Source organism: Pedobacter sp. 01N310, assembly GCF_056399805.1.
Window position 1 is genome coordinate 346,030 of the sequence record NZ_JBFTSB010000005.1, and the last position, 57,671, is coordinate 403,700.

At 39.5% G+C, this 57,671-nt stretch carries 50 protein-coding genes and 1 riboswitch (1 of these 51 running past the window's edge); of the genes, 28 read left to right on the forward strand and 22 right to left on the reverse strand.

Going from position 1 to position 57,671, the window contains the following annotated elements; genetic code table 11:
- A protein-coding gene (locus tag AC1DNH_RS13310) for a DUF6493 family protein (RefSeq protein WP_477625430.1) crosses the window boundary here: on the reverse strand, nucleotides 1–88 show its 5' portion. The gene continues 3,005 nt to the left of window position 1, outside the view; the window shows 88 of its 3,093 coding nt (coding positions 1–88); its start codon is at nucleotides 86–88; the stop codon falls past the left edge of the window.
- Nucleotides 89–682: 594 nt separating this feature from the next.
- Here AC1DNH_RS13310 and AC1DNH_RS13315 point away from each other — a divergent pair.
- Together AC1DNH_RS13315 and AC1DNH_RS13320 are read left to right on the forward strand one after the other, a co-directional pair.
- Nucleotides 683–1,039: a hypothetical protein gene (locus AC1DNH_RS13315; protein WP_477611256.1), complete on the forward strand. Its 357-nt coding sequence runs from the start codon at nucleotides 683–685 to the stop codon at nucleotides 1,037–1,039.
- Entirely contained in the window at nucleotides 1,036–2,058 is a 1,023-nt protein-coding gene (locus AC1DNH_RS13320) for a hypothetical protein (protein WP_477582417.1), read from the forward strand. The genes AC1DNH_RS13315 and AC1DNH_RS13320 overlap by 4 nt, the downstream gene beginning before the upstream one ends.
- A 523-nt stretch (nucleotides 2,059–2,581) precedes the next feature.
- On the opposite strand, the gene moeB is transcribed toward AC1DNH_RS13320, so the two are convergent.
- From moeB to thiS, 7 genes are all read right to left on the reverse strand, one after another.
- Nucleotides 2,582–3,619: a molybdopterin-synthase adenylyltransferase MoeB gene (moeB, locus tag AC1DNH_RS13325; RefSeq protein WP_477582419.1), complete on the reverse strand. Its 1,038-nt coding sequence runs from the start codon at nucleotides 3,617–3,619 to the stop codon at nucleotides 2,582–2,584.
- Nucleotides 3,613–4,737 (reverse strand): 2-iminoacetate synthase ThiH, encoded by a 1,125-nt coding sequence (gene thiH, locus AC1DNH_RS13330; protein WP_477582421.1) that lies wholly within the window; start codon nucleotides 4,735–4,737, stop codon nucleotides 3,613–3,615. The genes moeB and thiH overlap by 7 nt, the downstream gene beginning before the upstream one ends.
- A complete protein-coding gene (locus AC1DNH_RS13335; RefSeq protein WP_477582422.1) occupies nucleotides 4,724–5,494 on the reverse strand; it encodes a thiazole synthase in 771 nt (256 codons plus the stop codon). The genes thiH and AC1DNH_RS13335 overlap by 14 nt, the downstream gene beginning before the upstream one ends.
- Before the next feature lie 11 nt (nucleotides 5,495–5,505).
- The gene (locus AC1DNH_RS13340; RefSeq protein WP_477582424.1) at nucleotides 5,506–6,141 is read right to left on the reverse strand and encodes a thiamine phosphate synthase; all 636 of its coding nucleotides are present in this window, start codon (nucleotides 6,139–6,141) and stop codon (nucleotides 5,506–5,508) included.
- 10 nt (nucleotides 6,142–6,151) lie between these two features.
- Nucleotides 6,152–6,757 carry a thiamine phosphate synthase gene (locus tag AC1DNH_RS13345; RefSeq protein WP_477582426.1) on the reverse strand — a complete coding sequence of 202 codons (606 nt, stop codon included), beginning with the start codon at nucleotides 6,755–6,757 and terminating at the stop codon, nucleotides 6,152–6,154.
- Nucleotides 6,758–6,763: 6 nt separating this feature from the next.
- Nucleotides 6,764–8,647, reverse strand: a complete 1,884-nt coding sequence (gene thiC / locus AC1DNH_RS13350) for a phosphomethylpyrimidine synthase ThiC (RefSeq protein ID WP_477608499.1) — start codon at nucleotides 8,645–8,647, stop codon at nucleotides 6,764–6,766.
- 141 nt (nucleotides 8,648–8,788) lie between these two features.
- A complete protein-coding gene (gene thiS, locus AC1DNH_RS13355; RefSeq protein ID WP_029277981.1) occupies nucleotides 8,789–8,992 on the reverse strand; it encodes a sulfur carrier protein ThiS in 204 nt (67 codons plus the stop codon).
- Nucleotides 8,993–9,056: 64 nt separating this feature from the next.
- Nucleotides 9,057–9,145, reverse strand: a riboswitch (TPP riboswitch).
- Between the two features lie 872 nt (nucleotides 9,146–10,017).
- Between thiS and abc-f the strand changes: the two genes are divergently transcribed.
- Nucleotides 10,018–11,604 (forward strand): ribosomal protection-like ABC-F family protein, encoded by a 1,587-nt coding sequence (gene abc-f, locus AC1DNH_RS13360; protein WP_477584199.1) that lies wholly within the window; start codon nucleotides 10,018–10,020, stop codon nucleotides 11,602–11,604.
- A gap of 51 nt (nucleotides 11,605–11,655) precedes the next feature.
- A complete protein-coding gene (locus AC1DNH_RS13365) occupies nucleotides 11,656–12,957 on the forward strand; it encodes a leucine-rich repeat-containing protein kinase family protein (RefSeq protein ID WP_477584197.1) in 1,302 nt (433 codons plus the stop codon).
- Between the two features lie 22 nt (nucleotides 12,958–12,979).
- Here AC1DNH_RS13365 and AC1DNH_RS13370 read toward each other — a convergent pair whose 3' ends face one another.
- The 3 genes from AC1DNH_RS13370 to AC1DNH_RS13380 all read right to left on the reverse strand — a co-directional run bounded on the left by AC1DNH_RS13370 (nucleotide 12,980) and on the right by AC1DNH_RS13380 (nucleotide 16,356).
- Nucleotides 12,980–14,083 (reverse strand): TlpA family protein disulfide reductase, encoded by a 1,104-nt coding sequence (locus tag AC1DNH_RS13370; protein ID WP_477625431.1) that lies wholly within the window; start codon nucleotides 14,081–14,083, stop codon nucleotides 12,980–12,982.
- A 220-nt stretch (nucleotides 14,084–14,303) separates the two neighbouring features.
- Nucleotides 14,304–14,729 (reverse strand): VOC family protein, encoded by a 426-nt coding sequence (locus AC1DNH_RS13375; protein ID WP_215165533.1) that lies wholly within the window; start codon nucleotides 14,727–14,729, stop codon nucleotides 14,304–14,306.
- Between the two features lie 760 nt (nucleotides 14,730–15,489).
- A complete protein-coding gene (locus AC1DNH_RS13380; protein WP_477584193.1) occupies nucleotides 15,490–16,356 on the reverse strand; it encodes an aldose 1-epimerase family protein in 867 nt (288 codons plus the stop codon).
- Nucleotides 16,357–16,507: 151 nt separating this feature from the next.
- Between AC1DNH_RS13380 and AC1DNH_RS13385 the strand changes: the two genes are divergently transcribed.
- Nucleotides 16,508–16,837, forward strand: coding sequence for a hypothetical protein (locus AC1DNH_RS13385; protein WP_477610322.1), 330 nt, complete (start codon nucleotides 16,508–16,510; stop codon nucleotides 16,835–16,837).
- Nucleotides 16,838–16,913: 76 nt separating this feature from the next.
- Here AC1DNH_RS13385 and pepT read toward each other — a convergent pair whose 3' ends face one another.
- The gene (gene pepT, locus AC1DNH_RS13390) at nucleotides 16,914–18,167 is read right to left on the reverse strand and encodes a peptidase T (RefSeq protein ID WP_477610323.1); all 1,254 of its coding nucleotides are present in this window, start codon (nucleotides 18,165–18,167) and stop codon (nucleotides 16,914–16,916) included.
- Nucleotides 18,168–18,226: 59 nt separating this feature from the next.
- Here pepT and AC1DNH_RS13395 point away from each other — a divergent pair, with 59 nt between their 5' ends.
- From AC1DNH_RS13395 to AC1DNH_RS13405, 3 genes are read left to right on the forward strand one after another with little or no spacing between them, the layout of a single operon-like run.
- A complete protein-coding gene (locus AC1DNH_RS13395) occupies nucleotides 18,227–18,958 on the forward strand; it encodes a hypothetical protein (RefSeq protein WP_477584239.1) in 732 nt (243 codons plus the stop codon).
- A 30-nt stretch (nucleotides 18,959–18,988) separates the two neighbouring features.
- The gene (locus AC1DNH_RS13400; protein ID WP_477584237.1) at nucleotides 18,989–20,728 is read left to right on the forward strand and encodes a M14 family zinc carboxypeptidase; all 1,740 of its coding nucleotides are present in this window, start codon (nucleotides 18,989–18,991) and stop codon (nucleotides 20,726–20,728) included.
- A 5-nt stretch (nucleotides 20,729–20,733) separates the two neighbouring features.
- Nucleotides 20,734–21,348: a rhomboid family intramembrane serine protease gene (locus AC1DNH_RS13405; RefSeq protein ID WP_029277963.1), complete on the forward strand. Its 615-nt coding sequence runs from the start codon at nucleotides 20,734–20,736 to the stop codon at nucleotides 21,346–21,348.
- Nucleotides 21,349–21,439: 91 nt separating this feature from the next.
- Here the strand turns inward: AC1DNH_RS13405 and AC1DNH_RS13410 are convergent, their stop codons facing one another.
- Both AC1DNH_RS13410 and AC1DNH_RS13415 read right to left on the reverse strand, forming a co-directional pair.
- Nucleotides 21,440–22,423: a hypothetical protein gene (locus AC1DNH_RS13410; protein ID WP_477584235.1), complete on the reverse strand. Its 984-nt coding sequence runs from the start codon at nucleotides 22,421–22,423 to the stop codon at nucleotides 21,440–21,442.
- Nucleotides 22,424–22,694: 271 nt separating this feature from the next.
- A complete protein-coding gene (locus AC1DNH_RS13415; protein WP_477625432.1) occupies nucleotides 22,695–23,831 on the reverse strand; it encodes a hypothetical protein in 1,137 nt (378 codons plus the stop codon).
- A gap of 80 nt (nucleotides 23,832–23,911) precedes the next feature.
- On the opposite strand from AC1DNH_RS13415, the gene AC1DNH_RS13420 reads away from it, so the two are divergent.
- Entirely contained in the window at nucleotides 23,912–24,943 is a 1,032-nt protein-coding gene (locus AC1DNH_RS13420; protein ID WP_477580306.1) for a dipeptide epimerase, read from the forward strand.
- Here AC1DNH_RS13420 and AC1DNH_RS13425 read toward each other — a convergent pair.
- Together AC1DNH_RS13425 and AC1DNH_RS13430 are read right to left on the reverse strand one after the other, a co-directional pair.
- The gene (locus AC1DNH_RS13425; protein WP_029277955.1) at nucleotides 24,921–25,118 is read right to left on the reverse strand and encodes a DUF6358 family protein; all 198 of its coding nucleotides are present in this window, start codon (nucleotides 25,116–25,118) and stop codon (nucleotides 24,921–24,923) included. The genes AC1DNH_RS13420 and AC1DNH_RS13425 overlap by 23 nt on opposite strands.
- A 110-nt stretch (nucleotides 25,119–25,228) precedes the next feature.
- Nucleotides 25,229–25,546 carry a rhodanese-like domain-containing protein gene (locus AC1DNH_RS13430; RefSeq protein ID WP_215165554.1) on the reverse strand — a complete coding sequence of 106 codons (318 nt, stop codon included), beginning with the start codon at nucleotides 25,544–25,546 and terminating at the stop codon, nucleotides 25,229–25,231.
- Nucleotides 25,547–25,674: 128 nt separating this feature from the next.
- Here AC1DNH_RS13430 and AC1DNH_RS13435 point away from each other — a divergent pair, with 128 nt between their 5' ends.
- The 3 genes from AC1DNH_RS13435 (at nucleotide 25,675) to AC1DNH_RS13445 (ending at nucleotide 30,151) form a co-directional block, all read left to right on the forward strand.
- Nucleotides 25,675–26,802, forward strand: a complete 1,128-nt coding sequence (locus tag AC1DNH_RS13435) for a DUF4407 domain-containing protein (protein ID WP_477580304.1) — start codon at nucleotides 25,675–25,677, stop codon at nucleotides 26,800–26,802.
- 189 nt (nucleotides 26,803–26,991) lie between these two features.
- Nucleotides 26,992–28,824, forward strand: coding sequence for a M61 family metallopeptidase (locus tag AC1DNH_RS13440; protein ID WP_477580302.1), 1,833 nt, complete (start codon nucleotides 26,992–26,994; stop codon nucleotides 28,822–28,824).
- Between the two features lie 19 nt (nucleotides 28,825–28,843).
- Nucleotides 28,844–30,151: a M20/M25/M40 family metallo-hydrolase gene (locus AC1DNH_RS13445; RefSeq protein ID WP_477580300.1), complete on the forward strand. Its 1,308-nt coding sequence runs from the start codon at nucleotides 28,844–28,846 to the stop codon at nucleotides 30,149–30,151.
- Nucleotides 30,152–30,323: 172 nt separating this feature from the next.
- On the opposite strand, the gene carB is transcribed toward AC1DNH_RS13445, so the two are convergent.
- Together carB and AC1DNH_RS13455 are read right to left on the reverse strand one after the other, a co-directional pair.
- On the reverse strand, nucleotides 30,324–33,161 hold the full coding sequence (gene carB / locus AC1DNH_RS13450; RefSeq protein ID WP_477580298.1) for a carbamoyl-phosphate synthase large subunit: 2,838 nt from the start codon (nucleotides 33,159–33,161) through the stop codon (nucleotides 30,324–30,326).
- Nucleotides 33,162–33,371: 210 nt separating this feature from the next.
- On the reverse strand, nucleotides 33,372–33,689 hold the full coding sequence (locus AC1DNH_RS13455) for a carboxypeptidase regulatory-like domain-containing protein (protein WP_477580296.1): 318 nt from the start codon (nucleotides 33,687–33,689) through the stop codon (nucleotides 33,372–33,374).
- Nucleotides 33,690–34,124: 435 nt separating this feature from the next.
- On the opposite strand from AC1DNH_RS13455, the gene AC1DNH_RS13460 reads away from it, so the two are divergent.
- The 6 genes from AC1DNH_RS13460 (at nucleotide 34,125) to AC1DNH_RS13485 (ending at nucleotide 41,127) form a co-directional block, all read left to right on the forward strand.
- Nucleotides 34,125–34,655 (forward strand): AAA family ATPase, encoded by a 531-nt coding sequence (locus AC1DNH_RS13460; RefSeq protein ID WP_477580294.1) that lies wholly within the window; start codon nucleotides 34,125–34,127, stop codon nucleotides 34,653–34,655.
- 796 nt (nucleotides 34,656–35,451) lie between these two features.
- Complete coding sequence (locus AC1DNH_RS13465; protein WP_477625433.1) at nucleotides 35,452–37,896, forward strand: TonB-dependent receptor; 2,445 nt, start codon at nucleotides 35,452–35,454, stop codon at nucleotides 37,894–37,896.
- Between the two features lie 119 nt (nucleotides 37,897–38,015).
- On the forward strand, nucleotides 38,016–38,660 hold the full coding sequence (locus tag AC1DNH_RS13470; protein WP_477582107.1) for a thiamine phosphate synthase: 645 nt from the start codon (nucleotides 38,016–38,018) through the stop codon (nucleotides 38,658–38,660).
- Nucleotides 38,661–38,719: 59 nt separating this feature from the next.
- Nucleotides 38,720–40,012 carry a hypothetical protein gene (locus tag AC1DNH_RS13475; RefSeq protein WP_477608776.1) on the forward strand — a complete coding sequence of 431 codons (1,293 nt, stop codon included), beginning with the start codon at nucleotides 38,720–38,722 and terminating at the stop codon, nucleotides 40,010–40,012.
- Between the two features lie 63 nt (nucleotides 40,013–40,075).
- Nucleotides 40,076–40,636 carry a hypothetical protein gene (locus AC1DNH_RS13480; protein ID WP_029276811.1) on the forward strand — a complete coding sequence of 187 codons (561 nt, stop codon included), beginning with the start codon at nucleotides 40,076–40,078 and terminating at the stop codon, nucleotides 40,634–40,636.
- On the forward strand, nucleotides 40,633–41,127 hold the full coding sequence (locus AC1DNH_RS13485) for a GNAT family N-acetyltransferase (protein ID WP_029276813.1): 495 nt from the start codon (nucleotides 40,633–40,635) through the stop codon (nucleotides 41,125–41,127). Before AC1DNH_RS13480 ends, AC1DNH_RS13485 begins: the two co-directional genes overlap by 4 nt.
- Here AC1DNH_RS13485 and AC1DNH_RS13490 read toward each other — a convergent pair.
- Nucleotides 41,124–41,870, reverse strand: a complete 747-nt coding sequence (locus tag AC1DNH_RS13490; RefSeq protein WP_477582112.1) for a DNA alkylation repair protein — start codon at nucleotides 41,868–41,870, stop codon at nucleotides 41,124–41,126. The two genes, AC1DNH_RS13485 and AC1DNH_RS13490, sit on opposite strands and share 4 nt — an antisense overlap.
- A 90-nt stretch (nucleotides 41,871–41,960) precedes the next feature.
- A complete protein-coding gene (locus tag AC1DNH_RS13495; protein WP_477582114.1) occupies nucleotides 41,961–44,402 on the reverse strand; it encodes an outer membrane beta-barrel protein in 2,442 nt (813 codons plus the stop codon).
- Nucleotides 44,403–44,723: 321 nt separating this feature from the next.
- On the opposite strand from AC1DNH_RS13495, the gene AC1DNH_RS13500 reads away from it, so the two are divergent.
- Nucleotides 44,724–46,343, forward strand: a complete 1,620-nt coding sequence (locus tag AC1DNH_RS13500; RefSeq protein ID WP_477582116.1) for a sensor histidine kinase — start codon at nucleotides 44,724–44,726, stop codon at nucleotides 46,341–46,343.
- Between the two features lie 7 nt (nucleotides 46,344–46,350).
- Nucleotides 46,351–47,097, forward strand: coding sequence for a LytR/AlgR family response regulator transcription factor (locus AC1DNH_RS13505; protein ID WP_477625434.1), 747 nt, complete (start codon nucleotides 46,351–46,353; stop codon nucleotides 47,095–47,097).
- Nucleotides 47,098–47,613: 516 nt separating this feature from the next.
- Here the strand turns inward: AC1DNH_RS13505 and AC1DNH_RS13510 are convergent.
- Nucleotides 47,614–49,293: a dipeptidyl-peptidase 3 family protein gene (locus tag AC1DNH_RS13510; protein WP_477609000.1), complete on the reverse strand. Its 1,680-nt coding sequence runs from the start codon at nucleotides 49,291–49,293 to the stop codon at nucleotides 47,614–47,616.
- A gap of 113 nt (nucleotides 49,294–49,406) precedes the next feature.
- On the opposite strand from AC1DNH_RS13510, the gene AC1DNH_RS13515 reads away from it, so the two are divergent.
- The gene (locus tag AC1DNH_RS13515; RefSeq protein ID WP_477581584.1) at nucleotides 49,407–50,243 is read left to right on the forward strand and encodes an N-acetylmuramoyl-L-alanine amidase; all 837 of its coding nucleotides are present in this window, start codon (nucleotides 49,407–49,409) and stop codon (nucleotides 50,241–50,243) included.
- Between the two features lie 265 nt (nucleotides 50,244–50,508).
- Here AC1DNH_RS13515 and AC1DNH_RS13520 read toward each other — a convergent pair whose 3' ends face one another.
- Nucleotides 50,509–52,164 (reverse strand): glutamine--tRNA ligase/YqeY domain fusion protein, encoded by a 1,656-nt coding sequence (locus tag AC1DNH_RS13520; RefSeq protein WP_477609002.1) that lies wholly within the window; start codon nucleotides 52,162–52,164, stop codon nucleotides 50,509–50,511.
- Between the two features lie 313 nt (nucleotides 52,165–52,477).
- On the opposite strand from AC1DNH_RS13520, the gene AC1DNH_RS13525 reads away from it, so the two are divergent.
- The 7 genes from AC1DNH_RS13525 (at nucleotide 52,478) to AC1DNH_RS13555 (ending at nucleotide 57,557) form a co-directional block, all read left to right on the forward strand.
- Nucleotides 52,478–52,897, forward strand: a complete 420-nt coding sequence (locus AC1DNH_RS13525) for a cobalamin B12-binding domain-containing protein (RefSeq protein ID WP_057930804.1) — start codon at nucleotides 52,478–52,480, stop codon at nucleotides 52,895–52,897.
- A 3-nt stretch (nucleotides 52,898–52,900) separates the two neighbouring features.
- Nucleotides 52,901–53,680 (forward strand): enoyl-CoA hydratase/isomerase family protein, encoded by a 780-nt coding sequence (locus AC1DNH_RS13530; RefSeq protein WP_477581588.1) that lies wholly within the window; start codon nucleotides 52,901–52,903, stop codon nucleotides 53,678–53,680.
- A gap of 152 nt (nucleotides 53,681–53,832) precedes the next feature.
- Nucleotides 53,833–55,248 carry a sigma-54-dependent transcriptional regulator gene (locus tag AC1DNH_RS13535; RefSeq protein WP_477581590.1) on the forward strand — a complete coding sequence of 472 codons (1,416 nt, stop codon included), beginning with the start codon at nucleotides 53,833–53,835 and terminating at the stop codon, nucleotides 55,246–55,248.
- A gap of 65 nt (nucleotides 55,249–55,313) precedes the next feature.
- A complete protein-coding gene (locus AC1DNH_RS13540; RefSeq protein ID WP_477581592.1) occupies nucleotides 55,314–56,363 on the forward strand; it encodes an AI-2E family transporter in 1,050 nt (349 codons plus the stop codon).
- Between the two features lie 73 nt (nucleotides 56,364–56,436).
- Complete coding sequence (locus AC1DNH_RS13545; RefSeq protein ID WP_029276837.1) at nucleotides 56,437–56,703, forward strand: YtxH domain-containing protein; 267 nt, start codon at nucleotides 56,437–56,439, stop codon at nucleotides 56,701–56,703.
- 52 nt (nucleotides 56,704–56,755) lie between these two features.
- Nucleotides 56,756–57,133, forward strand: a complete 378-nt coding sequence (locus tag AC1DNH_RS13550) for a hypothetical protein (protein ID WP_029276839.1) — start codon at nucleotides 56,756–56,758, stop codon at nucleotides 57,131–57,133.
- Nucleotides 57,120–57,557, forward strand: a complete 438-nt coding sequence (locus tag AC1DNH_RS13555; RefSeq protein WP_215165636.1) for a hypothetical protein — start codon at nucleotides 57,120–57,122, stop codon at nucleotides 57,555–57,557. Before AC1DNH_RS13550 ends, AC1DNH_RS13555 begins: the two co-directional genes overlap by 14 nt.
- Nucleotides 57,558–57,671: the final 114 nt, after the last annotated feature.

Sequence of the window (57,671 nt, forward strand, 5' to 3'; positions counted from 1 at the left end):
CATAAGTAACGGTGTAGCTATTGTTGAGTACTTCAATCTGCCAGAACTTATCCGAACTGCCATCAATGTATTTAAGGTGTTTTTTCATGCTGAGCGCACTTTTAGCATTAGAGATTCCGTGAATTTATGAATAGCTAAACTATTCAATTTTTTCTAAAAAGAGAAGGTTAGTCGTAATGTATTGAGCTTTAAGATTAGCTTCGCTGAGCACTGCGTGGTTCTCGCCTGCGCGGGAATGACGGACGATTTTTCCGTTTTGTCATCATAAGTGAGCTGTACTAGGCATAGTTGAAAGTGAAGGATCTTTTTAATTGAAACATATAAGATTATATAATCTCGATTATGCCCAACGCTGCGGTCTTTGCGCCTTCTCTCTGTGCGCTTTGCGGTTAAAAAATATGGAAAATGTATGATGGATTGTGGAAACAGTCAGGCGTTTGGCGGGGAGCGATTAGCGCTGATTAAAAAATGCTGAAGCTTATATGGTCAAATAATATGGAATGGGGTGCTCGGTTTGGTCTACAATTAACAGAATAAACCATTGCCGAATGAACCAACAATAATATTCCCAGCAAGAGGCATTGATAGTGAGCTACTTAATATGTAGATTTAGTTTTATTTTTTAGCCTGCTTTAGCTTACGCCAATATTCTTGTTATTGTGTTAAACCCAAAAAAACCATTATGAAAGAATCAGAATTAACGGAAAAGAAAAGACGTTTCATTAAGCGCACTTATTTTGGTGTATCAGATAATCCGCTTGATGATGTAAATCCATTTGATGCCTGGGATGAATTTTTAGCGGCTAAGGTAAAGGATATGAATTGGGGGATAGATCCTGATGCCATTAAAAGATCAAAAATCAGGTTTGCCTATAATTTTAACCAGATTTTAGCCCATTATAATGTTTCGCTGGCGCTTGAAGATATCCTGGTCGACCTGGATAAAGATACGCAGACCAACGAAGCGATGATAAACACCTGGGCTGATAAGGCTGTTTTTCCAAGTGATAAGCTTAGCGCTAAAGCGATAGGAAAATGAAAAGGGCGCTATTATTGATCTCCTGCCTGGGTTTTGGAAGCCTGGCAGTTGCACAAACAACTGGTGCGGATACCACGGCAAAAAAAAGTATGGTAGAAGCGTCGGGTTCGTTTAAAGTGTTCGATAAATACGGGCTAAAGCTTGACCTTAAATTTATCGATCCGGAAAAAGGATCATTCGGGATCGATTATCAGTTTCAACTGGATAAAAAACTATTGGGCAAGGATCCGGCTAAAATTAATAAACTTAACCTATCATTAGGCAGTAGGGGTTTTGTAACCGTTGCTGAGGATAAAAACAAAAACAGCAGCCTGATTTCAGAAATTAAATTGGAGGGGCAGCCCCTGTTTCACGTAAAAGGCAAAGACCTTGGGCCGCGTAGCACGATAGATCCACTGGCAGATGATGACCCAGAACTACCTCCTGGAAAAGACCCTCTTGTTCAACAAATACGTGATCAGGCCGCACAGGTAGCTTCGCCCTTGTGGCTATCGTTTAACCTGCATGCGAAACATGAAACCACCCAGGATTTCAGGAATTACGATTTCGCATTTGGCCCGCAGCTTGCTGTTTCCACTTCTTACCTGAGTTCGATCCTCGATTTTCCTTTTGGTTTGTTAAGGGCGGCAAAAAACAACAATCCCAGGCAGTTGGATTTATCTGTCGGTTATGATTACGTAACCGGCGCGAATAAAACCAGCCTTGCCCCTTTGCTTGAAGACTCGAAATTTATGAACAGGTTAAACCTTAAAGCTGAATGGGAAACGGGTATACTTTCTGGAAATGAGCGGATCGCCTTTTTATTCGATTCGTATTACGACCTCGACCGTAATTTATTGTTGAAAAACGCAGGTAAAGACTGGAATTACTTTTACATGATCAGGATAGAAAAGCTGCTTAAAATTAATTTAGGTCCGGGCACTAAAACCAAGATTGCGATCAAGTATACTGCAGGCGAGCTTCCACCAAATTTCGATAAAGGTTTTGTTCTTGGCGGAGGTTTCTCTATCGATTTTTAGTGAAATTCCTTAAAAGCGACGCGCCAAATGATGAGCCAGTTCCGCCTGCTTTGCGCCTTTGTGGTTAAATGACGGGCGCTTTTTTCAGTTTTGTCATTTTGAGAGTTAATTTATTTCATAAAAATCAATATGAATGACATGGTTTTTTAGATATGATAAACGACGAGCTTTCTATTGGAGCCTGGCAATGGTAGTGTAATAGAAGAGACTTATATATTAAAAAACTTTACCCCCAGCTCTGCTGGCCTCTGTGCCTTTCTTTGTGCCCTCTGTGGTTAAAAATTTTAGTTCTAGTTTAAAGATCTCTCCGCTCCGCGTTGCTTTGGTCGAGATGACGACTTTTCTATTGGAGCCTGGCAATGGTAGCGTCCTAGAAGAGACTTATATATTAAAAAACTTTATCCCCAGCTCTGCTGGCCTCTGTGCCTTTCTTTGTGCCCTCTGTGGTTAAAAATTAGTTCTAGTTTAAAGATCTCTCCGCTCCGCGTTGCTTTCGTCGAGATGACGACTTTTCTCAACTGAACTACATCCCCTCCTTCAAACTATATACTTCTCCTTCATAAACCCCCGCCAATAACTGCACTGCCATTTTGCTTCTTTGCCCGGTTTGGCAATAACACACTACTTTTTTGTTTTTTGGGATAGCTGCAAGCGACTCCCTGAGTTCGTACAGTGAAAGGTTGATGCCTCCAATATTGCCGTCTTCATGTTCGTAGCTTTCGCGTACATCAATTAAAAAAACTTCATCAGCATTGGTTTCCAGCCAGCGATCTAATGTTGTGCTATCGATTTCTGGTAGCGCTTTATCGGGTTTGGCAGGCGCTGGTTTTGCGGTATCGGTTGGTTTTTTTGAGGCAATTTTAAATACCAGCAGGGCATTGTTCAATGCATTAACAGTCATCAGTTTGCCTGCAAGTATTTCGCCAAAGCCGCAGATTAATTTTAGGGCCTCATTGGCCATATACAGGCCTATTAGGCCAGGTAAAATGCCGATTACCCCGCCCTCTACACAGTTAATATTTTCAGTTGGTGGTGCTGTATAGAGGTCTCTATAGTTTGCACCGCCCTGGTGGTTAAATACCGCAACCTGGCCTTCAAACTGTAAAATAGAACCGAAAATAAGTGTTTTGCCTAAAGCCACACAGGTATCGTTCACCAGGTAGCGGGTGGTAAAATTATCCGAGCAATCGACTACCAGATCATAATCCTCGCAAATATTTACCGCATTATCGGCCCTAAAACGTTCGTGATAGGCGCTGAAGCCCACATGCGGATTAAGCAATTGGAGTTTTGCTGCGGCAATTTTTGCTTTAGGTTGCCCAATATCGGTATGGTTATATAAAATTTGCCGGTGCAGGTTGCTCAATTCTACCACATCATCATCTACAATGCCGATTGTTCCTATGCCTGCTGCGGCCAAATACTGCAATACCGGGCAACCCAAACCACCTGCGCCGATAACCAATACTTTGGCGGCTTTTAGCTTTTCCTGTCCGGCGGGGCCCAGTTCGGGCAGGATCATCTGCCGGTTGTAACGGTTCAGTTCTTCTTTTATTAACATGATTTTTGGATCAAACTCATATCCCAATCTTTCCAAATGGGCTCATAACCCTGTTTTCTGATCATGGCTGCAATTTCCTGCGCCGAGCGCTCGTCAGATATTTCGAACTGCTCTAAAGATTGCGGTTCTACCTGGTAACCACCTGGATTGGTTTTAGAACCGGCACTAATAGCGGTAATACCCAACTTAATCACCTGGTTTCTGAAAGCTACGGTTTCGCGGGTAGAAATAGACAGCTCTACTTCACTGTTGAATAAGCGGTAAGCACAGATCAGTTGCACCAATTCCTTATCGTTCATCACTACTTTAGGTTCTAAACCGCCGCTAAAGGGGCGCAGCCTGGGGAAAGAAATGCTGAATTTACTTTGCCAATATTGTTTTTCGAGGTAAGAGAGGTGCAGGGCCGTAAAAAATGAATCTGTACGCCAGTCTTCCAGTCCGATTAATACGCCAAGCCCCATTTTATGGATCCCGGCCTGCCCCAAACGGTCAGGCGTTTCTAAGCGGTACAGAAAGTTTGATTTTTTGCCTTTTGGATGGTGTTTCCGGTAATCATCCTGGTGGTAGGTTTCCTGGTAAACCAGTACGGTATTTAACCCGTGCGGAATAAGGGTTTCGTAGTCGGCTACATCCAAAGGCTGCACCTCCATGGATATATGGGCAAAATGTGGGCTGATGAGGTCTAATACTTTTTTAAAGTAATCGGTGTGCACACTCTGGTTGGCTTCGCCGGTAACGAGTAAAACATGGTCGTAACCCATTCCTTTAATTACCGCAACTTCCTGCATAATTTCCATTGGGTTGAGCGTTCTGCGCCTTACTTTATTGTCATAACTGAAACCACAATAGGTACAGATATTATTGCACTCGTTGGAAAGGTAAAGCGGGATATACATCTGGATTACCCGGCCGAAACGGTCTAAAGTTAATCGCTGGCTAAGCTGCGCCATATCTTCGAGATAAGGCAGCGCTGCGGGAGAAATAAGTGCTTTAAAATCTTCCAGATCGCGCTGAGTATTGCGCAATGCCCGTTCTACATCTGCAGCTGTTTTATCGTAAATACTGGCTTTAGTATCGTCCCAATTGTGGGATTCGAATACCTCGTTAAAGCTCTTCATCTAAAAATGCGGTTAGTGGACTGCTTGCTGCAGCATAGTGTGTTTGAGCACCTAGTTTAGACTCGAAAGCCATTCTGCCAGCTTCTACAGCCATTTTAAAGGCAATAGCCATATTGGTTGGATCTTTGGCTATGGCAATGGCGGTGTTCACCAGAACGGCATCAGCACCAATTTCCATGGCTTTGGCTGCATCAGATGGCGCACCTATCCCGGCATCAATAATTACCGGGACCCTGCTCTGGCTGATGATAATCTCTAAAAAATCGATCGTTCTTAATCCCTTGTTACTGCCAATTGGGGAGCCCAGCGGCATTACTGCTGCCGTGCCCACATCTTCCAAACGTTTACATAAAACCGGGTCGGCATGGATATAAGGCAAAACCACAAAACCGAGTTTAACCAGCTCTTCAGTGGCTTTTAAGGTTTCGATCGGATCTGGCATGAGGTATTTCGGATCTGGATGGATTTCCAGTTTGATCCAGTTGGTTTCTAAGGCTTCGCGTGCCAGCTGAGCGGCAAAAACGGCTTCTTTTGCATTGCGCACACCAGAGGTATTGGGCAATAAATTGATGTGCGGATATTTAAGGTGATGAAGGATATCGTCGTCCTTGCCTTTTAAATCTACACGTTTGAGCGCTACGGTAACCAGTTCGGAGGCCGAGGCAATTAAGGCACTTTCCATCTCTTTGGCAGAACTGAATTTTCCGGTACCGGTAAAGAGACGAGAGCTAAAGGTTTGATCTGCTATGGTTAACATATCTGTAATTTTTAAATCGAATGAATACTGAACTTGCTGTTGATTTCTTCAATAACCGCAGCCGTTTGTGTTTGGTTGGTGAGCGCTGCCGAGATGGCGATTCCGTAAATCCCAGTTTCGAGTATAGCAGGAATATCAGCTGCTTCAATGCCACCTATGGCAATAATGGGGGTGTTAATTCCAGCTTTTCGTACTTTTTCCATTAGTTTGTGGTAGCCCGCTAAGCCCACAACCGGGCTCAGGTTTTCTTTGGTCCGGGTAAACCTAAAGGGCCCAAGGCCAATATACTCGGCACCCTCTGCTACCCTTTGCAAAATGTGCTCGAAGGTATTCGCTGTACCGCCGATAATCTGGTGTTTGCCGATAATTTTTCTGGCTTCGGAAATGGGCATATCCTGCAGGCCCAGGTGTACGCCATAACTATTTACGGCTTTTGCCAGGTGCGGAAAATCGTTTACGATAAGTTTGGCACCATACTTTTCGCATAACGCCTGCGCGGCTTTTGCAAAAGGCAGGATTTCGGCTTCGGCCTGGTTTTTAATGCGCAGCTGGATCCACTTTCCGCCAGCTTGGAGCACCTGCTCAATGGCATCTAAATGGGTACCTGTTCGGGGTGCTTGCGAAATATATTGTAATGGGTAAATCATAGCGATGTTTTTAAAACGGTTGATGGTAAGCAAGGCAATGTTGCTGTGCTTTTTTAAAATTGATTAAAGCTTGAGCGGGATCGTTCCAGATGCAGCCCAATAGCGCAATACCATCGAAATTCATTTCTTTTACCTGATCGATCTGGTTGAAGCCAATACCACCCAAAGCGATTAATTTTGTATTGCTGTTAGGCTTGTTTAAATGAAAACCTGGAGGAATAACCCCCATGTAACCTGGCTTGGAAAGGCTGTTGAATACCGGGCCATAAAAACTGTACTGGTATGGCCTAATGCGATCTATAGCTGATAACTGATGAATAGATGTGCTCCATATATGCTTTTGTGGCGGCGGGGTATTAGGCGTAATATTTTTTCTAAAGCTTTCAGTATGGTGGATTCTATTAATGTTATAATCGTTTGCCAGCGCATGGAAATAGTGTAAAGCAATGCGGGGATGGTATTCCGGTAAAATCCCTTCCACAATTTTACGGTAACCGGCCTCATCGGCATTTTCCTTGCGCAAATGGAAAATCTGTAAACCGGCTTCGAAAAGCTGGTTTACAAGATGACATTCTTCTTTAAAAATAGTAGGCTTGGCAATTACAATCAATTCCATAGCGGTTTAAGAATAAATTTCGCTTCCTTTTTGGGTAAACTCTTTCGATTTTTCCTGCATGCCCTGTGCTAAAGCCGCCTCTGCTTCCACACCTTGTTTTGCGGCATATTCCCTCACATCCTGCGTAATTTTCATCGAGCAGAAATTCGGGCCGCACATGGAACAGAAATGTGCAATCTTGGCACCCTCTGCAGGTAAGGTTTCATCGTGGAATTCTTTTGCGGTATCTGGATCGAGTGAGAGGTTAAACTGATCTTCCCACCTAAATTCGAACCTGGCCTTGCTTAAAGCATTGTCACGGTATTGCGCACCTGGATGGCCTTTGGCCAAATCGGCTGCATGTGCGGCAATTTTATAGGTAATTACACCGTCTTTAACATCTTTTTTGTTTGGCAGGCCCAAGTGTTCTTTAGGGGTTACATAACAGAGCATCGCTGTGCCAAACCAGCCGATCATGGCAGCGCCAATGGCTGAGGTAATGTGGTCGTAACCTGGCGCAATATCGATAGTTAAAGGGCCTAAAGTGTAAAATGGCGCTTCACCACAATGGTCGAGCTGTTTTTCCATATTGGCTTTAATCAGGTGCATGGGTACATGCCCAGGACCTTCTATAATCGTTTGTACATCGTGTTTCCAGGCTATTTTAGTGAGTTCGCCAAGCGTTTCGAGCTCCGAAAACTGTGCAGCATCATTTGCATCGGCAATACAGCCAGGCCTTAAACCATCACCTAACGAAAAGGCCACATCATACGCTTTCATAATTTCGCAGATCTCCTCAAAATGGGTGTACAGAAAGTTTTCTTTGTGATGGGCTAGGCACCATTTGGCCATAATGGATCCGCCACGCGAAACAATACCTGTAATCCTTTTAGCGGTTAAAGGCACATAACGGAGCAGTACACCGGCATGGATGGTAAAATAATCTACGCCCTGTTCGGCCTGCTCAATTAAAGTATCGTGGAAGATTTCCCAGGTGAGGTCTTCGGCTTTTCCGTTTACTTTTTCTAGAGCCTGATAAATAGGAACGGTACCAATGGGCACAGGCGAATTGCGGATAATCCATTCGCGGGTTTCGTGGATATTTTTCCCTGTTGATAAATCCATAATGGTATCGGCCCCCCAACGGCAGGCCCAAACGGCTTTTTCTACTTCTTCTTCGATGGTAGAGGTTACGGCCGAGTTACCGATATTGGCGTTAATTTTTACCAGAAAGTTTCGGCCAATAATCATGGGCTCGAGTTCGGGGTGATTGATATTGCAGGGAATTACCGCCCTGCCAGCTGCTACCTCTGCCCTTACAAATTCGGGTGTGATGTAGCCTTTTGGTGTATTTGCGCCAAAGTTATTGCCTTGGTGCTGGTGGTTCATTACATCGTGCTGATCGCCCAATTGCGCATTTAACAGTTCGATCTGTTGGTTTTCCCTAATGGCGATATATTCCATTTCGGCCGTAATGATGCCTTTTTTTGCATAATGCATTTGAGATACATTGGCACCGACTTGCGCTTTGTAGGGTTTGTTAGTGAAATTAAAGCGTAAGGCATCAAGCTTCTCGTCGGCCAGGCGCTGTTGTCCGTAAGCAGAAGATAGTTCAGCAAGTTCTACCACATCAAGTCTTTCTTTAATCCATTGTTCCCTTAGGCGCGGTAAGCCTTTTTTTACATCAATAACAACATTAGGATCGGTATATGGTCCGCTGGTATCGTAAACCGTAACAGGCGGATTAGGCTCGGTTAATCCAAATCCATTATGGATTTTGGTTTCCGATAAACTGATTTCGCGCATGGCCACCTGGATATCATGGATTTTTCCAGGTACGAAGATTTTGCGTGAGGCCGGAAAAGGACTGCGGCTGATCACCTCTTGGTTCGGTGTTTTTTCTTGTTTCATATCAGTAGAATCAATTATTGAGTGATTGAATGAGTGATTGAATGAGGGATTGAGAGTTATTGAGTGAGAGAATGATTGAATGACAGAAAGGAGTGAATTGGCTATGCTTTACATTCAATCATTCAAAATTTATTCATTCTATTATCCTCCCTGCGTGGCTTTTATGAGTATAACCTGATCGGCTGGATTTAATACATGGGTTGCCCAGTCTGATTTGGGAATAATGGTTTGGTTTACGGCAATGGCAAGGCCGTTTGTTTCGGTTGAAATGACAACAGCAAGCATCTGTTCAATGGAACAGGCTTCGTTGAGCAGATAGTTTTGATTGTTTATAGTTACTTCCATATTTTAAAAAATTGGAAAAACTATAGAGATTGCCCCAAAATGGAGATCGAAAAGACAGCAATGTAAGATTGCTTTCACTTTTCCCTTCGGCAGTACTAACTGCATCAGGTTCAAAGGGTATTTCTCAGCACGTAGGCACCCCTAAAGTTTTTTGTAAATATATGCGATTAAATTTCTAATGCAAATTTAAATTTATATAGATAAAATCTATAAAGAGCTAACGATAATATAGAGATAGGGGGTGGAAGAGTACAAAATTGTCATCCTGAGCGTAACGAAGGATCTTTACTAATTAGGTGTAACATCGGAAAAAGATCCTTCAATGCTTTCAGGATGACAATTGGAACGATTAAAACAAAATTTTCACCACTCAATCTTCGATCCCAGACTCCCGACTTCGGACTAAACTCCCTCATCCATCTTTTCTTTTTTTTTAACCGCAGAGGGCACAAAGAGAAGGCGCAAAGGCCGCAGAGCTAGGCGTAAAGTTCTTTGCCGTTTAAGGAATGTAAGAAAATATAAGATCCTTGAGCTTATATGAACCTTCTATGTCTTATATGGTTCAATAAAAATATTGGTGAATGACACGTTGTTCGACTCATGACTTCAGACATAACCCTCCCCCATCATCCATCATCCATATTTTTTAACCGCAAAGGAACAGAGTGAAGGCGTAAAGGTTGCAGAGCTGGGCGTAAAGTTTTTTACCATTTAAAGGATTTAAGAAAATATAAAGCTATTGAGCTTGTATGATCTTCTATGTCTTTGGTTAATTAAAAAGATCCTTCACTTTTAACTCTGCGCAGTACAAGCTCGCTTCGCGCCTCAAACTACCGACTTCAGACTAAAGACTATGGACTAATTAACTAATCCACACCACCCGCCTTTCGCAAAATGCAAAAATTCCTTACCTTTGCAGCATCACCAAAACACCCCATACATGTAAGATTCATTTCTTTTCAGAAAATAGATAACCAGCAGAGCGGATCCGTTCCTGCAATTATTTACAATAAAAAAAGAAATTTATGCTTATTCTACAAGGGGCTAACTACATCCATCCTAATGGAGATTTACTGTTTTCAGACTTAAATCTTACCATTAACAAATACGAAAAAATTGCACTCATTGGTCATAATGGGGCAGGGAAATCGACACTTTTAAAAATTTTGTCGGGTAAACTCAGGCCAACTGCCGGATATGTTAAAACGGAATCGGTGCCTTATTATGTGCCACAGCTTTTTGGTCAGTTTAATGATTTTACCGTTGCGCAGGCACTCAGGATTGAAGATAAACTAAAAGCATTGAACGAAATCCTCAACGGAGAAGTAACCGACGAAAATTTGACTATACTCAACGATAACTGGACCATTGAGGAACGTTGCGCGGAAGCTTTGAGTTATTGGCTATTGGAGGGTTTAGACTTAAACCAAAAAATGGAAAGTTTAAGCGGGGGACAAAAAACCAGCGTATTTTTGGCTGGCATCGCGATACACCGTCCGGATATTGTTTTGATGGATGAACCGACCAATCATTTGGATCAGGAAGGCAGAAACAGGTTGTACGATTATATCCGATTGACCAGGAAAACTTTGGTGGTGGTGAGTCACGACCGTACTTTATTGAACCAGATTGAGAAAGTTTGCGAGCTAAGTAAGCGGGGAATAACCATTTATGGCGGAAATTACGATTTCTATGCTGCGCAAAAGAAAATTGAAAATACTGCTTTGAACAATGATTTAAAAGCAAAGGAAAAAGCGTTGCGCAAAGCTAAAGAAGTGGAGCGGGAATCGATCGAGCGGCAGCAGAAGCTTGATGCCAAAGGGAAGAAAAAACAGGAAAAAGCTGGATTGCCGACCATTTCGATGAATACGTTAAAAAATAATGCAGAAAAAAGTACAGCAAAATTAAAGGCCGTGCATACCGAAAAGCTCGATCATATTTCTGCTGAATTAAGCCTGCTCAGGTCTGTGCTGCCTGATGCAGACAAAATGAAGATCGGTTTCAACCAAGCCAGGCTGCACAAAGGGAAAAGTATTGTTGAGGCTAAGGAGGTCAATTTTGCTTTTCACGATCAACTACTTTGGAAGGAGCCGCTTAGTTTTCAGATTTTTAGTGCTGAGCGTTACGTGATAAGGGGCCGGAACGGATCGGGCAAAACCACCTTGATCAAGCTTATTTTGGGGCAGCTCCAGCCCTTGGTGGGAAGTTTAAACAAAGCAGACATTAGCTCCATGTATATTGACCAGGATTATTCGTTGATCGATAATCAACTTACAGTTGACGAACAGACCCAGCAATATAACTCTGGTGCATTGCAGGAGCATGAAGTAAAAATCCGTTTAAACCGGTTTTTGTTTGGCAAAACCGATTGGAACAAACCTTGTTCGGCCTTAAGTGGCGGCGAGAAAATGCGGTTGATCCTTTGTTCGTTAACCATCAGCAACCAATCGCCCGACCTGATTATATTGGATGAGCCTACCAATAACCTCGATATCCAGAATGTAGAAATTTTAACAGCGGCCATTAACGAATACCAGGGAACGCTTTTAGTCATATCGCATGATGAATATTTTCTTAACCAAATTTATGTGGAACATAGCATTGATCTTTAAAATAAATATATAGCCTTATCTTCGTTCCAAATAATTAAAACCAGTATACCTATGCAAAACCTGTTAGCACTACAAAGTGGCGAACTTAAAGGAGCAGTATCGTTAAAAATTTCTGAAAACCTAACCGAGTTTCCAAACGAAATATTCGAGTTGGCCGATACTTTGGAGGTGCTGGATTTATCTTTTAATAAATTAAGTGCATTACCGGCAGATTTTGGCCGTTTAAAGAAATTGAAGATTTTCTTCTGTTCAGAAAACCTTTTCACGGTTATGCCTGAGCAATTGGCCGACTGCCCTTTGCTGGATATTGCAGGTTTTAAATCTAACCAGATTAAAACGGTGCCTGCAAAATCACTGAATCCTAATCTTCGCTGGCTGATTTTAACAAACAATAACATTGCCGAATTGCCAAAAGAGATTGGGCAGTGTACGCGGATGCAAAAGCTGATGTTATCGGGCAACCGTTTGGTGCAATTGCCTGATGAATTAAGTAATTGCCAAAATTTATCGTTACTGCGGATTGCTGCTAATAAACTGCATGAGCTGCCACAATGGATTGCCATGATGCCTAAACTTTCGTGGATTGCATTTTCCGGGAACAACTTTAGTAAAACTCCTGCTGTAGAAACACTTTCGTTAATTAATTGGCACGATTTAGAAATTAACCATTTATTGGGTGAAGGCGCATCGGGTATTATTTCGAAAGCAAACCGGACTATTGGTGATGAAACCCAGGAGGTAGCCGTTAAATTATTTAAGGGCAATGTAACCAGCGATGGCTTGCCGGAAGATGAAATGACGGCCTACATTGCTGCGGGTTACCACCCTGGTTTGGTTAATTTAATCGGGCAGATTGCCCTGCACCCTGAAGATAAAAAAGGACTGGTGATGGACCTCATTCCTCATCATTTTTATAACCTGGGTAATCCGCCGAGTTTAGAAAGTTGTACAAGGGATGTTTTCCCTGAAGCTATGCAGCTGTCGGAAAAACAGTTGCTGAGTATTGCCAAAACCATTGCCTCCTTAGCCGCGCAATTGCACGAGGCCGGGATTATGCATGGCGATTTATATGCGCACAATATCCTGATTGATGATGAGGGCAGTACTTTATTCGGCGATTTTGGTGCTGCAAGTTTTTATGATCAGGCTGAGGTTACACTTGCCACCGCTTTAGAGCGGATAGAAGTGAGCGCTTATGGTTACCTGCTCGATGATTTACTTTCGTTAAAAAACGAAACGGTAAGCGAAACGTGTTCGAATGCTTTGGGTACCTTAAGAGACGCCTGCTTAGTTGCATCACCATTAAACAGGCCTGGTTTTCAGGATTTGGTTGATGCGTTGGTGAAGATTTAAAAGCAAAAACTTATCTTTCGAATTATTTTGTAAAGATAAGTTGCTCCAACGTTTGATCAGAAACATTAATGCCTATTATTTGCCTTTTATCGTTTAATAGGATATTACCAGGCAAAGCATTAATACCAAAAGTTTTTGCAATTTCAGAATTAAAGCCTTCTTTTATTTGCACTTGTTTCCATTTGGTTATGTCATCCTCTTTACTTGCTTTAGTCATATTAACTAAATTTTCATCAAATGAGATGCCCACAAAACCTAAATTTTTATAATTGGTTGATTTAAGGATTTTGTTATGTGATCGGCAAGGTCCGCACCACGATGCCCAAAATGACAGATAAATGTACTTCTGATCTATAGCCTTAATTGCCAATTGTATTTCAGGGTTTTTGAGTTTCTCATCTTTAAATGCCGCTTCTTTAATAGTTATGTTATCTTTAATTTCCTGATAAATACTAACCGCTTCTCTTGGGTTTTGATTGGATACAAATGCCTTAAGTTGATCAACCGACCAATCATCAAATGAATTAATAATGTTCAGATATAAGACCGGGGCATAAACAGTGGTGTCGTAAGACAGTTTCTTGATAAACTCAAATCTATCTTTCAGATTAAGATTATAGTTTTCGTTTCGGATATCAGCCCGCGAAGCTATCTTGTCGTAATCTTTATATTTTAGCCTAAGCTTTTCTCCATTTTGATGGAGTATTTCATTGGTTCTGTCTTCAATCCTTTTAATATCAGCTTGTGCTTTAGAACCACTTGATCGATTGATAAAAGCCATTTTGTTTGTTGTAGGAAAAAAATATTCAACTTCGACATGACTGCTTTCAGGAGATAAATAGAAGGGTACGAATGAAGTATTGTCAGAATCGAAACGTAATATGCATTCGAAATAATTTTCATTTTTAAATGCAAATAGGAACTGACCATCCTTAATTCTGCTAGGAGATATTGATGTTCGAATTTTGTCGCCCAGTTTTTGGAGATAAAGTTTTGGCGTTTTATGGTTGAATGAGGTGTCTGTAATCTTAATATTTACCCAGACAGAGTCAGTAAGCGCTTTACTGTTCAGTGCTGAGGATGCAAGCAGTAAGGTGAGGCATAACGTTATTTTTAGATTTTTCATTCAATAAAAATGGTGATTCAAATTTTTTCATCCCATATATTTAACACTCTTTAACTATCTGATTTTATTGAATGTCTGTAATGATCAGTCTGTTGCTGGATAAACGTAATCAACAATGCTGACAAAATCTGTGCTGCCTATTTACTGAAAAATAACAAAGCTTAAGGCAGGATATTAAAAAATCCAGAGTAGTTATACCCTGGATTTCAACTGCGATTAACTATTTAGCATTACTAAAATTAACCATCCATTGGATACCGAACCTGTCTTTAAAGCTACCGAAGTAATCGCCCCAGAACATATCGTCCATTGGCATTTCGATGGTGCCACCTGCTGAAAGGCCGTTAAAGAAGCGATCGGCATCTTCGCGGCTCTCGACATTGAGGTTAATGTACATGTTGTTGCCTTCTTTAAGTACATGCCCTGCCGAAGGTACACAGTCAGACGCCATTAAAACCGTATGCTCATTAATGGGTAAGGCTACGTGCATTACACGGTTTTTTTCTTCGTCGGTTAATTTATCCGATTCGGGTGCATCGCCCATTTTTGCAAAGAAGGTAAATTCTCCGCCAAAAACCGACTTATAAAAATTAAAAGCTTCTTCGGCTTTGCCGTCGAAGTTTAAGTAAGGGTGCATGGTTGCCATAATCTTATTTATTTTGTTTACAACTAAGTTACTGCACCTTTTAATGATAAAATGGGTGTACTTGAGACAAATGTAAGGGCGTTTTTGACATCGTCAAATTAATAAACTTGTATGGTTCCATCTTGTTGCGATGGCCTTAACTCGGCTGTCGAATTTGAGAAAATATGTTTTTAAATAGGCTAAAATATTTTATTCATTTTGCAATAGCTTTTGGATAAGTTATTCTTTTACAGATGAATAAAACTGAACGGAAATAAATCCTTTATCTTTTTCATATTTGTAGCAGGGTATTAAACATTTAATGAAATAATTCTCGATCGTCCCAAAATAATTTTAGATTTGAGTAAACACGTCCTCTTTTTGAGGGCGTGTTTTTTTTGCAAAAAAAAACCTTTCATTGCTGAAAGGTTTCGCGTTTTAATCTAAATCGTCCCGTTGATTTAATTTTAACATTATAAATATAGTTATCAACATGTTAACATCAAATTAAAAGGTAAAAATACCCCTTTATGGGTAGTGGTTTCCACTACACCGCGATAACAGAAATTTTAATGTGCATAATTATTTGTTTGCTTCAATACGCCATTTACAAGCCGGCAATGTTGCTAATAACAAACTGGAGGCAATATTGCGAAAACAGAATAATTAAAAGGGCCCCTGTAATTTGCAAAGAAAAGCATGAAGAGGGCAAAGGCAAGTGTTAGCAAAAAACTACCGATAGCCAACTTAATTTTGTATCCAACTATAAGCAATAACCCATCTAGAAACACTCTACTTCCCAAAACCGCGACCAGTTTTCGCCTACACCAAGTTTTACTATACCCTCTTTGCGTGTTAATTCCTGATCGTGGTTAACGCCATCGGCCACTCCGCACCATGGCTCTAAACAAATAAAAGGGGCATCGGTAGCAGCCCAAATGCCAAAGAAAGGGAAATCATCGAAATGGAAATGTAATCCATAATCGTTTTTGTTGTTGAGCAAGCTGATGCAGTTGCTTTGAAGGGTTTTAAAAACCAGCGCATCGTTATAAAACAAATCATGTTTAAGGTTTAACCTGTGGCCACCCAGTTCAATGAGCTCCGTTTCGTCGGCTACTAAGCCATCTTCCAGTTTCCAGAAAGTTAATTTCTCATCGCTATTAAAAGCAAGATAGTAATCTTCGTAAACGGTATTGGGGGTATTGGGTACCGCAAATGCCGGGTGCGCACCAATTGAAAATAAAAGCTCGGCAGTACCGGTGTTTTTTACCTCGTAAGTTAAGCTCAGCTTTCTATCTATTAATTGATACCTCAGTTTCAGTTCGAAATAAAAAGGATATACTTTTAAGGTATCTTCATTTTGGGTTAAAGTAAAAACAGCTTCAGTTTCACTTATTTTTTCGAAATTAAAAACATGATCGCGGGCGAAACCATGGCGTGGCAGCTCATAGCTTTTACCTTGGTAAGTAAAACTGTTTTTTTTTAATGAGCCAACAATAGGAAATAAAACCGGACTGTGTTTTGCCCAATATTTAGGATTGGCATTCCATAAATATTCCAGCTTGGTTTCTTTACTAAATAAGCCTTGAAGTTCTGCGCCTTTAGCCGCCAGGCTAACTTTTATATAATCGTTCTCGAGAGTTATCATTTGCAATCTAAATTAACAAAAAGATGTACTTTAAAAATATCTTTTTTATTAATTTTGATTACTAATAAAGCTTAAGCAAATGAAAAGCTTAAAGCACTATTTATTTTATTACCCGCGCATTTACTTTCGCTTAAAATAAAATCAGAAACCCATGGCGATAGATTTAACAAAATTATCAAATGCAAAAGTGAAGGCCGCTATTACCGCATTGCAAAAAGGCGATGAAAAAATGTGGTTTCCTTTATTTGCTATCGATGTTGCCTTTTACGACGACGGAAACCAGATGAAATTTAATAACTTCTTTAAGAAAGCGCTGGGACATGAGCGTTTTACCAGTATAGATAAAGTTGAAAACAAAGGATTGGAGGTATATGGTCATTTCCACTCCGACCAATGGGGTGATTTTAAAACCTGCTTTAAATTTAAGGTAAACAAAGAAGGAAAAATAGCGAGGTTGGATATTGGACAAGCCTCCTATTAAGTTTGGAGTCTGGAGTTGGGCGTTCGGAGTTGGATACGGTTCCGAACTCAAAACTGCCAACTCCGAACTGCTACAACTACCCACGCTCTTCCCAAATACAGGCAATGTTAATAATGGTTTGTACCGCTTTTTCCATGTCCTGCACACTTACCCATTCTTGTTTGCTATGAAAAGCGTGTTCTCCGGCAAAAATATTGGGGCAAGGTAAGCCCATATAAGAAAGTCGCGAGCCATCGGTTCCGCCACGGATACTTTGTTGTTTTGCCACCACACCTGCTCGTTCAATGGCTTCAATTCCGTATTGTACAATTTTAGGATGCTGATCCAACACCTGTTTCATGTTGCGGTACTGTGCTTTAATATTAATTTTATAGGTAGACTTTGGGTATTTAGCCATCACCTTTTTTACGGTTTCTTCTAAAAACTGCCCATGTGCGGCTAGTTTTTCATCGGTAAAATCTCTGATGATAAACTGTGCTTCTGCTTCTTCTACCTGTCCGTTCATACTTACGGGGTGGATAAATCCTTCTTTTTGATGTGTAGCTTCTGGTGTGAGTGTGTCTTTTGGCAGCGAATCTAAAATTTCAGCAAGGATCTTAATGGCACTTTCCATTTTTCCTTTTGCAAAGCCCGGGTGAGTGCTTACGCCATAAATTTTAAGGGTGGCGCCATCGGCAGAAAAGGTTTCATCTTCGATTGAACCCAGCGTTTCCCCATCTATGGTATAGCCAAAATCTGCACCTAGTTTCTTTAAATCGGCTTTATCTACGCCGCGGCCTATTTCTTCATCAGGGGTAAAAAGTAGCTTTATGGTTCCGTGTTTTACATCAGGATTGCGCATTAAAAAGGCAGCCGCTTCCATAATTTCTGCTAACCCTGCTTTATTATCGGCACCTAATAAAGTTGTTCCACTTGCGGTGATAATATTGTTGCCAATCTGGTGCTTTAAGTCTTTGTGCTCAGACAGTTTTATTATAATATTGTTGTCATCTGGCAAAATTAAGTCCTTTCCTTGATAATTGTCATGAATAATCGGTTTAACATTTTCTCCACTACAATCTGGCGAGGTATCCATATGCGAACAGAAGAAAATTACGGGCAACTGCTTGTTTGTATTTGACGGGATCGTACCATAAACATAGCCATTATCGTCTATTTCGGCATCAGTAACGCCAATTTCTAACAGTTCCTGAACCAATTCTTTACCTAAGTTTTTTTGTTTTAGGGTTGATGGGCAAGTTGGAGAATTTGGATCAGATTGAGTATCAATCTTCGCATATTTTATAAACCGCTGCTCCAGAGATTTGTTAAAGTTGGTGTATGTGCTCATAATTCAAAGGTAAAAGTTATAGATATTCGATAAACATATTATTTTTGTAAAAAAACGATATGATTTTTAATCTGCTGAAAGCTACTTACATAACCCTTCTGCTTGTTTTTATAGGAAGTTTTTCTTTTGCCCAATCTAATTTTTTTAAAATGTCGTATGGCTTTGGAGGAGGAATAAACAAATCTTATACTGATGTGTACAAAGGAGGTTTTGGTTACACAGCCTATGGCGTATTCGATTATCATATCACGCCATTTGTAACCCTGGGTTTAGAAGGGCAGTATGGTATGATTCAGGGTGGTGATATTGAAACCGATCTGCACAACCGTCAGTTTGTAAACAAATATTCCGCCATTACAGCCAATGTAAAGCTAATGCTTGGTGAGGTGGTGAACTACGATAAAAGCGAGTTTTTATACAATCTAAGGGGTTTGTATGTAGGTTTGGGTATAGGGGTAATTAACAACAAGATTACCGATATTGTTCGGTATAAACCAAGCTGGGCAGCACACGATCCTGGCTATGGCCCTTTCCCTGGAAAAGATAAAAGCCTTAATATGGCGGTACCTTTAAACTTCGGTTTTAACTATTTCATCAACGATGGTTATGGCTATATGAGGTACGTTATCAACATTAATGCACAATCGAACTATACTTTTGGCGAAGGTTTGGATGGTTATAACGATTCGAGCGCCAAGTTTGCAAACAATTCGCCGGATGTTTACAACGTTTATACCATAGGTTTTAAATATATGTTTGGAACGATTAAATCTTATCGTAAAACCCTTTAATAACATCATTTCATTTCTTAGATTTAAGGCATGAAAAAATTCTTTGTGTTTTGTTTGCTTTCGATGAGATTAAAAGCTGCCGCACAAAAAACACCTTTCGAGCTGAGCGGAAAAATTGAAACCTCCACTTACAATGCTGCTATAACCTATTACGAAAACCTAACTAAGACCTATCCACAGGCCAAATTGTTCACCTATGGGCGTACAGATTTTGGTAAGCCTTTACATGTATTGGTTTTGTCGCGCGATCGGGTTTTTGATCCTTCGGAGATTAGAAAACAGAATAAAAGGATTTTATTGATCAACAACGGCATTCATCCGGGCGAACCAGAGGGGGTGGATGCATCGATGATGCTTGCCCGCGATCTGCTTAAGGCAGGTAAACTGCCAAATGATGTGGTGATCTGCATTATTCCCCTGTACAATATAGATGGCAGTTTTAACCGTAGCGGAACATCAAGGGCCAACCAGAACGGACCGGTTGCTTATGGTTTTAGGGGCAATAGCAAGAACCTCGATCTGAATCGTGATTTCATTAAAACCGATTCGAAAAATTCAGCAGCGTTTCAACTCATTTTTAATACCTGGCAGCCCGAAATATTTGTAGATACACACACCAGCAATGGTGCCGATTATCAATATGTAATGACGCTTATCCCTACACAAAAAGATAAGCTGAACCCGATTCTTTCGGGCTATTTAACTAAAACATTGGTACCTGATCTATATAAGGGAATGGAGAAGGTGGGTTACCCGATGATTCCCTATGTAAACTCGATAGGTGAAACGCCTGAAAGCGGAATAACCGGATTTATAGATCCCCCACGTTACTCTACCGGATATACCACGTTGCACAACACCATAGGTTTTATGCCCGAAACGCATATGCTAAAGGCATACGATTTGCGCGTTGATGCCACTTACGAGCTTTTGCAAACCTATATTCAGCTTGTAGAACGCGATGCCAAGGTTATTGGAGAGAATAAGCGGAAGGCCGATGAACTTGTTGCTGCACAAAAGGAATTTCCTTTAGAATGGAAACTGAACAAAACTGAGGTAAACGATCTGACCTTTAAAGGCTTTGAGGCCGGGCAAAAACCCAGTACGGTAAGCGGTGCCGATCGTTTATATTACGACCGTAGTAAACCTTACACCAGGACCATTAAAGAATGGAATAAGTTCGAACCTGCGGTGTCTATTCAAAAACCGGTTGCCTACATTATTCCGAAAGCCTGGGACCGCGTAATTGCCCTGCTTAAACTGAATAATGTTAAAATCAGGGAGCTAAAAAACGATCAGAAAATTGAAGTAGAAAGTTATTATATCGGCGATTTTAAAACCGGAACAAGGCCCTATGAAGGGCACTATCTGCACTCAGCCGTAAAATTGAATACACTAAAACAGAACCTCCAATATTACGCAAGCGATTTTGTGGTTTATGTTAACCAGCCTGTTAACCGGTATATTGTAGAAACACTGGAGCCACAGGCTACTGATTCTTATTTCAACTGGAACTTTTTCGATTCAATTCTGGATATGAAAGAACATTATTCGGCATATGTTTTTGAAGATACTGCAACAGCATTACTAAAAAATAATCCAGAACTACAGCATAAATTGGAGGCGAAAAAAGCTTCAGATGCCGAATTTGCGAAGAATGCGGCTGCACAACTTGATTTTGTATATAAAAATTCTGATTATTACGAAAAAACACACAATAGATATCCGGTAGCCCGTTTGGTTACAGACGTAAAACTTGATTTAAAATAACCCCCATGGAATACTTCAATATTGCACCAGTTGCCTCCGTAATTTTCGTTTTTACCATTATTACCAGCTTATATGCTTTCTATGATCATTCGCTTTATGGCAAGTTTATGCTGCATCCGTATAGTGTATCCAAAGGACAGAATGTATATACCTTGATTACCAGCGGGCTTGTGCATGCAGATTGGATGCACCTGTTTTTTAATATGTTTACCTTCTATGCTTTTGCCTTTACACTGGAAAGATTAATGGGGAGCTGGCAGTTTGGATTACTGTATTTTCTGGGGTTGGTGCTAAGTGATCTACCCACCGTTATTAAACATAAAGATCATTTTAACTACAATAGCCTTGGTGCATCCGGAGCCATTAGTGCGGTGCTTTTTAGCTATATTTTGTTTAATCCAATGTCTAAAATTTACATCATGTTTATTCCTATCGGCATTCCTGCTGTAGTTTTTGGGATTTTGTATTTAATTTATTGTGCTTATGCTTCCCGCAATTCGAGAGACCACATCAATCATGATGCACACTTTTTTGGTGCCTTAACCGGATTGATTTTTACCATCATTTTTGTCCCGGGTATTTTGCAGAACTTTATTACGATGTTAACAGGAGGGAGATAATTTTCGCACGCGACCGTCATGCTGAATTTATTTCAGCATCTTTCATGCAAGATAGACCCTGAAATGAATTCAGGGTGACGACCTGAATTTATTACCCCGCCGTAGGCAAATAGGGTTTCTCAAAGAAACTCTTCGGCTCATCAGGGTTTTTAATAATCTCGAATACCACATAACCCCAGGGTTTCCAGAAATTTTCCAATACCTGCGCATATACTTTATGTTGCCAAACATCAAAAAGCGGTTTGGTCATGTTGCCGCGTAAAGGCATGGCTTCGATATAAGTGGTGCCTTCTACTGGCATAAAAGTATACTCAGGCAAGCGGTTAAACAGGTAGGCAGAGTAATAAAAACGCGCACTCAGCTCTTCAAACTGTTCGGCGGTTAAAGCTTTTCCTTTTATTTCGTTGATGATATCCTGATGATAGCGTTTATTGGTACCATTATCCTGTAAACAGGCGATGATCCCAAAATCTTTCATTTTTAACGAGAAGGTTAAAGTGTTTATCTCATCACGGAAACTGAACGGTGTTTCTCCGTTTTCTAATTTCACTACCGTGATAGACCATGGTGAAAAATCTTCAAACTCGAGACTGGTATACAGGTTCTGCATCATGAAATTCAGATTGGCAAATTTCATCATTAACGATTGCGACATATTTAAACCATCAGCAGTCATTTCCTTGCGTAAGGCCGAATGCATTTCGATGTATACAAAGCCATATAAAAATTTGCCGATCCAGTTAAAAAGATCCAGTTCGGGCAATGCGGAAACGGCATCGTACCCTGTTGCAAATGCTGCTTCGATCTTGTGCTCAAGCGGGGTTAAAAATTGCTCGTTTACTTCGCTGTTCACCGGGATAACCAAGGTGTTGTACGAACGGATACTCTCATCCAAAAACTGGATCTGCTCTTCGCCACTTAAACCAGCCTGTGCTAACAACCATTTTGGAATTAACGGCACCTGAACAACAGGCGAATTAAAAGTTTTGCCGCTTAGGAAGCAGATTTTGTATAAAAAATCGAAGTTTTGGAAAGGATTGTATAAGCCGGTATTCATCACTGCAATATTAGCCATTATATTTTTAGGGCTTTGCAACGATATTTTATTTTAACGCAGGGATTACAACCACCTCACCCTGTTAGCGGGCTTGCTTGAGCACTATCTCAGGATAGAGGTATATCATAAATATAGATTTGTCATCCTGAGCTTGTCGAAGGACCTGCATAAATACGCTTTAAAGTGTTTCGACAGGCTCAACATGACAGCATCTGAGGTAAATCGCCTTACGATACTACCTCAACAAAAGACATTGCTATACTACATCCATAAACAGGGCGGTTAAGTCCTAGTAATTATTATAATAATAACTGATATCATCAACCAGCTGGTTGTAAATGGGTTTGGTAAATTCTAAAAACAAAGCACTGGGTGGTGGAGGCAGTTGCTCCCTCCTTCGGGTAATGGCCAATTGTTGTTTACTGAGCGCCCTATCATCACCTTTATAGGTTGCCCAATTATCTCTCCATACATAAGTTCCAGGGAATTTCTGCTGGCGTACCAGTTTTTTTGTGCTCCAATCGGTAATGCTCATATCCAATAATCCCGACGAAGAGATGTTCTTTTCGAAAATACTTAAGGTGGCTTTAACCGTGCCGTAAATTGGTTTTTTCTCACGGGTTTCGCCAATTACCACACTGTCGCGTTTCAACTTTTCTACCCTTTCTTTTACATAGGTTTGGCCTACCACAAAATCATCAAAGTTTAAACTCAATACCTGATCGGGAACAATTTTTTGATCTGTTGCCTGGGCCTCGCCATAAAATATCACAAACTTATTTCTCGAGTAATTTCCAATAAACTGATCGATCTGCTGTTGAAAATAATCAGCGCTTAATTTGTACATGCCGCTGTTTACAATAATCGGCTGTACCACAACCCTGGTTACCGCTGCCCAATAAGCATCCTCCATTTTGGCTTTGGCATCTTTATAATTTGGCTGAAGATTCTGTGTTTTCTCAAATTCGTAGTATGCCTTTTTTGCCGACTGGCGGTTATTTTCTCTCAAATAGCCCAAACCTGAGTTATACCTTGCGGCAGCAGCATTGTATTTGCTATCAGCAAGTTCATTGATGTATTTTGTCGGACCTGGAACAACCGTTAAACAGGCTGGGCAGCTATTGATCTCATCAGCCAATTGATTAATTTTTTGATAATCGTACATCACCGATTCCCATCTGAAAAGGTCGTTAGACATTTTAGCCTCTTCAATTTTTCTTAAATGATCCTGTAAGGCCAAATCGTATCCTGTTTTTAGCACCTCCATAGCCTCACTATTTTTTGGCGAGTTTTGCAGCCTGCTTACTGCTTTAGCAACCGAAGCATCGTAATCACCTTTTTGTAAGGCTTTTTTTCCTGTGGTACATCCTCCAATAATTATTAAGGATAAATAAATAAAATACCGTAATCTTGAAATGTTTTTCATGGCAGTGGTAGTTGCGTTAATAAAAACAAAGATAATTTGCAAAGCGATAATTACCTTATTTATTTAGAAGACGATTGATAATGAAGATTAGTTGCAGACAATTTGAATTAGAATTAAAACATCCTTTTTCGATCTCGAAATTTACCCGTACCAGCACCCCCTTAATGTTGTTGAAGATAGAATATGAAGGTGTAACAGGTTATGGTGAGGCTTCTATGGTACCCTATATGGGCGAGAGCTATGAAAGCGCAGCGGCTTTTCTTAGCCTTGTAGATTTGGATAAAATCCAGTATCCATTCGATTTCAAAGAAATAATTAGCTATCTGGACAGCCTTGCTCCAGGCCAGCCAGCCATTAAAGCGGCAATAGATATTGCGCTTAACGATATCAATGGAAAGCTGTTAAATAAACCCTGTTATGAAATTTACGGCGCAGATCCTGCTAAGATGCCGGTAACTTCTTATACCATTGGGATTGATACGCCTGAAGTAATCCGCGAAAAACTGAAAGATGCTGAAGCTTTTAAAGTGATCAAAGTTAAATTGGGGAGGGATAACGATCAGGAAATTATCGAAACGATCAGGAGCATGACCAATGTACCCTTATATGTGGACGCGAACCAGGGTTGGGCAGATAAAATTAAAGCGATCGATTTAATTTATTGGCTGCATAACCAGGGCGTGGTGTTAATCGAGCAGCCTATGGATAAAAACAACCTCGATGGGAATGCCTGGCTAACCGAGCGCAGCCCAATCCCGCTGTTAGCTGATGAAGCCGTACAGCGTTTAGCCGACATGGACAAACTGAAAGGCGCCTATCATGGCATTAACGTAAAACTGATGAAAAGCTGTGGCATGTACGAAGGGCATCAGATGATTTTGAAAGCCCGTTCTTTTGGGATGAAAGTGCTGATTGGCTGTATGAGCGAAACCAGTTGTGCCACTTTGGCCGCAGCTGCTTTGGCTCCTTTATGTAACTGGGCCGATTTGGATGGGCCATGGCTCACCAAGAATAACCCCTTTACTGATCCGGCTTTCGAAAACGGTAAGTATATTTTAAAAGATCTGCCCGGTTTAGGCTTAACAGGCATTACTTCTGATCTTTTTCTTTAAAGCTTTTTCTGATGTCTTTGGTAAGTTGATACTTAAAGTAGAACAAACAAGCCGTTGTGCCTACCAAAAAGCCAGCTGGAAGATATTTAGCATTGTTATAACACCAAACCAATCCGAAAATAGAAAGGATAATGGCCAGGTTATAGAAGATATTTAAAGCAAATTTTTTACCCACAGTTGAAATGATTGAATGACGAAATTAGAGAATGATTGAATGAGCGAATGAATTTTGAATAAGCGTTATGCTATTAACAATCACTCATTCAAAACTCATTCATTCTATCATTAATATACTGGCATGTTGGGATCAAAAGCTTCTTGCCAAGCTAAAATACCGCCTTTTAAGTTATAAAGATTATCAAATCCGTATTGTTGCTCCAACTGCATTACTGCTGCTGCGCTTCTTTTTCCACTGCGGCACTGAATAATTACCGGCTTATCTTTCGCAACCTTATCAGCCTCAATTAAAATTCCACCTAAAGGGATATTCTCGCCTTCAAGATTGGAAACCTCATATTCGAATGTTTCACGAACATCAATCAATTGAAAATCTTCTTTGTTATCGATTTTCTCTTTTAGTTCTTGTACCGATATTTCTTTCATTTTATTAAATGTATTTATGCAAATATAGGAAAATCAACTTTACGCTCCCCATCAAAAAAATGCCATAAAATTTTGTTTGAAGCTGTAACAACTTTAACCCTTAGGCGTTTAATTATAAATAGTTACAAATGGACAAACTGAACCGTTTCTTTTGGTTTTGCTCTGGCGCTCATATCCCGACACTGGAAAAGTATCCTTCAGAACAAAATAAATATACTGGCATTGGCGCCACCATCTTTTTTACAGGCTTATTTGCTGCCCTTTCCGGAGGCTATGCCATGTATTTTGTGTTTAAGGGGGATGATCTGGCGGTAATTTTTGCCATTGTTTTCGGCTTTTTATGGGGGGCGGCCATCTTTAATATGGACCGCTATATCGTATCGAGCATTAATAAAAGTGCAAGTACCAATAAACAGTTGTTACAGGCTACACCGCGTATTCTGTTAGCCATTATGATTGGTATGGTAATTTCGAGACCAATAGAGCTTAAAATTTTTGATAAGGAAATTAAAGAACGCCTAAAAGTAAGTTACTTAAACGGCCAGCGTTCTAAAATTGATACCCTGAACAAAGCCTTTGAGAAAAAATATCAGGTAGAATTTGGCAGGTTAAATCAACAGAAAGCCACACGGGATTCGCTTGAAAAAGGAATTAAAGCGGATAGACAAAAACTTAATTTCGAGATTTTTGGAAACAAAACCACCGAAACATCAGGGGTAATGGGCTACGGACCGTATGCCAAGCGCAAGGAAGCTGAAATAGCACAACGCACGGCTGAATTAGATTCACTAAAAGCCGCCATCAATAAATCGGAAGGTTTTGTAGATAAGCGCAAAGAATTTGATGGGCTGTTTACTGAAAAACTGTACACTAAAAAACAGTTAGACAGTTTATCGGATATTGCTGGTTTTGCCGACCGAAACTGGGCATTAGGGCAACTTAAATTTAATGTAGATGGCACACGGGATAACAATACGGCAATCGCTGTTACTTTTATCGGGCTACTGTTTATCTTTTTTGAATGCTTGCCGGTGTTTGTAAAACTGATGAGTGCACGCGGGCCTTATGATTATGCTATAGCGGATGGAGATGAAGTATCGATTTATCATTCGAAAAAAGATAAGGATTTCCATTTTGAAGTAGCAGATAATATTCACGAAACAAGGGTCGATTCCGAATCATCTAAAAAGAAGGGAATTATAAAAGGAAAAGCTTACCGCGATCTCGAAAAACACGATTGGGATAGCGAGAGCTAAGGGGAAATGTAAGAAGGTAATTGAGAGCGGATGGTTCGTAGGCCATGGCTTAACTCCTAAACCAAAAAAAATCAACTGTGAACATTAGGCTATCAGTTATTGACTATCAGACCATCAACTATTATCCATCGTACATTTTACCTCAAACATCTTCCATTTTTATTAAATTGCCCTTATAATCCCGATTTTATGAAGAAATTTTTAGGTGCTGCGGTATTTGGTCTACTATCGTTTCAGGCTTTTGCCCAAAATGAGATCAGTTATACGGTTTCCTTTCCAAATGTTATCCATCATGAAGCTGAAATCAGCATGGTTGTCCCAAATGTTCCTGCGGGTACGCTAAAGGTCAGAATGAGCAGGTCATCTCCGGGCCGTTACGCTACACATGAGTTTGGAAAAAATGTATATCACCTGAAAGCTTTCGATGCATCAGGCAAACAGCTGGCCATTAAACAAACAGCAGGCGATGTTTATGAAATTCCCAATCATGGTTCCAGCGTAAAAGTAAACTATACACTTTTTGGAAACTGGATTGACGGAACCTATGCAGGTTTCGACGAAACCCATGCACACATGAATATACCGGCAACTTTTGCTTTTCCGGTAGGCATGGATAACAGGCCGCGACTGGTGAAATTCAATTATGCCGAAAAACAGGACTGGAAGGTAGCTACACAGCTTAAGCCAATGGCCAATGGGACTTATTTCGCGCCAAATCTCCAATATTTTATGGATAGTCCTACCGAAATTGCCAATTACAAAACGGCAAGCTGGCAGGTTAAAAATACCGATGGTAAAGTTCAGACCATCCATTTAATTACGCATGCTAACGACGACCAGAAAACCATTGATAATTATGCTGAGATGCTTAAAAAAATGGTCGATGAACATTTTGCCGTTTGGGGCGAATTTCCCACATACGATTACGGTAATTATTATTTTCTGGATGATGTATATCCGGAGAATGCAGGCGATGGAATGGAGCATAGAAACTCCACATCGATTGTGCAGCGCACACCAAAAATTGCGGGTTATGAATCGAACCTCCTGGGTACTTTTTCGCACGAATATTTTCACAGCTGGAATGTAGAGCGTTTAAGGCCAAAAACTTTAGAGCCCTTCAATTTTGAGCATGCCAATATGAGTGATGAACTTTGGCTGGCTGAAGGCTTTACCCAATATTATGGCAATCTGCTGTTAACCAGGGCGGGTTTAAAAACTACCGACAATGCCATACAAACTTTTAACGGCCTGGTAAATGCTGCTTTACTGTCTCCCGGAGCAAAAAACTTTTCGCCAATTGAGGCCAGTAGGTATGCGGTGTTTGCCGATGCTGGTGTGGCTATCGATCAGACCAATAAAGGCAACATATTCACCTCGTATTACACCTATGGTGCTGCAACTGCCCTGGCTTTAGATCTTCGCTTAAGAACCGAATTTAAACTCAGCCTTGATGATTATATGCGTGCGCTTTGGAAAGCCTACGGCAAGCCAGAAATTGCGTACACTGTACCTGATTTAGAGAAAACCCTAGCAACGCTGACTAAAGATCGTGCTTTCGCTGCCGGTTTCTTTAAAAATTATATTTACGGCACCGAAAAGAACGATTATGCCAAGCTGCTTTTAAATGCAGGTCTTGTTTTGCGCAAAGCAAATCCTGGTAAAGCTTTTGCTGGCTTTGGCAAGATTAATAACCTGGATGGGAAATTGATATTAGGACAGACACTGATGGGTACGCCTGCATATGAGGCAGGTTTAGATGTTGATAATGTATTGTTAGCCATCGATGACGTGACAGTAAAAGATGTAGCTGCGGTTACGGCCATTAGTGATGCCCATAAACCCGGCGATGTGCTGAAGGTTACTTATCTTTACCGTGGAGCGCAAAAAACGGCACAATTAACCTTAATAGAAGATCCGGCTTTAGAGCTTGTTCCGATTGAAAAAACAGGGGGAGATTTAACACCGGCCATGCAAACTTTTAGAGATAAATGGTTAACATCGCAGGTAAAATCTAAATAGCAAAACTAATACTTATTATATGAAGAAAATATTCTTTTTTACGCTTGTCGGGATGGCAAGTTTGCAGCTTAAAGCGCAAAACATAGATAAAATCATCACCCGCGAATACACCGATCACCTGATTAAAACCTTAAGTGCCGATGATATGCAGGGGCGTGCAACCTTTACGCCAGGCATTGATAAAGCGGCTACTTTTATCGAATCTGAGTTTAAAAAGATCGGTTTACAGCCATTAGCTGGCGAGAAAACTTTCCGTCAAACCTTTAATAAATATCAGGTTACCAACCAAGGTACAAGTGTTAAAATAGATGGACAGGAAGTTGCCCCAGAAAATTTAATTGTTTCAGGCGTAACTTCTGAGCGTGTTACACTAGATAAATCGAACACCACTGTTGTTAAATTAGATCCCGAAAAAGCATTTGTGCCTCAGCTAAGGGCAACGATGGGTGCCGGAAAAAACCAGATTGTTTTGGTTGACAGTAAATTTACCGATCTGTTTAACCGTTATAGAAGTTACTTCAGTAAACCGGCAACTGTTGATGAGAAAGATGTTAAAGCAACTACAAGCGCTGTACAGGTTTTTGTTTTGGGTAAAGATGCCGCAACAGATTTTTCGGCAACATTTAAAAGTAAGGTAGATAAAATGCCTTTATTTAATGTTGCAGGGGTAATTCCAGGTAAATCAAAAGCAAAAGAAATTGTGGTTTTCTCAGGTCATTATGATCATTTAGGCTTTTTAAAAAGTGTAGATGGTGATAGTATTGCCAATGGTGCAGATGATGATGCTTCAGGTACGACGGCTATGATTGCCCTTGCCAAGTATTACAAAGCGCAAAAAAACAATGAACGTACTTTAATCTTTGTTGCTTTTACTGCTGAAGAAATCGGTGGTTTCGGTGCAAAATATTTCTCTGAAAAACTAAATCCTGATGATGTAGTAGCCATGTTCAATATTGAGATGATTGGTAAGGATTCGAAATTTGGCAAGAATACCGCATTTATTACCGGTTATGAAAGATCTGATTTTGGAAAGATTTTGCAGAAAAATTTGGCTGGGACCGAATTTACTTTCCATCCAGACCCATATCCAGATCAAAATTTATTTTATAGAAGTGATAACGCAACTTTAGCTGCTTTAGGCGTTCCGGCACATACCATTAGTACCGATAAAATTGATATCGATAAATTATACCATAGTGTGAAAGACGAATATAGTTCTTTGGACGTAGAAAATATCCTTTCTACCATCAAAGCGATCGCAAAGAGCGCCATTACCATTGTAAACGGAACGGATACCCCAACGAGGATTCCGAAGTTGAAGCAATAATAGCGGCAGTTATAAAACGGTCGTCATTCCCGCAGGTGGGAATCGTAATGCAGTAGGCTTTAAGATTCCCAATCAAGTTGGGAATGACGAGCCGCCCAATACAACTACAAAAAAAATGGCCAGTGAAAAATCATCACTGGCCATTGCTATTTTATAAGTCTTCGTAAGCAGATTACTTACTCAAATACATTGATTTGTCTTTGTAAAGCTTGCGGAAGTAAGGATCTTCTAAATCTTTGATGAAACGGATCGCCTCACCGGTAGATTTCATTTCAGGACCTAATTCTTTCGCTACCTCCGGGAATTTCTCGTAAGAGAAAACCGGCTCTTTAATGGCATAACCTTCAAGCTTACGAACGATCGTAAAATCTTTCAGCTTCGCTACACCCAACATAATTTTAGCGGCGATGTTAATGTATGGAACATCGTAAGCTTTTGCGATGAAAGGAACCGTACGTGATGCCCTTGGGTTTGCCTCGATTACATAAACTTTCTCATCCTTAATGGCGAACTGAATGTTTAATAAACCACGCACATCTAATGCTTTTGCAATTTTGATCGAGTATTCTTCCATTGCTTTAGTTACCGTTTCTGATAAGCTGAATGTAGGTAATACGGCAAATGAATCTCCTGAGTGGATACCTGCAGGCTCGATGTGCTCCATCATACCCACAATGTGGACATCCTCACCGTCAGAAATCGAATCAGATTCTGCCTCTTCTGCCCTATCTAAAAAGTGATCGATCAATACACGGTTGCCCGGTAAATCGCCCAATAATTTTACTACTGCTTTTTCCAGGTCTTCATCGTTGATTACAATGCTCATGCCTTGTCCACCCAGTACATAACTCGGACGGACCAATACAGGATAACCTACTTCGTTTGCTACAACGATTGCTTCTTCAGCATTCTCTGCAACACCATATTTTGGATAAGGAATATCTAATTCTTTCAACAGGTCTGAGAAACGGCCACGGTCTTCAGCGATATCCATATTCTCGAAAGATGTTCCGATAATCTTGATGCCTCTTTCGGTTAATTTCTCAGCCATTTTTAAAGCTGTTTGTCCACCCAATTGAACGATAACGCCCACTGGTTTTTCCAGCTCGATAATTTCGCGAACATGTTCCCAGAAAACCGGCTCGAAATATAATTTATCGGCCATGTTAAAGTCTGTTGAAACTGTTTCAGGGTTACAGTTAATCATGATGGCCTCAAAACCTGTTTCTTTTGCTGCCAATAAACCGTGCACACAAGAGTAATCGAATTCGATACCCTGACCGATACGGTTAGGACCTGAACCCAATACAATTACCTTTTTCTTGTCAGATGGAACAGATTCGTTTTCCTCTTCGAAAGTAGAGTAGTAGTATGGTGTTTTGGCCGGGAACTCCGCAGCGCAGGTATCAACCATTTTATATACCCTGTTTATACCTAAAGCTTTACGGCGATCGTAAACTTCATCTTCCGTAACATTGCCTAACAACCAGGCGATCTGGATATCAGAGAATCCTTTTTGTTTAAGCGTTACGAAGAAATCTTGAGGGATATTGTTTAGTGAATATCTTTTTAGTTCAGTTTCGAGCAATACCAGCTCCTGAATCTGGTTTAAGAACCATTTGTCAATTTTGGTTACCTTACGGATAGACTCTAAAGGTACGCCCATTGCCATGGCATCTTTTATTAAGAATAAACGGTTCCATGAAGCGTGCTCCAAACCGTCCATAATCTCTTCGATATTGCGCACCTGTCTGCCATCTGCACCTAAACCAGCGCGGTTAATCTCTAAACTCTGACAAGCTTTTTGTAGTGCTTCGATAAAAGTACGGCCAATTGCCATTACTTCACCAACCGATTTCATCTGTAAACCAAGCTCTTTGTTAGCGCCTTTAAATTTATCGAAGTTCCAGCGGGGTATTTTAACGATTACGTAATCTAAAGTAGGTTCGAAATATGCTGAAGTGGTTTTGGTAATCTGGTTTTCAATTTCATCCAGGTTGTAACCGATTGCCAGTTTTGCTGCAATTTTTGCAATTGGATAACCAGTTGCTTTACTTGCCAAAGCTGATGAACGTGATACACGTGGGTTAATTTCGATGGCGATAATTTCATCGTTTGCCGGGTTAACCGAAAACTGAACGTTACAGCCACCGGCGAAGTTGCCGATTGCACGCATCATTTTGATCGCCTGGTTACGCATATCCTGGTAACAACGATCAGATAAGGTCATTGCTGGAGCAACAGTGATCGAATCTCCTGTGTGGATACCCATCGGATCGAAGTTTTCGATCGAACAGATAATGATTACGTTATCGTTGCTGTCTCTTAATAACTCTAACTCATATTCTTTCCAGCCTAAAACAGCTTTCTCTACTAATACTTCATGTGTTGGCGAAGCCTCTAAACCACGTTTTAAAGCGGCATCGAACTCTTCTTTTTTGTGTACGAAACCACCACCGGAACCACCTAAAGTGTATGATGGACGGATTACCAATGGGTAACCGATTTCTTGTGCTGCTTCTTTACCTTCTAAAAATGAGTTGGCAATTCTCGATTCTGCAACACCTACACCGATATCAACCATTAACTGGCGGAAAGCTTCGCGGTTTTCGGTTTTTTCGATTGCAGCAACATCTACACCGACTACTTTTACACCATATTTTTCCCAAACACCACGTTCTTCAGCTTCTTTACAAAGGTTTAATGCTGTTTGGCCTCCCATGGTAGGAAGTACCGCATCAATTCTAGGTAAATCTGCAGAGTCGATGTGCTCTTGTAAAATAACCTCTATTGAATCAACAGTTAACGGGCGCAAATAAACATGGTCGCCGATAACCTTGTCCGTCATAATTGTAGCCGGATTAGAGTTGATAATGGAAACGGTAATCCCTTCTTCTTTTAAAGAAAGAGCCGCTTGCGAACCCGAGTAATCAAATTCACAGGCTTGGCCAATAATAATTGGTCCAGATCCGATAATCAGTACTGAGCGTATGGAAGTGTCTTTAGGCATGATAAAGCTTAAACAATAATTAAAATTCTAAAGTGTTGGTTCTTTTGAAACCCTGAAAGCAACGAGATTTTGTGCTTGTAAGAAGAAAAATCCCAACTGTTCTGTCGGGATGCAAAGATACATCTTTAGCATGATTTTTAGGCGTTTTTTTTAAAATAAAAAAGAGCACTATTTAAGTGCTCTTTTTAGATTTTTCTTTTGCGAAATGAACTATTGCTGTAATTTAATTTCGCCTAAATCTGTGGTGGCGCTATCTTTCACGGCAACCTTTTCTATAACAGCATCTTTGTATGGTGCATTGGCTTTTACAACGACAGTATAAACGCCTTCTTTGAGGTTAGTAAAAGTAAAAACACCTTGGCTAACCTGCGCTTTTAGCGTGTCTGTCGCCGCTACAAGCGAAACAGCAGAAGCCGCATCACCCGGTGTAATTTTTCCGATTATTCCACCCAATTTAATATTTGTAAAGGCAATTGAACCTAAAGCAAATACAATGAGCAGAGATAATACAACACATAACTTTTTCATGGTATAACGTTTTAGTTGTTGATGTCTTAAATAAATAACACCATTTAGTACAAATAGTTTTAAATAATGAACACTAATTTTTAGATTGTACTATAAATTATACATGGCTGTCAAAATCAAATGTACGGTTTTATTGTAAATGTTAATTAGTGTTAAAAGAATTTCGTAAAAGTGGCGCTACACGTCAGAATTAAGTCACGAAGTTGTGATATTAGAAATATTGGCAATAATGTTGTAATAAGCAGAACATATATGCGTTTTGTATATACTTTAGACAATGATCTAAAGCTTCCTCCGCGGATTAGTTACCCGCCATGAGGATTTCTTCATAAATAGTTTGTTTGGTTTATTATCCGGTTAGAGGAGCCCTCCTCAACCGGATTTTTTCTTTTAAGGCTTTTTCCATTACATTTGACCGTATTCAGAAAACATATCGTGAATAAAAACATTAAAAAGATCGCTATTGTTGGCCCGGAAAGTACGGGAAAATCTACCATATCTCAATTGCTGGCAAAATATTATAAAGTTTCGTGGGTGCCAGAGTATGCCCGCTATTACTGCGAAAACCTGGTTGCCGATTATACCCTGCAAGATGAAGTGAACATGTATTACGGGCAGGTAGCTTTGGAGGACGCTATTTTAGTAACTACCGAAAGCGATTTTATTATTTGTGATACGACTTTTATTACGGTAAAGATCTGGAGCGATGAAGTACTAGGTGAAACACCACAGCAAGTGCTGGATGCACTGCCTAAGAGACCGTACGACCTGTATCTGTTAATGGACATCGATTTGCCCTGGCAAGATGATCCGCTGCGCGATTTCCCCGATAAGCGCGAATATTTTATGCAGGTTTGGCATAATGAACTGAAAGCACTAAATGCGAATTATAAGGTAATTGGTGGATTGGGTGATGAAAGGTTCGAAAATGCAATTAAGGCAGTAAACGATTTTCTTTGTGTATAAGAAAATAGATGTTTCTTGACTAGATTCATGACTTTGTTTGAAATTTGCCAAAAGCTCAGGGCGCTCATTTCCCATTAATAATAAAATGTTTTTTTTAGGAAATGAAAGGTTAGTATTTCATAGGTGCTGTAGTCCCGCCATTCGCTAATTCCGATGAAGGATCGGAACCGCTGCTGTCGGGTTTAGTTAACAGCGGTTTGTTTTCCCAGCACCGGCCTAAGTGAAATAAACCCGATTGTCGGGAAGAGCTTCCGATCCTTCATCGGAACTCGTACCAAAAGCGGGGCTGAAAAAGCTAAATGTTCAGAACCACTCGTTTCCTATTAATATTATTATTTTTTTATTTGGAAATGGAAGGGCTTGTTTCACAGGTTTCATCTGCAGCAGAAACGGGAGCGGGCCTGAAGATGTCAAGCACACAGAACCTTTCATTTTCTAAACCTAAAATCCCACCAAATTCGTTAAGTAATGCTATGGAGTTGTTATTTTTTTGTCCAATTAACCCATAATGCATCAAAAAACACGCTTATTGTTAAATATTTTCTACATTTGCACCATCATTAGGGGTGCCTTGTTTAAATAAACACAAAAACAGGCTGAGATCATACCCATTTTATAGGCGAAAGGTAAAAGGCAGAAGGTGGAGGGTAAAACCCTTAAGCCCTAAACCTCAAAACCCTAAACCTTATAAATGCACCTGATCCGGGTAATGCCGGCGTAGGGATTGGAGTTATGGAAGTTTAACTGAAAATCGGCAATGCCCCTTTTCCGATGGGTTTAACTAAAAACAATAAAATTGAAAAATTTACTTTTTGCAGCGCTTGTTGCAATGTTGCCTTTCTTTGCATCGGCACAAATTACTGTTACCGGTAAAGTAACAGATCAAAACCAGCAGCCACTTCCCGGCGCTACGGTTAAATTAAGAACTCAAAAAACCGCAGTTGTAAGTGATGCCTCCGGAAATTACAGCATCACTAACCTCGTTAACGGAAAATACACGATTGTGGTAAGTTATGTAGGCTATAAAACAATCGAAAGAGCTGTAGAACTTAAACAGCATACTACGCTGGATTTTAGCCTCTCGGCTCAAAATTTCCTGGCAGATGAGGTGATTGTCCGCGCTATACGGGCGACAGAAAAATCAGCAACTACGTATAAGAACATTAGCAAGGAAGAAATCCAACAGAATAACTTCGGACAAGATCTGCCTTTCATCCTTCAGAACACACCAGGAGTTGTGGTTAATTCTGATGCTGGTGCGGGCGTAGGCTATACAGGTATCCGTATCCGCGGTAGCGACAATAGCAGGATCAACGTAACGGTTAACGGTATTCCAATAAACGATAGCGAAAGCCAAGGTACGTTTTATGTAAACATGCCCGATTTTGCTTCATCTGTAGATAACATACAGATTCAGCGCGGTGTAGGTACTTCAACCAATGGTGCAGGTGCATTCGGTGCGAGTTTAAATATTCAGACAACTGCCAGCGAAATGGAGCCCTATGCGGAAGTAAACAGCACTTACGGCAGTTTCAATACCTGGAAAAACACCGTTAAGGTTGGAACTGGTTTGATTAACAACCGCTTTAGCTTTGATGGCCGTTTATCAAGAATCAGTTCTGATGGTTATGTAGACCGTGGTTCATCACTGCTTAAATCATATTTTCTCTCTGGTGCCTACCATGGCAATAAAGACCTCCTGCGCGTAAATGTTTTTTCAGGAAATGAGAAAACCTATCAATCATGGAACGGTATTCCGCAATCACGCTTAGAAAATGATGTGGTTGGAATGAATGCCTATATTGACAGAAACGGATTGGGTGCAGATGACGCCGCTAATCTTTTAAACTCTGGAAGAACTTACAACAGTTTCTTGTACAATAACCAAACGGATAACTATACACAAAACCATTACCAGTTAATTTATGCCAGACAGTTTTCTGATCAGTTTTCTTTTAACGGCGCTTTACACTACACCAAAGGCGAAGGTTATTATGAAGAATTCAGGGCACAGGATAAACTTAAGAATTATGGCTTAAATCCGGTTGTTATTCCGGGAGGAGCACCAGTTACCGAAACGGATTTAATCCGTAGACGGTGGTTAGATAACGACTTTTATGGTGTTACCTATGCCTTTAACTACGTGCCTCAAAAGAATTTAAATTTTACTTTGGGCGGTGCATATAACGAATATAAAGGCGCCCACTTCGGGCAGGTGATCTGGGCCCAGTATGCTTCAAATGGAAATATAGACAGGCATTATTATGATAACGATGGTTTCAAAACCGATTTTAACGTTTATGGTAAAGTAAATTATAGCCCGGTAGAATCGTTAAGCTTATTTGCCGACCTACAGTACCGCCGGGTATATTTCGATGTTGCCGGAACGGAAAACAAACTAAACACTTTGGCTATTAACGAAACCTTGAATTTCTTTAACCCGAAATTTGGTGCAACATATTTTATCAATCCGCAGAGCAATGTTTATGCCTCATTTAGTGTGGCCAACAAAGAGCCTAACCGCGATGACTATACAGATGCCGCTGTTGGTATTTCTCCAAAACCTGAACGTTTGAATGATGTAGAGTTAGGCTACCGTTTTAAAAATGATAAATTTAATGTCGGTGCAAATGCCTATGGTATGTTTTATAAAAACCAATTGGTGGTTACCGGAAAAATAAATGATGTTGGCGGAAATTTCCGTCAGAATGTAGACAGAAGCTACCGTTTAGGGATTGAGGCAGACGGTTCATACACCATCTCTTCTCAATTTGTATTAAACGCCAATGCAGCATTGAGCAGAAACAAAATCAAGAACTTTACCGAATATTATGATGACTATGATAACGGTGGACAGGTGGTAAACAACTATAAATTAACCGACATCTCCTATTCTCCAAGCGCTGTTCTTTTTGGGGAGCTGGTTTACAAACCTGTTAGTGGTTTTGCTGTAGCCTTACAGAGCAAATATGTAAGCAAACAATACCTGGATAATACGCAGAACAACGATAGGACCATTAACGGTTATTGGGTAAGCAATGCACGTTTGGGTTACGACTTTAAATTTGCAGGTGTTAAAAACGTAAACCTTGGTTTATTGGTAAACAATATTTTCGATAAGAAATACGAAAGCAATGGTTATACCTATGGCTACCAGGCAGGTGGAAGCAGGGTAACCGAAAACTTCTTTTACCCACAGGCGGGAACTAACTTTTTGCTAAGCCTGAACGTTAAGTTTTAGAAAAGCTTAACATTCAAAAAACAGGATCGTCATTGCGGAATATACTTGCAATGGCGATTTTGTTTATATTGCCTCCTGATCTTAAAATCAAATCATCTTAAAAATCCTGTTCACCCAGTATGAAATATATAGAGAGGCTTCATTACATTACGCACGATATCCCCCATTTAAGCCATATCGAACAGGTGCAACAGGCCTGCGAGGCTGGCGCAAAATGGATCCAATACCGTTGCCTGAGCAAAAGCGATGAAGAACTCTTACAGGATATTAATGCGATAGCCGAAATCTGTGATGATTGGGGTAGCACCTTAATCGTTACCGATCATGTTCATTTAAATGGAAAGGCCGATATACAGGGTTTTCATATGGAAGATATGGATGCCGATTTTATCGCCCTGCGCAATCTGGTTGGAAATGATATCACCCTTGGAGGATCAGCAAGTACAATAGAAAATTTAATCAGACTTGCCCAGGAAGGAGCCGATTATGTTGGTTATGGTCCATTTGCAGAAACTGAAACCAAACCCAATAATTATGCGCTTGTAGGTACCGAGGGCTATCAACAGGTAATAAAAGAATTGAAGGCGATGTCCATCAATATTCCGGTGTTGGCGGTGGGCGGGATAAAAACCTACGATGTAGAAGCTTTAATGCAAACCGGTATTTATGGTATAGCCGTATCCGGAGCCATTAATTTTGCCGATGATTTTATTGAAGCCTATCAAGATTTTTACACTTTAGTTAAAGAAACTACTGTTAATTAACACTTTATAGTTTGAAGCCTGTAGGATAATTTTTAGTTTTGGGATAAAACCTAGCTAATATGTCTGAAAACGCTCTTCAAACCAATGCACCCTGGAACATTTATAAAAAAATCTCTTTCAGATTCTTTTTCCTTCTGTTACCTCTTTTCATCATCCTGAACAATAACGGGGCTTTTCAATTTCTGTCGGGATTACTGCAGTTGCCGAGTTTGGTCCTGCACCATTTTATTCCATGGTTTTCTAAACATATTATCCATTACAATTACGATTTTACAATTTATACCAATGGCAGTGGGGATACCTCTTACGATTGGCTATTATTGCTTTTTATATTTTTCGTTTCGGTAATAGGCTGTATCATCTGGTCGGTTTTAGACCGCAAACGCAAAAGCTACAATGCTGCCTATTATTGGCTCGTGGTACTGGTGAGGTTTTACCTGGCCTTTACCCTGATATTCTACGGCTTAATAAAGGTAGTCAAACTCCAGTTTCCAGACCCTTCCTTAACCAGATTGCTTCAGCCTTTTGGCGATGCATCACCAATGGGCCTGGCATGGACTTTCCTCGGTTTTTCGAAAGGTTACAACATTTTTATGGGTATTGTAGAAGTTTCTGCCATTTTATTGTTGTTCCGTAGAACGGTAGTGGTTGGTGCCTTTCTTTCACTAGCGGCCACGGCACATGTAATGGCGATGAACTACTTCTTCGATGTACCGGTAAAACTACTCTCTACCGCACTTGTGGTAATGAGTCTTTTTATTTTGGCACCGCATTTCTTAAAGCTATACCGCTTCTTTCTCAAATATGAAAGTCAGCAGCTGGATAAAATGTATCGCCCTACCTTTAAAAAGCGATGGCTTTACATTTTGGCTTATAGCTTAAAATATTTGTACATCACCGCCTCTATCGTTTCCTTACTGTATACATTCATCCAACAAACAAAAATTTATGGCAGTGCTGCACCCAAGCCATTTTTGTATGGCATTTACAATGTAGAAGACATGACGCTCAAAGGTAAGACTTTGCTCCCGTTAACTACGGACAGCACCCGTTGGAAACAATTGATTGTCAGTCGAGAGGGGTACGCAAGAATAAAAAAGATGAACGATAGTACCGCTAATTTCACTACTGTTTTTGATCAGAAAAAGAAAGAACTGGTATTAAAATCTACCAGTAAAGATTCATTGAAGTATATGTTAAAATACCATGTTATTGGAAAAGATAAGCTGGTGATTTCTGGTCTGAGCGATAAAGATTCTATATCGGTAAGCTTTAAAAAGAAAGATATGAAAGATTTTAGACTCATCAACAGGGGCTTCCATTGGGTGAGTGAATATCCATACAATCGTTAATCATTTTACCCCTAACTGATTCTTCTTATACCGTACTTAAAGCGAAATTTCTATATTCGCAGTATGTCTTCACACCATATTGTAAAAGAAAAACAAGAGCCGGCTTTATACATCGATGAGCTTGGGAATTTTAATGAAGAGCTTTTGGGGCAACTGCTCGAATGGAGCCCTACGCTTTTGGTTAACGGAGAAAATTACGATAAGATTTTTTCTTTAGGCTTAAAGGTAGATGTGCTTGTAAACGGGAACGGACAGGAAACGCAAGAGGATACAAAAGTTATTCAAGGCCCTGTTGATGCTTTAATGGTGGCGGTAAATTATCTGTACGAAGAGAAATATCCCGCGGTAAATGTAATTGCGAAGAAATTTGATCTGGAGAAGTTTGCCGGATTTGAAGACAAAATTAATCTGGTGGTGTTTACTGAAAGATCGAAGCACTATCCCATAAAACCGGGATTCTCCGTTTGGAAACCTGCAGGAAGTGAATTCCTGATCCATGGCAACCGATATATCGAAGTAACTAACCTGGTGCAGAATGAAGAAGAAATTTTTACTGTAGTTAAAGATGGCTTTGTAGAATTTACCTTTTCAGGACAACCAATTTTTATTAGCGAACCAATATGATTACCCTCAGAAAAGCAAAAGAAGAAGATATAGAAATCATCAGGGCTATTGCTGCGGCAACCTGGCCATCAACCTACCTCGATATTATCGGGCAGGAACAGATTGATTACATGTTGGATAAAATGTACAATAAAGGAGAACTCCTAAAGCAATTTATGGAAGGGCATATTTTCCTGATTGCAGAGGAAGGCGAAAATCAGTTCGGTTTTGCAGGATATTCTATTGTTGGACACGAAGAGCGAATTTACAAACTGCACAAGCTTTATGTGCTGCCATCTGCACATGGCAAAGGTGTTGGGAAAATCTTAATTAATGAGGTTTTTAACCAGGTTAAGGATGCCGGAGGAAGTGCTTTACAATTGAATGTGAACAAGCATAATAAAGCCAAAGATTTTTACCTAAAAGGAGGTTTTACCATTAAAGAGTCGGTAAAACTTGATATAGGTGAAGGTTACTTCATGGACGATTATGTAATGGAATACAAATTCTAATCTACTCTCTTAAGGTAATATTCTCGATCGCTTTTGTCAAAATGTTTTATGGCGTAACGCAGCATGGTACGGGGCATTGTTGTGGCATGTTTTTCTAAGAAAGCCATTAGCAGGGCTTTATTTTTTGTGCCTGCCTGCCTGATCCAACCACCAACTGCTTTGTGGATCAGGTCTTCGCGATCATTTAAAAGAATTTGTGCAATGCCAAAAGTATCGGTCAAATCGCCTTTACGGATAAAATAAGATGTGCTCACTATTGCTGTCCGGCGCTGCCACATATTTTCTGAAACGGCTAATTGGTATAAAATATCTCTTGGTTTATCAAATAAATAACTGCCCACTACAAAACATGCGGCACGGTCTACCAGGTCCCAATTGTTAATCCGGTCGTGCCGGTTAAGGTAAAGTTCAAAAAGGGCTTTCTTTACATCTTCAGTTGTTTTTTTATCCCTTGCCCTAAAATCCATTATGCTTACTGCACCTGCCCGATGTTCATGAACCGGACTTTCTAAAAGCTTTTCTATTTCCTGAACAGGCATGGCCACAAAAGCTTTGGCAACTTCGAAAACCTGCCCCATCCGAACGCCAATAAACCGGTCTCCCGCCCCGTAATCACCCTCCTCAGTTTTAAAATAACGGGTAATCTTTTCCAATTCTGCGTTAGATTGGTAGGTGCTTAATTTTTCAATAAAAGCAGCAGCTGTTAAATTTGTAGTTTGTTTGGAGATTTTCTCGACAGACATTTTGTTCAGGTTTCCAGTTTAAATATACACAAAACAGAAAACCCGACCAGCATAATGTTGATCGGGTTTTCACAATTGAAGGGCTGAGTGTTAATTTTTCATACGGCCTTGTTCCGCTTCGGTTCCTGTTGCACGGCGGCGGGCAGGTTTAATTTCATTTTTACCAAAACGATAGGTAAAACTGATTCTACCAATTTGAGTTTCATTTTTTTGATGTACCGAGTAAGTTAAACCCGGATAGGCACTTGATAAATTGTTTTCAGACATGTTAAATACATCTGATAAGGCCAGCTTCAAACTTGCTTTTTTGTTAAACAGCGATTTACTCAAACCCGCATCCACATAATAACGGGCTTTTAAACTTAGGGTACCGTAATCAAGCGGAGATTCGTAACTGCCATTTATTTCTGCCGTAAAACCATCCATAATGGTAAAGGTTTGTTGCGATTTAAACTGGAAAGAGGTTTTTCCGGTTTTTAAAGCGCTCCCGGCCAAATCTGGTGATTTGAAACTGAGGTAAAAAACATTTAAATTATTGTTGGTCTGCCACCATTTCGTAATCTGAACGGGTACGTTTAAATTGGCATTGTAGCTAATGTTGGTGGCAATATTTGCATTCGTTTGATATAACGATTGATTTGCTGCATCAGGTAAAATTACCTCTGCAATTACATCGTTAACCCTGCTATAGCCAATTGAGAGCATATATTTTTGTAATAGAGTATAACTAAGCTCAAAATTGTGTGTATACTGTGGATTTAAAAAGGGATTCCCTTTGCTATAGGTAAATTCGTCTAAATAATAAATAAAAGGATTTAAAGCATCATAACTTGGGCGGTCTATCCTCCTGCTATAAGAAAAACCCAACTGATTGTTTTTTGAAAGCGTTTGTTGAACAAATAACGTTGGAAAGAAATCCCAGTAATTTCGTTCTACAACAGTATTTTTGGTAATCAGATTTCCTTTCGAATTGGTTTGCTCAACCCTTAAGCCAATCTGTACGCTGGTATTTTTAAACTGCTTGTTTATATTGGTATAAGCCGCATTTACATTTTCATCGTATACAAATTGATTGCTTCGTTTTACATCGTTTTGCCAGGCATTGCTTACCAACTCTTCCGCCTGCAGGTCATTGTCGGTTTTAACCCAACTGCTTTTAACCCCGGCTTCGAGTTTAACCGTTTTGTTAAGTGAAACATTATAGTCGACTTTAAATGCTTTGATATCAATAATCGATGGGGTGTTGTTCCGGGTATATCTAATAGGACGGATTCTGTCTCCATTTTGGAACCGGTAATCGTTTTCATAATTAGAACCATCGTTTCCTTTGTATTTGGAATAATCTACATCTGCAGAGATTTCTGAACCCGCGGTATCCAGAACAGATTTGTAATTTAAGTTATAAGAAACATTATTGTATTTGTTTGCCTGCAATGAGTTGGTTATGAGGCTCGAATCTACCTGGTTAAAAGATGGGCCAATTAAAGTATTGTTTACCGTAGTTTCATTTCCATGGTTAAAGTAGCCGTTTACCAATACACCAATCGTGTTCTTTTTATCAATAAAGTAATCTATACCTGCTTTAAAGTTATTGTTCTGTTGCTTTCTATGGCTGGTACCCACCTGCATAAAATAAGTATCTGGTGTTCCGTTCGAAATACGGTCGATGGCAATGAGGTTATCGCGCTCATTTCTTCCATAATTGTAATTACCGAAAAGGTTTAATTTTTGCGTTCTGTGGTTTAGGTTTAAACCGGCATTTCCCCTAAAGTTTTTGCCATAACCGGCTGTTCCGCTTATACTGCCATTGCTTCCGCCATTTTTGTTTTTCTTCGTTTTGATGTTGATAATTCCCGAGTTGCCAGAGGCATCGTATTTTGAAGACGGATTGGTAATCAGTTCAATGCTCTCAATCTCCGAGCTCTGCATGTTACGCAGTAGATTCGCCACATCGGCACTGCTCATGTAGGTCTGTTTTCCATCCAGTTGAATTAGCACGCCTTGTTTACCCATCATCGAGATCTTATCATTCTGATCTACCGTTACGCCTGGTGCTTTTTGCAAAACTTCCAGCGCAGTAGAACCTGTCATAATCGAACTATTGGAAACATTCATCACGATCTTATCCATTTTTCTTTCGATTAATGGTTTAGTTACAGCTACATTCACTTCTTTTAAATTTTGAGTGCTTGCGGTAAGCTGAGCCGATCCGAAATCTACCTTTTGATTATCTTCTGTTAAAACGATGGTTTTACTTTTAAGTGTTTTGTAACCCATGTTACTGGCTTTATAAAAATAACTCCCCTTACCCGAAACATTAAAATTAAATGCTCCGTTTGGATCGGTAAATGCCGTTTTAACCACACTCGAATCGGAAGCTTTAAAGAGCACAACAGTAACGTAATCTGCAGGTTTTTTGGTTTCATCTAAAATTACCCCACTAATGTTCGGTTTAGGATTTGTTTGCGCAAAACCAACTGTAACGGTAAAAAGGAAAGTAACGATAAGTGATATTCTGTATAATGTTTTCATTTTTAGGTATTTATTCTTAAAAAAATAGGCAAAAAGATTTCTATACCGCATGTACATGCGCTTTCAATTTAATTGCTTGCTTATTTTAAAGTTTAGCCCGGAAACGAAAGGTTTCCGCTTGTTTAGTTATAAGTAAGACGACCGTTTTTTGAAAAGGTTACAGGGAAAGTGAAAAAGTCCCGAGTCGGCTTATTCTTCACTGTGAACATTCAAATACTGCGCAAAACAATACCTCTACTATTTCAAACACCACCTTTCCTGTTTTATGGTTTTAGTTTTGCTATTATTGCTACAAGTTTGATGAAAATTAAACTTAACCTTATGAAAAAGACGACCCTCATATTGCTCAGCCTCTTTATTTCCTTATCTGCCGCATATGCGCAAAAAGGCATTAATTTTTCTAATAACATTGCTGCTGGAGGAAAATTGCTCATGCATGTAGATAGTGGAGCCAGAAACGTTTTTTATGCTATTGGATTTCCCAATCAACCCCGCACATCCTTTAATTACTTACCTGATGTAAACCATGTAAGTATCTCGATTAATTTTAGAAAGAATATTAATATACAGCACTATCGGTACACCATTTTGGCAGATAACAAACCCATTGCGCTCAATAAGCCGATTAACATGGCGCAGCTGAAAGATACACACGCAGAAGGAGATGAAGAACTGTTCAGTTCGACAACACTGGGCATTTTCCCTGTAAAAGATAAAACGGTTACCACACTTGTTTATAGTATAGATAAACCGCAGGATATCGATAAAGCTGTTTTTTACGGAAAGTCGATACCGAGAGCAAAAATCCTATCTTTTTCAATGCTGAGCAAAAGCGATCAGGTCTATAGCACCAGCTGGGTAAAAGACCCAAAAGGGAGCACAAACTTTACTTTCACTGAAAAAGATCTGCAGCTAACCATCGTTAAAGACAAATCGGATATTGATTATCTTTACTATACCTCAATAAAAGACAAAAAAACCAATAAAATCATTTTCGAATCAACTACCTGGCGATATGGTGGCATCATAAGTGAAGATCATGAGCAACTACCTTTTATAGAAATTGATAAAAACATTTTCAAAAAGTCGGGCGAGTATGAAATTATTATTCAGCCATCAATTAAATGGACCAGTTGCTTTGATTGCGATATTTCACCAAAAGAAACCGAAAAATACGTAACCCGCCATACGCTTGCTATCACTTTAGCCGAAGAAAGCTACACCAAAAAAGAACTTTATAGTTATGCTTTAATGGCAACATTTGTTATTGGTTTAAATTTTTTACTGATACTTCACGCGATCAAAAGAAGAAACAAAAAAAAGATTGTAGAACAAGAGCAGCAAAAAAACACGGCAAAGCTTCAGCTTAACTCCATTCGTTCCCAGTTAAACCCTCATTTTTTATTTAACGCACTTTCTGGCATTCAAAATTTAATGAACAAAAACGAAATAGACAATGCCAACAAATACCTGTCTAAGTTTGCCCGCTTAACCCGTAATGTGCTTGATGATAAAGAATTGATCAGTTTATCACAAGAAAAAACTTTATTAGACGATTACCTGCAAATGGAGCAATTGCGGTTTGGTTTTAAGTACGAAATTAACCGTTCAGAAAACTTAGACCTGGATAACGTAGAAATACCCAGCATGCTGCTACAACCTTTTGTAGAAAATGCGGTGAAACACGGCATTTCGAAAAAAGCTACCGATGGAAAAATTGTAATCACATTTACCAAGCAAGCAAATGATTTGGTGTTAACTATTAGCGATAATGGAAATGGATTTGACACAGAAAAAAAGAATAATGGTTTAGGTCTTCAATTAAGTAACAGTAGAATAGCACTCTTAAATAGTATTTATAAGCAAAATCGCTTTACTTTAGCCATACAGCCAAGCACAAACGGCACCAAAATAAGTTTAACATTAACCGATTGGCTATAATATTATAATGAAGGCAATTTTAATAGACGATGAAATTTCCAATTTAGAAAACCTACGGACTTTGTTAGAAAAGCACTGTTCGCAGGTAACCATAATGGCAACAGCGCAAAATATTAACGATGCGGTTGGCATTATTGAAAAATATTCACCTGATTTAGTATTTCTGGATATTCAAATGGGCGAGCAAACAGGTTTTGATGTACTAAAACTGCTTCCAACACGTAATTTCGAAGTTATTTTTGTTACCGCTTACGATCAATATGGGATACAAGCAGTAAAATTTGCTGCCTTAGATTATCTTTTAAAACCCATTGATATTGAAGAATTGATAAACGCGGTAAATAAAGCTGAACATAAACTGATAACACAAATACAAAATCTACAGCTTGATTTTTTACTGCAGCAACTAAAAAAGCCCGAAACCAATGTTAGCAAGATTGCCCTACAGATGCAAAGCGAAATAAGGTATGTTGCTTTATCAGAAATTATACGTTGCGAGGCAGACAATACTTATACCCGCTTCTTCCTTTCAAGTAATGAAAAAATATTGGTTTCTAAATCACTTAAAGAATATGCAGATTTACTGCGCCCCAGCGGATTCTTAAGAACTCACCAAAGCCATTTAGTAAATCCAAAATATGTAAAAAGCTGGTTAAAGGAAGACGGTGGTATTTTACTCTTAACCTCTGGAGAAAAGATACCCGTTTCTAAGCCCAACAAAGACACTGTAAAACAAGCTTTGCAACAGCTCTAAGTAATACATAAGTCTTTATTTAGCCTCTTCGTATAATGTTAATCGAGAAGCATACTGCTAAAAATATGATTTAACGCGATCGTCATCCTGAGGGTTAATTTATTGTGCAAAAATCCATATAAATGACATTTAATTATTGGTCTTGTTCAATATGTGATTCTCCTCTTTCAGAGGGGTGTCCGCAGGACGGGGTGGTTTATTAGTCCTAGCCGGACAGGCCTTTTTCTTTTGGCACCAAAAGAAACAAAAGTGTCGGCTGAAAATTTTTGTATTGAAGTTTCTGTTTGGGCTTGGCCTGTGGATTCCCAAAAATTTGTTAGGCCGATTTAAGTTGAACGGGGATACGGTGCTGTAGCCTAACTGGGTGGGAATGCGAAAGCAGTTAAAGCGCTGATTAATAATAATTTGTAAAATAGCGTCAATGGTAGCCACTTAAGCAAAAACACAAAAAAGCCACAGACAAGCAAGCTTACACCTGCATATCTATGGCCTTTAATTCCTCGTAAAAGAAATCTTTTATTTTACCCCAAGTACATCAACGCCTTGTTCGAAAACAACATCAACCGGAATATTCTTTTTGGTCAACCGGTCCAGATCTGTTTGAAGTTCTGTATGAATAACTGCTTTTTCTTTTTGTGCTTTTTCTACCGCAACTTTATCACCGTTACCCTGAAGGGTAAGAATGAATGCACTTAAATCGTTCATGGCAGTTGCAAATTTTTCGAAGTTTACCTTGTAAGTACCTTTAGCGGTACGCTCAAAAGCACCTTTCTCCTGGAAATAATTAAAGCATTGCATATTGGCTTTTCCATGCGCCTCAGAAACGCCGAAGCGAACAGAACGTAAAATACCAGCCATAAATGTGGTGTAATAATCTTTTATGTCACCTTTCAACTCCCCCTTTTTAAGTAAGCCTGTTACCATATATAAGCCTAAAATATCGGCTTTGCCTTCTTCTAACCAGCTATACTGTTCTTTCAATGCCGCACGTACAAAACCTTTTCCGGTAATGGTTTTTTTAATGCCTAAACCATGAGCTACTTCGTGAAACATTACATTTGCAAAAAAAGCATCAAACTTAATGTATTGTTGCTGATCGGCTTCAATTAATTCTCTTGAAATCGGCACCAATATCTTATCAAATTTCGCCTGCATAGCATTTTTCAGCTGTGAGCGGCGTGTACCTTTTTCCTGTTGAATTTTTTCATCGTTTGGAAGATTAACGGCAATGGTTTTCGATCCGGCATTGCAGTCTCCTGCATAATAAACCACATCATATGCATTTAGCTCAGAATCGGTTCCAGGTGTTTCGGTTTTGTATTTCGCTGCAACAGGTAAGTTTTTCTGTAATTCAGGAAGCATTTTTACGTACTTCGCCAAACGCTTGCTCCACTCTTTATCTTTGATTAAAACATAAGCTTCGTAACTGGTACGGGCATTAAACAGTTTATCCTCGTAATTTTCAATGGGGCCGATAATGATATCCAAACCATTGGTTTTCATATCTAACCAGGCATAATCACTTGCGGTAAAATTATCCGTTACCAAAGCATCGGCCCTTAAGTTTAAATATTTTTTTAAACCGGCATCTTCAGCAATTAAAGCTGCCTGTTTTAATAACGAGCTTGCTTTTTGTAATTCTGAAGCAAATAATACATGATAGGGTACAGTTGATAATTTGCCTGTACTGTCTTTTTGAATAACCGAATATGCACCAAACTTATCAGCAAGGTCCGATTTCTCTATGGCCTCTTTTGTAATTCCGTATGGATAAAAAGATGCGCCCTCTGGTTTGGCACCAATACCTTCAACAAAAGGTTTATCATTATTTAATCTATCCCAGGGACCATAATTAATGTTAACAAAATCGCGTGTTTTTTCATCTTTAATAGTTGCCAGCAAGCTATCTCTTTGTGGATAGGCTTGTTTCCAGTATAATTGATCCATAATTTCTGCTGCCTGGATTAATAAAGGCAAAATTTTACGGTCGTTAACACTTAACTCGTTTATATTGGTGGTTAATTTTACCCTTTCGTAAATAGGCAGGCGTTGTGCAACATAATTGGTCAAACTATCTTTTTGTACTACTACAGCCTTTTCATCTTTAGATTTATTATTGCCGGTACAAGACGATAAGGTGCCTACAGAAATAGCTACTGCCGATAAAAACAGGGTTGATTTGTATAAATTCTTCATATTAAAGTATATGGCTGCTAAATTAGTAAATTTTGAAAGCTTTGTATAAAGTTTGATGCATTGGGTGAAGTTTAAGATAACTTTGTAACTTCAACTTGCTAACAATTCATACCATGTTATTTTCAAGGTCATCAAAATCATTATCTATTTCCGCTTTTTCTCTTGTACTTATTTTATCTGCCTGCGGAAGCAGCAAATATGCTGCAACAGAAAAAATCTATAAAGAAAAGGCAAAGGATTTTTCGAAAATAATCAATACCACGCCACCAGTTGGTCAGCTTTACGATTCATTAGGAGCAACAAACCAGGAATGGATTGGTTCTGTAAATTTTGGGATACGTAAACCAAATTTTGTGGTGATCCATCATACTGCACAAGATAGTTTGGCACAGACCATAAAGACGTTTTTCTCAACTAAGGCAGGTACAAGTGCCCATTATGTTATCAGCCGCGACGGTAAAGTAGTGCATATGGTGAATGATTACTTACGCGCAAATCATGCTGGTGTAAGTAAATGGGGGAAGGATACCGACTTAAACTCTTCATCGATAGGCATTGAATTGGATAATAATGGCTTAACTGACCCATGGCCTGATGCACAGATCAATAGCCTGCTAAAGTTGTTGGCCACTTTAAAGAAAACCTATGGAATCCCGACAGCGAATTTTATCGGTCATGCCGATATAGCACCTAAACGAAAAAATGATCCTAAAAATTTCCCCTGGAAAAAACTGGCAGATAAGGGCTTTGGCTATTGGTATGATGATGTGCTGAAAAACCCTCCTGTAGATTTTAATACCGAAATGGCCTTAAAATATATTGGTTACGATACCAGTAATCTCCCTGCAGCAATCACTGCTTTTAAAATCCATTTTATCCAGAGTGATATTACGCCTACTTTAACGCCTGTGGATGTTTTGGTACTTTATAATGTTTATACGAAGTACTAAACAGAATGGGGTTTGGCGGTTGCGTAGATTAAACGCACAGCGCGCAATCTTTCTCCTGAACTTGTTTTACTGCGTAGCTTTCCGCTTCGCTACAGGACTGGATCTTTAAAAGCGGAATAACCTGAAGTTTATGGCGCAAAAAACAATGCTAATATTTGCCACCCAATATTCTTCTCTGCATGCATTTGCAGCCAAATTCTAGCACAAAAAAAAACACGGATAAATCTGTGTTCATCCGTGTTTATCTGTGGTTTAAAAAAGCTAATTAATTCGGCTTCTTAAACGTATCTTTTAGTGTAACTGTACGGTTAAAAACCAATTTATCTGCAGTAGAATCTCTATCTAAACAGAAATAACCTTTACGGATAAACTGATAACGGCTTTCCAGATCTGCATCTGCCAGGGCCGGCTCGATATAAACGTTAGGTAAAACCGTTAAGCTTTCAGGGTTTAGGTAATCTTTAAAATCTCCTTCCTCAGCATCTGGTGTTTCAGAAGTAAACAAACGGTCGTACAAACGGATTTCGGCAGTTTTGGCATGCGGAGCACTTACCCAATGGATGGTTCCTTTAACATTTATGCCGCTGGTATCATTTCCACTTTTCGATTCTGGGATGTAAGTACAATGAATTTCGGTAACGTTTCCGTTTTCATCTTTTACAAAATCTTCACATTTAACAATGTAGGCAAATTTTAAGCGTACCATTGCACCGGGTGCCAGGCGGAACCATTTTTTTGCGGGTACTTCCATGAAATCTTCACGTTCTATCCAAAGTTCGTTGCTGAAAGGGATCACACGCGTGCCACCACCATCTTCAGCCTCTGGATTGTTTTCGCCGATTAAATCTTCTGTTCCTTTTTCGTAATTTGTAATCACCAGTTTAATCGGATCTAAAACCGCCATTACACGGTTAGCCGTTTTATTTAAATCTTCGCGGATACAAAATTCCAATAAACTTAGCTCAATTAAATTTTCGCGTTTGGCGATACCAATACGTTCACAAAATTCGCGTACGCTTTTTGGTGTAAAACCTCTCCTACGTAACCCACTAATTGTAGGCATGCGCGGATCGTCCCATCCATTTACTAAGTTTTCGTTAACCAGTTGAAGTAACTTACGTTTACTCATTACCGTGCTGGTAAGGTTTAAACGGGCAAATTCATATTGTTTTGAAGGAAAAATCTCTAGTTTTTCGATAAACCAATCGTACAGTTCACGGTGCGAAACATATTCCAACGTACAGATAGAGTGCGTGATGTTTTCGATACTATCGCTTTGTCCGTGAGCAAAATCGTACATTGGGTAAATGCACCATTTGTTACCGGTACGGTGATGTTCGGCATGTTTGATGCGATAGATAATCGGATCGCGCATTAACATATTCGGACTGGCCATGTCGATTTTTGCTCTCAAAATATAGGCACCGTCGGCAAATTCGCCATTTTTCATTTTCGTGAAAATGTCTAAATTCTCTTCAATGCTGCGGTTACGATATGGGCTATCCTGTCCTGGTTCTGTTGGCGTGCCTTTTAAAGCTGCAATTTCATCTGCAGAACTCTCGTCAACATAAGCCAAACCTTTTTCGATCAGTTTAACGGCAAAACCATACAGCTCATCAAAATAATCTGAGGCATATAATTCATTTTTCCAGTTAAAACCCAACCATCTGATATCTTCTTGCTGACTGTTTACATATTCTGTTTTTTCTGTTACCGGATTGGTATCATCAAAACGCAGATTGGTATAGCCGCCGTATTTTTGTGTTAGTCCGAAATTTAAGCATATTGCTTTCGCGTGGCCGATGTGTAAATAACCATTAGGCTCCGGCGGGAAACGCGTAACCAAAGTTTCATACTTACCACTATTTAAGTCGTTCTCAACAATTTCTTCAATAAAGTTCAATGACTTCTCTTCACTCATAAAAACCTGTAAATTAGGAATGCAAATGTAAAAAGATTGAGCGGATTTATACAATGATTATAGGTTTATTAGCCCATAGTTGATAGCCGATAGCCCAGAACTTCGTTATAGTGCTATGAAAGAACAAATATGATGTACGATAAATTGCACATTTCAAGTCGACCACGTCCTGCTGAACTCGTTTCAGCATCTTTATAGCAGGAAAGATCCTGAAATAAATTCAGGATGACGACCGCGTATGCTATTTGTCGTGCACCTCTATTTCTCAATTACCTAATAAAATCGATACATTTACGTCAACTTAATATTCATTATGAGCAAAGTATTAAATCGGCCTATCCGCGTTTTAGTAGCTAAAGTTGGATTAGATGGCCACGACAGAGGGGCCAAAGTAATCGCAACTTCCTTACGGGATGCTGGCATGGAAGTAATTTATACCGGCTTACGCCAAACACCAGAAATGGTGGTAAACACAGCGCTTCAGGAGGATGTTGATGCCATTGGGATTTCCATCCTATCGGGCGCACACATGACGGTTTTTCCAAAAATTATTCATTTTATGAAAGAAAAACAGTTAGATGATGTGTTATTAACTGGCGGAGGGATTATTCCGGAAGCTGATCGGTTAAAACTTGCAGATATGGGTGTTGGGGAGCTATTTCCTCCAGGTACAACAATGGCAAGTATTGTAGAATATATTCAGAATTGGGTTACAGAAAACAGAAATTTTTAAGCTATGGCATACCAGAATTTAATCTCAGAGATAAAAGAAAACATTTTATACGTTACCATCAACCGTGAAAAAGCGGTGAATGCTTTAAATAAAGATACTTTGGCTGAATTAGCGGATGTAATTGCCTTCGCGGGCAAAACAGATGATGTAAGGGGTGTTATTTTAACCGGAGCAGGTGAAAAGGCCTTTGTTGCGGGAGCTGACATTAAAGAGTTTTCTGATTATAGTGGTAAACAGGGAGAAGATTTAGCAAAACGTGGTCATGATCTGGTTTTTAATGCCATTGAGAATTCTTCAAAACCATTTATTGCGGCAATTAATGGATTTGCTCTGGGCGGAGGATTGGAGCTTGCCATGGCCTGCCACATACGCATCGCATCAGATCATGCAAAACTAGGTTTGCCTGAAGTTACTTTGGGTTTAATTCCTGGTTATGGCGGTACCCAGCGCCTTACACAATTGGTTGGAAAAGGTAAAGCAATAGAAATGATTACGACCGCAAATATGATTACTGCTTTGGATGCAGAAAAAATAGGTCTTGTAAATTATGTTGTTCCACAGTCTGATCTAATTAGCAAGGCTGAAGAGCTGCTGAATGTTATTAAGCAACGTGCACCGCTGGCTGTTTCGGCAGCGATAAAATCTGTAATTGCAGCTGTAAATAATAACAATGGCTACGCTACCGAAATTGAAGAATTTGGCAAATGTTTCGAAACTGCCGATTTTAAAGAAGGCGTAACTGCATTTGTTGAAAAGAGAAAAGCAAATTTTTCTGGAAAGTAGCAATGCCTTTGTAGTATTAATTTGATATACGGTGTAACGAAAGTGTTGCAAAAATTTTTCAATGCAATTTTTTTTGAGTAATTATGTTAATTAATTATTAACCCTAATGTGCTTACCACTACGTATGGGTTTTTATAATAACAACGCTACTCATGAAAAAGATACTCATTGTTGACGATGAAATTAGCATCGGTTTATTACTCTGCAAGTTTTTAACTAAAAATGGATTTGAAGTTTCGAATGTAACAACAGGTAGAACGGTTTTACAAATTCTTGAAAAAGAGAGATTCGATTTAGTATTATGCGATTATCGTTTGGATGATACAGATGGGAAAGAGATTTTAATCCACATTAAGGAAAACTATCCAGCAACCGGTGTGATTATTATTACAGGTTATTCAGATATTAAGCTTGCCGTAGAATTGATAAAACTAGGGGCTTACGATTATATAGTGAAACCGCTTTACCCGGATGAGATTTTAAATACCATAAATAAAGCCCTTGAAACGCAAGAGACCTTAAAATCGCCTAAAAATTTTGAACGCGCTGGTCGTAATGTTATTTCCGATTTTCTAAATGGCCCGGAGTATATAAATGGGGAGAGCGATGCATCGGCACTTTTACTGAAACAAATCCAACTCATAGCACGAACAGGGTACACGGTCATTTTAACGGGGCAAAGTGGAACAGGGAAAGAATGTGTTGCTAAAACCATTCACCAAAATAGTTCGCGTGGCAAAGAACCTTTCATCGCCATGGATTGTGGTTCTTTAACAAAAGAATTAGCCGCCAGTGAGTTTTTTGGACATGAGAAAGGGGCGTTTACCGGAGCAGCCTTCACTAAAATCGGTCACTTTGAGCAGGCTAATGGAGGTACATTATTTCTTGATGAGATCGGTAATTTATCCTATGAGATCCAGGCAACTTTGCTCAGGGCAGTTCAAGAGCGGAAAATAAAGCGGATTGGAAGTACGAAGGAGATTGATCTGGATGTGCGGCTTATTGTAGCTACAAATGAAAATTTAGTAGAAGGGATTCAAAAGGGTATATTCAGGGAAGATTTATATCACCGTTTTAATGAATTTTCTATACATGTTCCATCATTGAAACACCGGGATAATGATGTTCTTATCTTTGCTGAACGTTTTCTGGCTGCAGTAAACAAAGAATTGAACAAAAAAATTAAAGGCTTTTCTGATGAAGCGATGAGATGTTTATTAGCATATAATTGGCCAGGTAATGTACGTGAGCTGAAGAATGTTGTCAGGCGGATTGCTTTATTAACCGATGGTGATTGGATAGAAACTCATGTTTTGCCATTGGAGCTTCGAATGACTGATTATCCTAAGACACAGCACGAAAAAAAAGCACTTCCTTTGTCCCTAAAATTAAATGATGATAAATCACTTAATTTGCGAAATACTGCTAAAGAAGCTGAATATACTGCTATTTTAGAAGTGCTAAAAGCGGTTAATTTCAACAAAACCAAGGCAGCAAAAATATTAAATATCGACAGAAAAACACTTTACAATAAAATCAAATTTATTGAGGTTGATGATGGGATATAAATTTTAAATCTAGAAAAACAAAATCAGCCATTTTAGCATTTAAAGAATACCCTTATTATCTAAATATGTCAGTATTCTCTTATAAGCAACGCAATAACATTAACCTGGTCATTATTATTGCGCTGGGGGTGTTAATTGCGTATTCTTTGCAAAGTATTTTTAGTGCTATTTTAAGTACTTTGGTGCTTTACACTATAATGCGGCCGGCGTATATCCATTTGGCAGAAAATAAGGGCTGGAATAAAAGAGTAACGGCTATTTTCCTTATCACTATCAGTATCATACTCATTGTAATGCCTTTTTATGCATTAAGTAGTATGGTTATCAGTAAAATTTCGGAATTGAAGAACAATGAAGTGTTTTTCAGGAATCTGCTGGTTAAATTACAGCATCTTATTCCGGTTAAAATTAATCAGGATCTTATTCAGGAAGGATTAAACCGCTTGGGGAATTGGGCCACTCAGCTTTTTCCATCCTTAATATCGAGTGCAGTAAATATTATATTAAGTTTATTGGTGATGTACTTTTTACTCTACTTTATGTTAATAGAACGAAGAAAATTCGAATTTTCATTGATTAAATATGCACCTTTCAGAGAACAGAATGCACTTCGTTTTGGTGATGAAATGCGAAACACAACTTATGCAAATGTATTAGGACAAGGGCTGATCTGCCTCGTTCAAGGTTCGCTTTTGAGTCTTTCTTTTTATGTTTTGGGTTATAAAGACCCAGTATTTTGGGGGGTAATTACAGCATTTATTTCTTTTGTGCCCGTTTTGGGGCCACCGGTTGTTTTTGTTCCAGCTGCGATTTTGCAGATTGCGAACGGGAATAATTTTGCTGGCTGGGCCATGCTTATTTTTGGTTTTGTAGTCATTATCAATATCGATAACGTGCTAAGGTTTATTATTGCAAAAAAAGTTGGTAATATTCACCCTATAATTACAGTAATTGGCGTAATTATTGGTATCCCTTTATTTGGAATATTGGGCCTTGTTTTTGGCCCGCTACTATTATCTTATTTTATATTGCTCGTTAAGATTTACGAAACCAGTACGCTTGCATCAGAAAGATTGGAAAGAATTAAAACAAATAATGAGCATACGGAGTTATAAATATAGCTTAACAATAAATAATGTAGTAGTTTTATATTGTACATAATTGTTAAACCCTTAAAATACATTAATTATGAATGATAACTCAAAAGTTGTAGTTGCGCTTTTAGCAGGATTAGCTGCTGGTGCGGCTCTAGGAATTTTATTCGCACCAGATAAAGGTGATGAAACCCGCGATAAATTAAGCCAATCTCTAAAAGACTTGGGCGATTCTATCAAAGATAAAGCTGCTGATGAAATTAACCACCTTGCCAGCTTAAAGGATAAAGTGGTAAGCTCGATCAAAACGAAACTAAGAAGCGTAGAAGGAGAATACAGCGACGACGTGGAGCACGCGTAATAAATAAATATTGCATAGCCGGGCAATTGCCCGGTTAAATATCATCTGAATTATGCAGGAAAATAAAGATAAAAGTATCGAAGATCTTGTAGACGATGCTAAAGGCTTTTTAGAGGCCAGGGCTGAATATACCAGACTTTATCTGGTAGAAAAAGTTTCTAAAGTTTTTGCCGATTTAGTAACCAGTACGGCAGTTATAGTTTGTTTTATATTGGCCTTTTTATTTGGCTCGGTAACTTTGGCACTTTATCTGTCTGGTCTTTTGGGTAGCTATGCCGGAGGCTTTGGCTGCGTTTCCTTGTTTTATATTCTATTGGCAATAATTGTTTATTTAACCAAGAATAAGTATATAGAGAAGGCAATTATTAATGTAGCCATTAGGAGATACTTTGATAAACTTGCAGATAAGGAGGAAGATGAAAAGGTATAAAGACATCCGTAACCTAGAAGACCTGCAGGCTAGAAAATTAGAACTTAAGGTTGAGTACACCCTTAAGCAGAATATGCTTAAATCGGATACGAAAGCTTATTTTAAACAATTTACCTTAGGCGCGCTGATAAAGCGGTATGCTACGCCAAGTAACCTGTTTAAAGCCGATGAAAAATTAAATATTAGTGGAACCGCCATGTCGTTGCTTTTGCCGATGTTTATGAATAAAACCCTATTTAGAGGTGCTGGTTTTTTAACCAAAGCGGCTGTAGGTCTGGTTTCAGGAAAAATTGGTAAATCGCTTGATGCGGAACATTTGTCGGCAATCTTTAATTCTGTGAAGAGCTGGTTGGGAAAAAAGAAAGAGAAAAAAGAAAAGAAATTTGTAGACTACGGCATCCCGCCTGATAGTGAAACGTATTAGTTCAATGGTTCATTAGCCATTGGTTCATTCGTTAGCAATTGCCAAATGATATTAAATCAAAAGCCTCAGGATTCTAAATTCTGAGGCTTTCTTGATTAAAAACTTAGCCGTTGT

Coding starts and splice junctions, on each gene's coding strand:
- AC1DNH_RS13550 (WP_029276839.1), top strand. CDS start 56,756: ATGCAGGAAAATAAAGATAAAAGTATCGAAGATCTTGTAGACGATGCT.
- AC1DNH_RS13405 (WP_029277963.1), top strand. CDS start 20,734: ATGGAATACTTCAATATTGCACCAGTTGCCTCCGTAATTTTCGTTTTT.
- AC1DNH_RS13375 (WP_215165533.1), bottom strand. CDS start 14,729: ATGGCAACCATGCACCCTTACTTAAACTTCGACGGCAAAGCCGAAGAA.
- AC1DNH_RS13535 (WP_477581590.1), top strand. CDS start 53,833: ATGAAAAAGATACTCATTGTTGACGATGAAATTAGCATCGGTTTATTA.
- AC1DNH_RS13440 (WP_477580302.1), top strand. CDS start 26,992: ATGAAGAAATTTTTAGGTGCTGCGGTATTTGGTCTACTATCGTTTCAG.
- AC1DNH_RS13530 (WP_477581588.1), top strand. CDS start 52,901: ATGGCATACCAGAATTTAATCTCAGAGATAAAAGAAAACATTTTATAC.
- AC1DNH_RS13515 (WP_477581584.1), top strand. CDS start 49,407: ATGTTATTTTCAAGGTCATCAAAATCATTATCTATTTCCGCTTTTTCT.
- AC1DNH_RS13410 (WP_477584235.1), bottom strand. CDS start 22,423: ATGGCTAATATTGCAGTGATGAATACCGGCTTATACAATCCTTTCCAA.
- AC1DNH_RS13340 (WP_477582424.1), bottom strand. CDS start 6,141: ATGATTTACCCATTACAATATATTTCGCAAGCACCCCGAACAGGTACC.
- AC1DNH_RS13455 (WP_477580296.1), bottom strand. CDS start 33,689: ATGAAAAAGTTATGTGTTGTATTATCTCTGCTCATTGTATTTGCTTTA.
- AC1DNH_RS13525 (WP_057930804.1), top strand. CDS start 52,478: ATGAGCAAAGTATTAAATCGGCCTATCCGCGTTTTAGTAGCTAAAGTT.
- carB (WP_477580298.1), bottom strand. CDS start 33,161: ATGCCTAAAGACACTTCCATACGCTCAGTACTGATTATCGGATCTGGA.
- AC1DNH_RS13500 (WP_477582116.1), top strand. CDS start 44,724: ATGAAAAAGACGACCCTCATATTGCTCAGCCTCTTTATTTCCTTATCT.
- pepT (WP_477610323.1), bottom strand. CDS start 18,167: ATGAGCACATACACCAACTTTAACAAATCTCTGGAGCAGCGGTTTATA.
- AC1DNH_RS13445 (WP_477580300.1), top strand. CDS start 28,844: ATGAAGAAAATATTCTTTTTTACGCTTGTCGGGATGGCAAGTTTGCAG.
- thiC (WP_477608499.1), bottom strand. CDS start 8,647: ATGAAACAAGAAAAAACACCGAACCAAGAGGTGATCAGCCGCAGTCCT.
- AC1DNH_RS13555 (WP_215165636.1), top strand. CDS start 57,120: ATGAAAAGGTATAAAGACATCCGTAACCTAGAAGACCTGCAGGCTAGA.
- AC1DNH_RS13415 (WP_477625432.1), bottom strand. CDS start 23,831: ATGAAAAACATTTCAAGATTACGGTATTTTATTTATTTATCCTTAATA.
- AC1DNH_RS13490 (WP_477582112.1), bottom strand. CDS start 41,870: ATGTCTGTCGAGAAAATCTCCAAACAAACTACAAATTTAACAGCTGCT.
- AC1DNH_RS13335 (WP_477582422.1), bottom strand. CDS start 5,494: ATGTTAACCATAGCAGATCAAACCTTTAGCTCTCGTCTCTTTACCGGT.
- AC1DNH_RS13395 (WP_477584239.1), top strand. CDS start 18,227: ATGATTTTTAATCTGCTGAAAGCTACTTACATAACCCTTCTGCTTGTT.
- AC1DNH_RS13345 (WP_477582426.1), bottom strand. CDS start 6,757: ATGGAATTGATTGTAATTGCCAAGCCTACTATTTTTAAAGAAGAATGT.
- AC1DNH_RS13495 (WP_477582114.1), bottom strand. CDS start 44,402: ATGAAAACATTATACAGAATATCACTTATCGTTACTTTCCTTTTTACC.
- AC1DNH_RS13420 (WP_477580306.1), top strand. CDS start 23,912: ATGAAGATTAGTTGCAGACAATTTGAATTAGAATTAAAACATCCTTTT.
- AC1DNH_RS13505 (WP_477625434.1), top strand. CDS start 46,351: ATGAAGGCAATTTTAATAGACGATGAAATTTCCAATTTAGAAAACCTA.
- AC1DNH_RS13385 (WP_477610322.1), top strand. CDS start 16,508: ATGGCGATAGATTTAACAAAATTATCAAATGCAAAAGTGAAGGCCGCT.
- AC1DNH_RS13540 (WP_477581592.1), top strand. CDS start 55,314: ATGTCAGTATTCTCTTATAAGCAACGCAATAACATTAACCTGGTCATT.
- thiH (WP_477582421.1), bottom strand. CDS start 4,737: ATGAAGAGCTTTAACGAGGTATTCGAATCCCACAATTGGGACGATACT.
- AC1DNH_RS13475 (WP_477608776.1), top strand. CDS start 38,720: ATGTCTGAAAACGCTCTTCAAACCAATGCACCCTGGAACATTTATAAA.
- AC1DNH_RS13480 (WP_029276811.1), top strand. CDS start 40,076: ATGTCTTCACACCATATTGTAAAAGAAAAACAAGAGCCGGCTTTATAC.
- AC1DNH_RS13315 (WP_477611256.1), top strand. CDS start 683: ATGAAAGAATCAGAATTAACGGAAAAGAAAAGACGTTTCATTAAGCGC.
- AC1DNH_RS13400 (WP_477584237.1), top strand. CDS start 18,989: ATGAAAAAATTCTTTGTGTTTTGTTTGCTTTCGATGAGATTAAAAGCT.
- AC1DNH_RS13380 (WP_477584193.1), bottom strand. CDS start 16,356: ATGATAACTCTCGAGAACGATTATATAAAAGTTAGCCTGGCGGCTAAA.
- moeB (WP_477582419.1), bottom strand. CDS start 3,619: ATGTTAATAAAAGAAGAACTGAACCGTTACAACCGGCAGATGATCCTG.
- AC1DNH_RS13520 (WP_477609002.1), bottom strand. CDS start 52,164: ATGAGTGAAGAGAAGTCATTGAACTTTATTGAAGAAATTGTTGAGAAC.
- AC1DNH_RS13470 (WP_477582107.1), top strand. CDS start 38,016: ATGAAATATATAGAGAGGCTTCATTACATTACGCACGATATCCCCCAT.
- thiS (WP_029277981.1), bottom strand. CDS start 8,992: ATGGAAGTAACTATAAACAATCAAAACTATCTGCTCAACGAAGCCTGT.
- AC1DNH_RS13545 (WP_029276837.1), top strand. CDS start 56,437: ATGAATGATAACTCAAAAGTTGTAGTTGCGCTTTTAGCAGGATTAGCT.
- AC1DNH_RS13430 (WP_215165554.1), bottom strand. CDS start 25,546: ATGAAAGAAATATCGGTACAAGAACTAAAAGAGAAAATCGATAACAAA.
- abc-f (WP_477584199.1), top strand. CDS start 10,018: ATGCTTATTCTACAAGGGGCTAACTACATCCATCCTAATGGAGATTTA.
- AC1DNH_RS13510 (WP_477609000.1), bottom strand. CDS start 49,293: ATGAAGAATTTATACAAATCAACCCTGTTTTTATCGGCAGTAGCTATT.
- AC1DNH_RS13320 (WP_477582417.1), top strand. CDS start 1,036: ATGAAAAGGGCGCTATTATTGATCTCCTGCCTGGGTTTTGGAAGCCTG.
- AC1DNH_RS13365 (WP_477584197.1), top strand. CDS start 11,656: ATGCAAAACCTGTTAGCACTACAAAGTGGCGAACTTAAAGGAGCAGTA.
- AC1DNH_RS13370 (WP_477625431.1), bottom strand. CDS start 14,083: ATGAAAAATCTAAAAATAACGTTATGCCTCACCTTACTGCTTGCATCC.
- AC1DNH_RS13485 (WP_029276813.1), top strand. CDS start 40,633: ATGATTACCCTCAGAAAAGCAAAAGAAGAAGATATAGAAATCATCAGG.
- AC1DNH_RS13435 (WP_477580304.1), top strand. CDS start 25,675: ATGGACAAACTGAACCGTTTCTTTTGGTTTTGCTCTGGCGCTCATATC.